The organism is Rhodococcus wratislaviensis (assembly GCF_900455735.1).
GTDB lineage: Bacteria > Actinomycetota > Actinomycetes > Mycobacteriales > Mycobacteriaceae > Rhodococcus_F > Rhodococcus_F wratislaviensis.
The window spans coordinates 1-57,671 of sequence record NZ_UAUI01000007.1; the positions used below are offsets into that span (position 1 = coordinate 1).

Genomic DNA, 57,671 nt, shown 5'->3' on the forward strand with positions numbered 1-57,671 from the left:
GCGCCGCTGTTTCCGGAGGCACGCCTGGATAGTCGTCGAGCCGGTGCGCTTCGTTACGCGTCTCGTGCGCTCGGATGCCGACGGGACGAAATCGGGGAGTACGGAGTCGGGTCGATGTCCGGTCGTCGTTCGTCCACGAGATCCGCGAGGACGCGGGCCGAGCCGACCGCCATGGTCCAGCCGACGTGACCGTGACCGGTGTTGAAGTACAGATTGTCGTGGCGTCCCAGCCCGATCATCGGCGGGCCGTCGGGCGTCATCGGGCGAAGGCCCGTCCGGTATCTGGCCGTGTCCCAGTCCACGGCGCCGGGGAACAGTTCGTTCCCCGCGTCGACGATTCCCGCGTAGTCGGCGGGGGAGTGACTGCGGTCGTACCCGACGAACTCCGCGGTGGCCGACATTCTCAGTTCGTCACCGAACCGCGACCAGGCGACGAGCGTCTTCTCGTCGATGCCCCCCACCACCGGCGCGCGGTCGGGATCCTTGACGGTCGCGGTCAGCGTGTATCCCTTGGCCGGGTAGACGGGCAGTCGCAGACCGATACTCCGCGCGACGAGAGCGCTCGCGGCACCGGCGGCGAGGACGAAGGCATCCGCGCGGACTTCACCCTGATCGGTGACGGCTGAGGTGATGGCCGCGCCGTCGGTCTCGAGGCGGACGACGGACGTGCCCAGGTGGAACCGGACCCCCAGCCGTCGGCATTCCTCGGCCAGCCCCACCGAGAATCGGTGCGGGTCGCCGGTGCCGTCGGTGCGGTCGTGGATCGCGCCGGCGAACGTGGCCGTCCCGTACTGGAGGGCGGGCTCGGCGGCCGCGATCTCCTCGGGGCCCAGCACGTCCTGCCGCTGTCCGTGGTCGCGGAGCAGCTGCGAGTTGATCTGCGCTCGTTCGAGTTCCGCTTCGTTCCGGTACAGGTACAGCACGCCGTTCCGTGTCTGGCAGTACTCGAGGTTCTCGCGGGCCGCGAGTTCGTCCATCAGTTGCTGGCTGTACCGGGCAAGTCGGAGCTTCGCGAGAGTGTTCGACCGCGCCCGGGAGGCCGTGCACTCGCGGAGGAATCGCACTCCCCACCGGGCGAGTTCGACGTCCGCCCGGGGGCGGACGCGGATCGAGGTCGACGCGCCGAGCAACGAACGGAACAGCATGGTGGGAGCCGACGGCGACGCCCACGCGTAGGAGTGGCCGGGCGCGATCAGTCCGGCGGTGCTCGCGCTGGTGTCGGACGCGACGTCGCTGCGCCGGTCGTATACATGCACCTCGTGTCCACGTTCGGCGAGAGCATGGGCGGTCGCCACACCGACGACCCCTGCTCCGAGTACTGCCACCTTCATTCCGCTTCCTTTCCTTCGGTCGAGCCCCGGCCCGTGACGGCAATGGCCTGTATCTCCACGAGCAGCTGCGGGTCCAGCAGGTCCGCGACCACGGTCGCCCTGGCCGGGCGGTGCTCTGCGGCGAACCAGCGCATCCATTCCTCGTTGAAGCGTGGGGCGTCGCCGGCGTTCGCGAGATACACCGTGGCCGAGGCGATGTCGTGCAAGGTGGTGCCTGCCGCGGCGAGGACCCGGTCGAGTCGTGTGAGGGAGTGACGTGTCTGCTCGACCACGTCGGTGCCGACGACGTGGCCGGTGTCGTCGAACGAGACCTGGCCGGAGACGAATACGAGGTCCCCGACCCTGCGCGCCGACGGGTACGGGCTGGTGCCTGTGGTCACGCCGGGCACATCCACGATGTCACCCATGGTCGCGCTCGCCGGCCTCGGCGGTGTCGCTGTCGCCGCGCAGCACTTCCTTGACGTAGAAGCGCCAGCCGAGGAAGCCGACCCAGAGGGTGACGGCGATGACGGCGGCGGGTACCCCGAAATAGAGGAGGACGGGAATCATGCGAATTCTCCTTCGGTGACGCGGACGGCAGGCTGCTGCCGGCGCGGATAACGGGCCGCGGTGGCCATGGCGACCGTCACGAAGACGAGCAGGTTGGCGACGACGCCGGGCACCAGCCCGTCCAGTCCGAACGGAGCGTCGAGGCCCCACTGCCACACCGCGGTGACGATCGCGCCCGCCGTGATCGCCGACAGCGCCGCCGGAGCGGACCGCACGCCGAACAGCACGGCGCCGAACAGTGGAACGATGATCGTCGGAGCCCACAGTGTGTAGCTGTAGAGGAGGGCGTCGACGATGGACGGAACGCTGAGGGCGAAGATGGTCGCCCCGGCGCCGACGACGACACTGGTGGCCCGCTCGATGGTCAGCCGCCTCGACGGTGGCAATTCGGTGGGGCTGAGTGGCTGATAGATGTCCTTGGTGAGGACGACGGCGGTGGAATTGAGGTAGGAACTGGCCGTCGACATCACGACTGCCATCAGTGCCGCCACCACCAGTCCGAGAACGCCGACCGGCATCAGGTTCATCACCACCGTCGGAAGCGCCTGATCGCTTTCGATGTCCGGGTACAGGACGAGTGCGATCAACCCGAGAGACGCCGAGGTGAAGAAGAAGAAGAACGAGAAGAACCCGGCCAGTGCGTAGCCCTTACGGGCGTGCCGCGAGTCGGGGGTGGAGAACGTCCGCTGCGCGTACGGCGGGACCAGCGTCTCGCCGAGCAGTAGTGCCGCGAAGAGCGTGAGGAACTGTGCGGGGGAGTAGTCGCCCATGAACGAAAGGTGCTCGGCGGGAACACTGTCCAGGAGAGCCGACGGTCCGCCGACGGCGTCGAGTCCGATGAGGAGCGCGACCGGCAGGAGGACTCCCAGGAAGACGAACTGCAACAGGTCCGTCTGGATCACCGCCCAGGCCCCGCCGAACGAGGAGTAGAGCACGACCACTCCCATGCCGATGATCACCGCGGGCACGGTGGGCACGTCGAGGGTGGCGTTGACGACGGTACCGATGGCCAGGGCCTGGGCGCCGAGGATGCCGGCGCACAGGACGACGGACAGTATGCCGGTCACCAGTCGTGCCGGCCGGCCGTAGTGGGCCTCCATGATGTCGCCGAGGGTGTGGGCGCCGATGTAGTTCTTGAGTCTGGGCGCGACGAAGTAGCCGACGAGCACCGTCTGAACGCCGAACGCGCAGAACGCGAACATGTACACGTATCCGTCGCGCATGGCGGCGCCGGCGACGCCGAGCGATGCTCCGCCGCCGAGGAAGGCTGCGGCCAGGCTGCCGAAGAAGACCGGCCAGATGATTCGGTTGCCCGCCACGGCGAAATCGTCCGGCGACTTGACGCGTCGCATGGTCTGGACGCCGATCAGGACGAGTAGCAGGAAGTAGGCACCGAGAAGTATCCAGTCGAGGATTGCCATGTGAACTCCTAGTTGGGATGAACCCATCGTAGGAACGGTCTGTGACCGTCGTCACTAGGCAAGCTGACCTTGATCTACACTGAAATCGATCCTTGATTGTGCGACATGCACAACGCCACGCGGAGATTCGGAAGGCCGTCCATGCTGAGTGAGGCTCTTGCGCAACGGATCGCGAACGAGATCACCGACGTCATCGGGTTCAACGTGCTCATCACGGATGCGTCCGGCACGGTGGTCGGCAGCGGGGACGAGCGTCGCATCGGCCAATTTCACGAGGCATCGATCGAGGTGATCCGTGCACGGCGCATGATCGCGCACTCCGCCGCGGACGTCCGCGACCTCGTCGGCAGTCTGCCCGGCGTCACCATTCCGCTCGTCATCGACGGTGACGTGGTGGGCACGATCGGGTTGTCCGGCTCACCCGAGCAGGTCGAGCAATTCGGGCTCGTGGTCAAGCGGCAGACCGAAATTCTGATGCAGGAGGCCTCGCGGATCGGTACCCGGCTGACCTACGAGCGGGCGACGGAAGAACTGCTCCGCGACATCTGTGATTGGCATCGCTCCACGTTCACCGAGGCCCAGATCGTGCGGCGGGCACGGGGTCTGGGATACGACCTGCGCCTTCCCCGGGTCATGGTGCTGATCGGCTACGACAGTCATACCGACGACGTCGCCGCCCCGGGGCAGCCCATGTCCCACAGGGTGCTGCGTGCCGTGCAGGAGGCCTTCGACTCCGCGACCGATCTGGTCGCACCGCTCGCCCGGCAGGTCGTCGCGGTCACCACCGTGGTGACCGCACCGACACCCGCGGCGGACGCTGCTTTGGCGGACCGGTGCCGGAAGTATGTGTCCCAGGTCCGCGAACGGGGATGGGACACTCGCGTGGGGATCGGCTCGATCGCGCACGGGGTCGAACAGCTCAATCTCTCGTCCCAGGACGCGTACGACGCGCTCCGGCTCGGCGCGGTACTCGACCCACGCGGGCAGGTCCACGACATCGACCGGTTCCGCCTCCATCAGGCCGTCTCGGTGATACCCGCGGAAACCCGTGACAGACTGTCACGGGCCGTGCTCGGCGCGTTGACCACCGACAGCGACTGGCCGCACCTGCAGGCGACGCTGATCGCCTGGGGGGAGTGCGGGTTCAACTCCAGCCGGGCGGCGAAGCGGCTGCACGTCCACCGCAATACCCTCGCCAATCGACTCGACAAGATCGCCCGGCTCCTCGGTCGCCCGCTGGACGAACCGGGCCTGGGCATGACGCTCTACCTCGCCTGTGTGGTGGCACAGCGGGCCGGCTGAGCCTTCTGCCGGCGTGTGTGGGAACACCACGGCGCGCCCGTCGCCGTGTCGCCGCCGATCGGCGGCGTTTTCGATGCATACTCGACACTCTCGAGTGGTTGCCGCACTGGATGCGGCAGACGAACCGGAGGAATCCCTTGAACGACCACCACGTGCAGCTCTTCTCCGAGCTGCACAGCACCGCAGGATCCCAGGCAGGCGGCGAGGACGCCGGCGAGGCGCTGCGTCCCGTCGACCCCGAGCATCGCACCGCCACCGAGGTGCACCGCGCGCTGTTCAGCGACCAGTAGCGAGGCGGCCCGGTAGCCCCGTCGTCGGTCATCCGTGCGTTCATTAGACTCGACGGGTGACCAGTGCAGCTCCAGAAAATCCCCAGAACCGTGCCGATGCCCTCCCGAAGAGCTGGGACCCCAGTTCCGTCGAGGACGATCTGTATCAGGGCTGGGTAGACGCCGGTTACTTCCGTGCGGACCCGCACAGCGACAAGCCGGGCTACTCCATCGTCCTGCCGCCGCCCAACGTGACCGGCAGCCTGCACATGGGTCACGCTCTCGACCACACGTTGATGGACGCGCTGAGCCGCCGCAAGCGGATGCAGGGCTACGAGGTGCTGTGGCTGCCCGGCATGGACCACGCGGGCATCGCGACGCAGACCGTGGTCGAGAAGCAGCTCGCCGTCGACGGCAAGACGAAGGAAGACTTCGGCCGCGAGCTGTTCATCGACAAGGTGTGGGACTGGAAGCGCGAGTCCGGTGGCACCATCGGCGGCCAGATGCGCCGCATCGGTGACAGCGTCGACTGGAGTCGCGACCGGTTCACCATGGACGACGGGCTGTCCCGCGCCGTCCAGACGATCTTCAAGCGCATGTACGACGACGGGCTGATCTACCGGGCCGAGCGCCTCGTCAACTGGTCGCCCGTGCTGCAGACGGCGATCTCCGACATCGAGGTGAAGTTCGAGGACGTCGAGGGTGAGCTGGTCTCGCTGCGGTACGGCTCCCTGAACGACGACGAGCCGCACGTCGTGGTCGCCACCACCCGTGTCGAGACGATGCTCGGCGACACCGCCGTGGCCGTCCACCCCGACGACGAGCGCTACAAGCACCTGATCGGGACGACGCTCGAGCACCCCTTCACCGGGCGCGACATCCCGATCGTCGCGGACGAGTACGTCGATCCCGAGTTCGGCACCGGCGCCGTCAAGATCACGCCTGCACACGACCCCAACGACTTCGAGATGGGCCTGCGGCACAACCTGCCGATGCCGACCATCATGGACAAGACCGGCAAGATCGCCGACACGGGAACGCAATTCGACGGGCTCGACCGCTTCGAGGCGCGCGTCAAGGTGCGCGAGGCGCTCGCCGAGCAGGGTCGTGTGGTCGCGGAGAAGCGGCCCTACCTGCACAGCGTCGGACATTCCGAGCGCACCGGTGAGTCCATCGAGCCGCGCCTGTCGCTGCAGTGGTGGGTGAAGGTCGAATCCCTCGCCAAGGCGGCCGGTGACGCGGTGCGCAACGGTGACACGGTCATCCACCCGGCCAGCCAGGAGCCGCGATGGTTCGCCTGGGTCGACGACATGCACGACTGGTGCATCTCGCGTCAGCTGTGGTGGGGTCACCGGATCCCGATCTGGTACGGCCCCGACGGCGAGGTCGCGTGCTTCGGACCGGACGAGACCGCGCCCGAGGGCTGGGTGCAGGATCCCGACGTCCTCGACACCTGGTTCTCCTCCGGGTTGTGGCCGTTCTCGACCATGGGCTGGCCCGAGAAGACGCCCGAGCTCGAGAAGTTCTATCCCACAAGTGTTCTCGTCACCGGTTACGACATCCTGTTCTTCTGGGTGGCGCGGATGATGATGTTCGGCACGTATGTGTCGGAGGACGACGCCATCGCTGGCGGCAAGTCCGGACCGCAGATGCCGTTCGAGGACGTGTTCCTGCACGGCCTCGTCCGCGACCAGTTCGGCAAGAAGATGTCGAAGTCGCGTGGCAACGGCATCGACCCGCTCGACTGGGTCGACCGCTTCGGCGCCGATGCGCTCCGCTTCACACTGGCCCGCGGCGCCAACCCCGGCAGCGACCTGTCCGTCGGCGAGGACCACGCGCAGTCCTCGCGGAACTTCGCGACCAAACTGTTCAACGCGACCAAGTTCGCCCTCATGAACGGAGCCGCGCCGGCACCGCTGCCCGCACGCGGCGAGCTGACCGACGCGGACCGGTGGATCCTCGATCGCCTCGAGCAGGTGCGCGGGGAGGTCGACGCCGCATTCGACCGGTACGAGTTCAGCAAGGCGTGCGAGGCACTGTTCCACTTCGCGTGGGACGAGGTCTGCGACTGGTACCTCGAGCTGGCCAAGGTGCAGTTCGCCGAGAACGACACGGTCGCGGCGAACACGAGGGCCGTGCTCGGCAATGTCCTCGACGCCCTGTTGCGCCTGCTCCACCCGGTGATCCCGTTCGTCACCGAGACGCTGTGGAAGGCGCTCACCGAGCGTGAATCCGTCGTCGTGGCGGACTGGCCGCAGTCGAGCGGGGCCGCCGCGGATGTGGTTGCGGCGCAGCGCGTCGAGGACATGCAGCGACTGGTGACCGAGGTGCGCCGGTTCCGCAGCGATCAGGGGCTCAAGCCCTCGCAGCGAGTGCCCGCACGGATCAGCGGCATCGCCGAGGCCGATCTGGACACGCAGCTCGCCGCGGTCACGTCGCTGGCGCGTCTGACCGACCCGGAGGACGGTTTCGCGGTGTCCGCGTCGGTGGAGGTGCGGTTGAGCAAGGCCACCGTCACCGTCGACCTCGACACGTCCGGCAACGTCGACCTCGGCGCCGAGAAGGCTCGGCTGGAGAAGGACCTCGCGGCCGCGCAGAAGGAACTCGCCGGAACCACTGCCAAGCTGTCCAACGAGGCGTTCCTGGCCAAGGCCCCCGACGCCGTCAAGGACAAGATCCGTATGCGTCAGCAGATCGCAACGGAAGAAATCGAACGCATCACCAAGCGATTGAAGGAGCTGGAAGGCGCGTGACCTCGCCCGACTTCACGCCGGAGGAAGTCAGTCCTGTCGACCTCGCGGAACTGACACTGGTCGAGGCGGAACTCGACAAGCGGTGGCCCGAGACGAAGATCGAGCCGTCCCTCACCCGGATCGCGGCCCTGATGGACGTGCTCGGTTCGCCGCAGCACGGCTATCCCGCCATCCACGTCACCGGCACCAACGGCAAGACGTCGGTGACGCGAATGATCGACGCGCTGCTCACGGCGCTGCACCGGCGCACCGGCCGCACCACCAGCCCGCACCTGCAGCTCGCCACCGAGCGCATCAGCATCGACGGGCGCCCGGTGTCGCCCCGCCGGTACGTCGACACGTACCGGGAGATCGAACCGTACGTGCAGATGATCGACCAGCAGTCGCAGGCGGCCGGCGGCCCCGCGATGAGCAAGTTCGAGGTGCTCACCGCGATGGCCTACGCCGCGTTCGCGGAAGCCCCCGTCGACGTCGCCGTCGTCGAGGTGGGTCTCGGCGGGCGTTGGGACGCAACCAATGTCATCGACGGCGAGATCGCGGTGATCACCCCGATCAGTCTCGATCACGCCGAGTATCTCGGCGACGACCTCGCCGGGATCGCCGAGGAGAAGGCCGGCATCATCAAGAAGGGCCGCGAGGACGCGCTCGTGCCCCGCGACGCCGTCGCGATCCTCGCCGAACAGACACCGGAAGTGATGGAGGTGCTGCTCCGCCGGGCCGTCGAGGTGGATGCCGCGGTCGCGCGGGAGGGCTCCGAGTTCACGGTGCTCGCCCGGCAGATTGCCGTCGGCGGCCAGCAGCTCGAGTTGCAGGGACTCGGCGGGGTCTACACCGACATCTTCCTGCCCCTGCACGGGGAGCACCAGGCGCGCAACGCGTCGCTCGCGCTCGCAGCCGTGGAGGCGTTCTTCGGTGCGGGCCCGGAACGCCAGCTCGACCAGGAGGCCATCCGGGAGGCATTCGCCTCGGTCGTCAACCCGGGACGCCTCGAACGCGTACGCAGCGCCCCGACCGTCTTCCTCGACGCCGCCCACAACCCGGACGGGGCTCGTGCGCTCGCGGCCGCGCTGACCGCGGAGTTCGACTTCCGCAAGCTCGTCGGCGTCGTCAGCGTGATGGGGGACAAGGACGTCGACGGCATCCTGTCGGCGCTGGAACCGGTGTTCGACGAGCTCGTCGTGACGAACAACGGTTCGGCGCGGGCCATGGACGTCGACGATCTCGCCAATCTCGCGGTCGCCAAGTTCGGCGACGAACGCGTCGTCGTGGCACCCACACTCGCGGACGCGCTGGAAACGGCCATCGGACTGGCCGAGGAGGTCGCCGAGCCCGGTGAAGCAGTATCGGGGGCCGGCGTCGTGGTCACCGGATCCGTGGTGACCGCCGGCGCGGCCCGCACCCTCTTCGGAAAGGATCCAGCGTGAGCGAGCCAGACTCGAGTGCTTCGGAACCGGAGTTCGGGCCGCCGACCAAGGACCCGTGGAAGGGATTCCGCGGAGTGGTCGCGGGATCCCTGATCCTGGAAGCCATCGTGGTGCTTCTCGCCCTGCCGGTCGTCGCGACGGTCGGCGGGGGGCTCACCTGGTGGTCCGGAACCTACCTCGTGGGGCTCGCGGTGCTCATGATCCTCGGGGCGGGCCTGCAGGGCCGTCCCTGGGCGATGAAGTACAACCTGTTGTTGCAGGTGGGGCTCCTGCTCGGGTTCTTCGTCCACGTGTCGATCGGTTCGGTCGGCGTGGTCTTCGCCATCCTGTGGGGATACCTCCTCTACTTCCGCCGGAACGTCCGTCAGCGAATGGAGCGGGGCCTGCTGCCGGGGCAGCGAGGCTGACCATTTAGGCTGTGCGCCGTGACTGAGCGCACCCTTGTACTGATCAAGCCCGATGCCGTTGCCCGCGGATATGTAGGAGAAATCCTCGGTCGTATCGAGCGGAAAGGTCTGACGATCTCCGCGCTCGACCTGCGCACCGCTCCCGGCGATATCGCAGCCGCCCACTATGCCGAGCACGAAGGCCGCCCGTTCTACCCCGGCCTGCTGGAGTTCATCACGGGCGGCCCGCTCGTTGCCGCAGTGCTCGAAGGTCCCCGAGCGATTGCCGCGTTCCGTCAGCTCGCCGGTGGCACCGACCCGGTGGAGAAGGCGGTTCCGGGCACGATTCGCGGCGATTTCGGGCTCGAAGCCCAGGAGAACCTGGTTCACGGCTCCGACTCGGTCGAGTCCGCCGAGCGCGAGATCGCCCTCTGGTTCCCGCACCTCGCCGCCAACTGACACCACCTCTTCACCCACCCTTCGACCCACCGACCTGCCCTCCGGGCCGGCGGCGCCATCGCGTGCGGAACATGTTCCAGACCGATACGTGCGCCGCTGGCACGGACTGCGGCGCACGTGTGGGATACTGAGGGTGGTCGGACCGCAATTTGTGCACCACGTGGCTTCGACCGGATGACACCACGGCTCGATGCCCTTCATCGCTGCCCCTGCGTCAACAGGAAATACCTGGGCGTTTCGGCACGCTGGATGATCAGGCGCTCGCGCCGTGGATCACGGCCATCCGTAAGGCACTACATGGGTGTGCAGTGAAAACGGACACTGCACGCGCTGTGTGGAGCGAGACCAGACAATCTCGCGCTCACATCTGGGGCGCGAGTACACATACTGCGCCCTCGCGTGGCCGCGTGACACCCCCAGACACGGGAGTGGACGCGCCCGGGGGCTGAGGAGACTACGTGGCCGATCAAGCGCCGCCCACAAATTCAGAGCCGAACGACACGGCCACCGCCGGGAGCACGGTTCCCGCTCTTCCGGAGAAGATTCGCGTACACGCCCTCGCGAAGATGCTGGGCGTGACGAGCAAGCAGGTAATCGCCGAGGCTGCGGCCCTCGGAACGGAATTGCGCAGCGCGCAGTCCAGCCTGCAACGCGACATTGCCGAGCGCGTGCACGCGGCCTTCACCGCTGCGCAGAACGCTCCCACCGAGTCACCCGCCGCGGCCGAAGCGGTCGCGGAGACCCCTGCCGCCGAACCGGTCGTCGAGGTCGCGCCGGAACCGGTCGCGGCCGCGGACGTCGAGGAAGCGGCGGCCGAGCAGACCGCGGCTCCGGAGGTTCCCACCGAGGAAGCTCCTGCCGAGAAAGCCCCGGCCCAGGAAGCTCCCGCGCAGGAGCCCGTCGCCGAGGAGGCCGCGGTTTCCGAGCGCGACCTCGGACGCGACCTGTTCACCACCGCGTCGTACCAGGTCGAGGCGCCCGCCGCCGAGCCCGCCGCGGAGACCCCGCCCGCCGTCTCGCAGGTCCCGCTCTTCCTGCAGCCCGACCTCGCGGCGGTCGAGACCCCGCCGCGTCGCCGGCGCAGTCGCCGGGATGCCGGGACACCGGAACCCACCACCGAGCAGCCGCCCGTCGCCGAATCGCGCCAGGCCGCCGCTGAATCGCGCCAGTCCGTCGCCGAATCGCGCGAGGACGTGACCGAGCCCGCGAAGGCCACGGACACCGGAACCGCCGACACCGAGTCGGACGAGTCCGACGTCGACGGCGATCAGCCGCGCCGTCGCCGCCGCGGCCGTCGCGGCCGTGGTCGCGGACGGGGCGAACAGCAGAACGAGCAGGACACCGACACCGACACCGACACCGAGGGTGCCGAGGCCGAGGAGTCCGCGCACGAGGACAAGGTCGCCGAGGCGCCGACTCGGGAGCCCGAAGAGAAGCCGAAGAAGGATTCCGAGGACAAGCCCGCGGAGGCCGAGCAGGCCGAAGCGGAGTCCGGTGACGAAGAGGCCGGTGAGGGCGACTCCGACGGGTCGAGCCGCCGCCGCCGTCGTCGTCGCCGTCGCAAGTCCGGTGGCGAGGGCTCGGGCGAGGCCACGTCCGAGGACGATCCGCCGAACACCGTCGTCCACGAGCGGGAACCTCGCAACAAGAGCCGCTCGAAGGACGAGGTCCAGGGCATCACGGGTTCGACGCGGCTCGAGGCGAAGCGTCAGCGTCGCCGCGACGGCCGCGACGCCGGCCGCCGCCGTCCACCGATCCTCACGGAATCGGAGTTCCTGGCCCGCCGCGAGGCCGTCGACCGCGTGATGGTGGTGCGCGACCGCATCGCCACCGGGCAACCGCACGCGACGACGCAGGTCGCCGTGCTCGAGGACGGCGTCCTCGTCGAACACTTCGTGACCACGTCGGCGTCGGCCTCGATGGTCGGCAACGTGTACCTCGGACGCGTCCAGAACGTTCTGCCCAGCATGGAAGCCGCGTTCATCGACATCGGCCGCGGCCGCAACGGCGTCCTGTATGCCGGTGAGGTCAACTGGGAGGCCGCCGGCCTCGGTGGCAATTCCCGCAAGATCGAGCAGGCGCTCAAGCCGGGCGACCAGGTGCTGGTCCAGGTCAGCAAGGACCCGGTCGGGCACAAGGGTGCGCGGCTGACCACGCAGATCAGCCTCGCGGGCCGCTTCCTCGTGTACGTGCCGGGCGGCACGTCCACCGGTATCAGCCGCAAACTGCCCGACACGGAGCGCAAGCGCCTCAAGGACATCCTGCGCGACATCGTGCCCTCGGATGCCGGAGTCATCATCCGGACCGCGTCGGAGGGCGTGAGCGAAGAAGAACTCGCCCGCGACGTGAAGCGTCTGCAGGATCAGTGGGCCGGAATCGAGGCTCAGGCCGCGAAGGCGGAATCCGGCAAGTCCGGTAACCCGCAGGCCCTGTACGAGGAGCCCGACCTTCTCGTGAAGGTCATCCGCGACCTGTTCAACGAGGACTTCTCCAAGCTCGTGATCGAGGGAGAGAAGGCCTGGTCGACGGTCGAGTCGTACATCAAGTCGGTGGCTCCCGACCTCATGCCGAGGCTCGAGCAGCACACGTCGGACAACAGTGTCGACGTCTTCGAGGCGCACCGCATCGACGAGCAGCTGGCGAAGGCGCTCGACCGCAAGGTCTGGTTGCCGTCCGGCGGCACGCTCGTCATCGACCGCACCGAGGCAATGACCGTGGTCGATGTCAACACCGGCAAGTTCACCGGTGCCGGCGGAAACCTCGAGGAGACCGTCACCCGGAACAACCTCGAGGCGGCCGAGGAGATCGTCCGGCAGATGCGCCTGCGCGACATCGGCGGGATGATCGTCGTCGACTTCATCGACATGGTGCTCGAATCGAATCGCGATCTCGTGCTGCGACGCCTGACCGAGGCACTGGGCCGGGATCGCACCCGCCACCAGGTGTCCGAGGTCACGTCGCTGGGCCTGGTCCAGATGACGCGGAAGAAGCTGGGCACCGGGCTGGTCGAGGCGTTCTCGACGACGTGTGAGCACTGCCACGGCCGGGGCATCATCGTTCACGCCGAGCCGATCGAGGTGAAGACCTCCGAGGACAACGGTGCGCGCGCGTCGTCCCGCGGCGGCGATTCCGGTGGCTCCCGCAAGAAGCGGGGACGCGACAAGTCGTCCGGCGGGGAGACCTCGCAGCCTCCTGTGCACGAGGAGACCCCGACGGTGGATGCCACCGTCAAGCGGGCCCACCCGGTCGCCCTCGCGATGGCACACCACCATCACGAGGAGGAGGCCGCGCACGCACACAGCGGGCACGCGGCGGAGCAGCCCGCCGCGGCGGTTCCCGAGCCGGAGCGGGCGGTCGCCGACACGGCGGAGACGCCGGCGGCGGACCTGCCCGGGATCGAGGAAGCCGTGGCGGAGGCCCCGGCAGCGGTGGCTGCGGAAGCGGTCGTGGCTCCCGAGGCGGAGGACGCTGTCGTCGAGGAGGCTGTCGTGGAAGAAGCGGTGGCCGAAGAAGCCGTCGCCGAAGAAGCCGTCGCCGAAGCGCCGGTCGTCGAAGCTGCGCCGGCCGAAGCGGCTCCGGTCGCCGAGACCCCGGAACCCGTCGTGGAGCGCGAGCCCGAACCGGAGCCGGTGGCCCCGCCGCGGCGCCGGAGCCGGCGGGTGTCGAGGGCAGCGGCAGCGCCGGTGTCCGAAACCCCGAGCGCCGGGACGGTATTCGTGATTCCGACATCGGAGTCCGGCGCGGAGCACGCACCGGAGCCCGAACCGGCCATGTCGGCTTCGGCCGTGAGCGGACCGCCGGCGTCCTCGCCCGACGGCGCGGATTCGCAGGCAGCGCCGCGCAGGCCGCGTCGTCGCCGGGCCGCGGCACGTCCCGCCGGCCCGCCGGTGGACGCCGACAACTGACGAGGGACCTCGGGAAGGCAATCGACGCCGGTTTGTACGGAACGGTTGCCTTCCTGTAACCTTGACCAGTCGCTACTCGGCGATGAAGGTCAGCTGTGCCCTCACTTGTGAAGGCTGCGCGATCTCGACCGAGCTAGCCGTCACACCAGACCAGTCGCGCACACTGTGGCGCGAGCAAGTTCGAAGAAGCAAGGGGTAGCCCTCCGATGGCAACGTACGCGATCGTCAAGACCGGCGGAAAGCAGTACAAGGTCGCTGTTGGTGACCTCGTCAAGGTCGAGAAGATCGAGGGTGAGCCCGGCACTGCTGTCTCGCTTGCTCCCGTTCTCGTCGTCGACGGATCCGATCTGACGACCGACGCCGACAAGCTGGCCAAGATCTCGGTCACGGGTGAGGTCGTCGAGCACACCAAGGGCCCGAAGATCCGGATCCACAAGTTCAAGAACAAGACCGGCTACCACAAGCGTCAGGGCCACAGGCAGAAGCTGACGGTCCTCAAGGTCACCGGCATCAAGTAGCTAGAGCTTCAGAGCTGATTTCACCCGAGGAGGGTCAAGAACATGGCACATAAGAAGGGTGCATCCAGCTCCCGTAACGGTCGCGATTCAAATGCTCAGCGACTCGGCGTGAAGCGTTTCGGCGGCCAGTCCGTCAGCGCTGGCGAGATCCTGGTGCGTCAGCGCGGAACCCACTTCCATCCCGGCGTCAACGTCGGTCGTGGCGGCGACGACACGCTCTTCGCGCTCTCTGCCGGTGCCGTCGAGTTCGGCACCAAGCGTGGACGCAAGACCGTGAACATCGTTCCGGCGGCGGCAGAGGCCTAGTCCTGCCGCGAGTATGCATCGTCCCGTGAGGGACGTTTCACGCTCCCAATAGGGGCGGACCTGGGTCGTGATACCCGGTCCGCCCCTATTGTTTTTTTCAAGAGTGAGATCAACACAATTGACTGAGGAAGGATCCGGCAGTCATGTCCCGATTCATTGACCGCGTCGTGCTGCACGTCAGCGCCGGAAAAGGCGGCAATGGCTGCGCCTCCGTACACCGGGAGAAGTTCAAACCGCTCGGTGGCCCGGACGGCGGCAACGGCGGGCGTGGCGGTGACGTCGTGCTCGAGGTGGACGGCAACGTCCACACCCTCCTCGACTTCCATTTCCACCCCCACGCGAAGGCCACCAACGGCAAGCAGGGGATGGGGAGCAACCGTGACGGCGCCCAGGGCGACGACCTGATCCTGAAGGTCCCCGACGGCACCGTCGTCCTCGACAAGGACGGCCGTATACTCGCCGACCTCATCGGTGTCGGCACCCGCTTCGAGGCCGCCCAGGGTGGCCGCGGCGGACTCGGCAACGCGGCCCTGTCGTCGAAGGCGCGCAAGGCGCCGGGCTTCGCCCTCCTCGGTGAGGACGGTGTCGAGCGGGAACTGGTCCTCGAACTGAAGTCCGTGGCCGATGTCGGGCTGGTCGGATTTCCGTCTGCGGGCAAGTCCTCGCTCGTGTCGGTGCTGTCGGCGGCGAAGCCGAAGATCGCCGACTACCCGTTCACGACGCTCGTGCCGAACCTCGGCGTGGTGTCGAGCGGCGACACCACGTTCACGGTGGCCGACGTGCCCGGGTTGATCCCCGGCGCGAGCGACGGCCGCGGACTGGGTCTGGACTTCCTGCGCCACCTCGAGCGGTGCGCCGTGCTTGCCCACGTCGTCGACTGCGCGACGCTCGACCCGGGCCGCGATCCGATCTCCGACATCGACGCGCTCGAGGCCGAACTCGCGGCGTACAAGGGCGCGTTGTCCGGGGACACCGGGCTCGGTGACCTCGCGGACCGTCCCCGCATCGTGATCCTGAACAAGGCGGACGTGCCGGAGGCTGCGGAGCTGGCCGAGATGGTGACCCCCGACCTCGAGGCTCGCGGATGGCCGATCTTCACGATTTCGGCCGTGAGCCGAGAGGGATTGCGCCCGTTGACGTTCGCGCTGGCGAAGCTGGTTGCGGACTACCGTGAGGCGCACCCGAAGGCCGAGCCGAAGCGTCAGGTGATCCGCCCGGTGATCGCGAACGAGAACAGCTTCAGCGTCGTCGCCGATCCCGAGATTCCCGGTGGGTTCATCGTCCGCGGCACGCGGCCGGAGCGCTGGGTGCGGCAGACGCAGTTCGACAACGACGAGGCCGTGGGCTACCTCGCCGACCGCCTCGCGCGGCTCGGGGTGGAAACCGAACTCGTCAAGCAGGGTGCGGAGCCGGGCGCGTCCGTCACGATCGGCAACGTGAGCTTCGACTGGGAGCCCCAGACACCCGCCGGTGTCGATCTCACCCGCACCGGGCGCGGCACCGACCCGCGTCTGGACCAGGTGGAGCGGATCGGCGCCACCGAACGCAAGCACGCTTCCAGGGTCCGTCGCGGTCTCGAAGGCCTCGACCCCGAAGACCAGTGAGCGCCACCCGGCGCACGATCGCGTCGGCCGGCAGCATCGTCGTGAAGATCGGATCGTCCGCGCTGACCAGCCTGGTCGGCGGGCTCGACGTCGGTCGACTCGACGCGCTGGCCGACGCGATCGAGGCACGGATGCGTGCCGGTTCCGACGTGGTCGTCGTGTCGTCCGGGGCCGTGGGCGCGGGTCTGGCCCCGTTGGGGCTGACCAAGCGGCCACGGGACCTGGCGACGAAGCAGGCCGCCGCGAGCGTGGGCCAGCTGGCGCTGGCCCACGCCTGGGGCACGTCGTTCGCCCGGTACGGGCGCACCGTCGGGCAGGTGCTGCTCACCGCGGACGACATCGCGCGCCGCGCGCAGCATCGCAACGCGCAACGCACCCTCGACCGCCTGCGCGCGCTGCACGCGGTCGCGGTCGTCAACGAGAACGACACGGTGGCCACGGCGGAGTTGCGATTCGGTGACAACGACCGGCTCGCGGCACTCGTCGCGCACCTGGTCGGCGCCGACGCGCTGGTCCTGCTGTCCGATGTCGACGGGCTGTACGACGGCGACCCCCGTAAGGGCAACGCCACGCTGATTCCCGAGGTGAACAGCCCCGAGGATCTCGACGGGGTGGTCGCGGGCTCGGGCGGCGCTCTCGGCACCGGCGGGATGGCGTCCAAGCTGTCGGCAGCGCGCCTCGCGGCCGATGCCGGCGTGCCCGTGCTGCTCGCCGCCGCCTCGGATGCCGGGGCAGCGCTGCGGGACGCCGGGGTGGGGACGGCGTTCGCGGCCCGGCCGTCCCGGTTGTCGGCGCGCAAGTTCTGGGTACGCCACGCCGCGGACGAGCAGGGGATCCTGCACATCGACGAGGGCGCTGTGCGTGCCGTCGTCACCAAGCGGCGGTCGTTGCTGCCCGCGGGGATCAGCGCGGTATCGGGGCGGTTCTACGGCGGCGACGTCGTGTCGCTCCTCGGCCCCGACGAGCGTCCCGTCGCCAGGGGAGTGGTGGCATACGACTCCGCCGAGATCAGCGACATCCTGGGCAAGTCGACCCAGGAACTGCCCGCGGAGATGCAGCGCCCCGTCGTCCACGCGGACGATCTGGTGCCGCTCTGAGGGTTACGCAGGCAGTGCGGAGGACGCGTCGAGCAGTGCGGTGAGTGCGTCGGAGCAGCCGGCGTGGAGGGTGAGGGTGGCGAACTCGTCGCCGCGTGTCGTCCCCCGGTTGACGATGACGATGGGGATTCCGCGTTTGGCGGCGCGGCGGACGAACCGCAGTCCCGACATGACGGTGAGCGACGAGCCGGCCACGAGGAGCGCCTCGGCCTCGTCGACCACGTCGTAGGCGGCGGCGACCCTCGGCTTCGGGACGGATTCTCCGAAGTACACGATGTCAGGTTTGAGCAGGCCGCCGCACGTCTCGCAGTCGACCATCCGGAAATGCTCGGTGCTGGTAATCACCGCGTCGGCGTCCGGTGCGATCTCCACTCCCTGTGCGGCAGCGACGGTTTCGGCGAATCCCGGGTTCGCACGCTCGAGCCGGTCGGCGAGCGTGGCCCGCGAGATCAGGGCGTCGCACGTCAGGCACCGGACCTGGGCGTACGTGCCGTGCAGGTCGATCACCCGGCGACTGCCGGCCTTGGTGTGCAGTAGATCGACGTTCTGGGTGATGACGGCACTCACGGCACCGGCGCGTTCGAGCCCCGCCAGAGCGCGGTGGCCGGTGTTGGGCCGGGCGGCGTCCATGTGCCGCCAGCCGAGGTGGTTCCGCGCCCAGTAGTGGCGGCGGAAATCGGGGTCACCGGTGAACTGCTGGTACGTCATGGGATTGCGCGGTGGCGAATCCGGACCCCGGTAATCGGGGATCCCGGAGTCCGTCGAGATGCCGGCGCCCGTGATCACACACAGACGCCGGCCACCGAGTACGTCGATCAGTCGGGCGAACACGCACTCCAGGGTAGCGCCGGTTCAGTACCCGACGACAGGATCGATCAGAGCGGTGAGATTCTCACCGGCGACGAAGCGGGTGACGTTCAGTGCCACGTGCTCCGCGAACGCCGGGGGGCGGACCGCAGGCGGGTTGGAATCGTGAGGGGTGATGATCACGTTGGGCAGATCCCACAGCGGGTGGCCGTCGGGAAGCGGCTCGGGATCGGTGACGTCGAGTCCCGCTCCGCCGATCGTGTTGTCCCGCAGCGCTTTCACCAGAGCATTGGTGTGGACGAGCGAACCGCGCGCGACGTTGATCACCCACGCCGTCGGCTTCATCTGTGCAAACTCCGCCGCCCCGACCAGATGGTGCGTGGCGTCGGTCGCGGGAGCCCCGAGCACGAAGTGGTCCGCGCGGGCCCACACCTCGCCCAGACGGGTGGTGGGGAGCGTTTCGATCGCGCCCGGCACGGGGCTGCCGGAGCGGTTCACCGCGATGACGTCGGCCCCGACGCCCGCGAGCATCGGGATCAGCGCCCGGCCGATGCCGCCGGCACCCACGATGGCGACCGTGGTGCCCCGCAGGGTGCCGATCTTCGAGAAGAACTCCTGCTGGCGCCACGTCTTCGCCTCCAGGTGCTCCGGGAGTGCCCGCACCCCGGCCAGCAGCAGAGTCAGCGCGTGCTCGGCGACGGTGGCGGCGAACGCGCCCGCCGCCGACGTCCACAGAACGGTGGTGTCGGGTCTGATCACCTTCGCGGCGAACCACTCCTCGACACCCGCGGAGTTCAACTGCACCCAGCGGATGTTCTCGGGAAGCGGGTCCGGGAACCCGATCGGACCCGTGGTCCAGACCAGAGCGTCCGCGGACTCGAGGCGGGCCACACGGGCACCGCCCCGGCGCACCGCATCCTCGAGGAGCGGGTCCGGGGCGGGTCCGATGGCTATAGCTGGAACAGCAGCGTCGTCGGCCATGGGGTCGAACTTACGCGGGAACCTCGACCAAGGGGTAGACACCGTTCTCGTCGTGGACCTCACGGCCGGTGACGGGCGGGTTGAACACACACAGCATGCGCATTTCGGTGTCGGGCTCGACACGGTGACGCTCGTGACCGTTGAGCAGGTACATCGAACCGGGGCCGAGTTCGTAGACCTTGTCGTTGTCGAGGTCGATCAATTTGCCGGTTCCCTCGACGAGCCAGACGGCCTCGACGTGGTTGGCGTAGTGGAACTCGTTGACCGAGCCCGCTTTGATCGTGGTCTCGTGGAACGAGAAACCCACTTTGTCGCCGCCGAGGATGATGCGCTTGCTGCGCCAGTTTCCGTCCTCGCTGGTGATGTCGCGCTCGGTGTCGGTGATTTCTGCGGTGGTACGAACGATCATGTGAGTGTCAGTCCTCTCTCTAGCTGCAAACCTTGCCGGTGGCGTCGGCGAGAATGGCGAGTCCGTGGTCGAGTTCCTCGTCGGTGATGGTGAGCGCCGGAAGGAGCTTGACCACCTCGTCGGACGGTCCGGAGGTCTCCGCGAGCAGGCCCTCGTCGAAGGCGAGTTTGCAGACCTTGCCCGCGTTCTCCGGCTCGTCGAACACGAGACCCTGGACGAGGCCGCGACCGCGGGTGGAAACGGAGCCCTCGAACTGGTTCGCCAGATCGGTGAACGCCTGGTGGATCTTCTCGCCCTTGGTCAGCGTCGACTTGTGGAGAGTGTCGTCGGACCAGTAGTGGTCCAGGGCCACCTTCGACGTCACGAATGCCGGGTTGTTGCCACGGAACGTGCCGTTGTGCTCGCCCGGGCCCCACACGTCGAGCTCACGCTTGAACAGCGTCAGCGCCATCGGGAGACCGTAGCCGCTGATCGACTTCGACAGGCAGACGATGTCCGGGGTGATGCCGGCGACCTCGAAGGAGAAGAACGGCCCGGTGCGCCCGCAGCCCATCTGGACGTCGTCGACGATCAGCAGGATCTCGCGCTCGGCGCACAGGTCCGCGAGGGCGCGCAGCCACTCGGCACGGGCGACGTTGACGCCGCCCTCACCCTGCACGGTCTCGACGATCACGGCGGCCGGACGGTTCAGGCCACTGCCCGAGTCGTCGAGCACGCGGCGGAACCAGTGGAAGTCCTCGGTGACGCCGTCGAAGTAGTTGTCGAACGGCATCGGGGTGGCGTGCACCAGTGGGATTCCGGCGCCGGCGCGCTTCATCGAGTTACCGGTGACCGACAGGGCGCCGAGCGTCATTCCGTGGAAAGCGTTGGTGAAGTTGATGATCGACGAACGACCCGTCACCTTGCGCGCCAGTTTCAGTGCGGCCTCGACCGTGTTGGTTCCGGTGGGGCCGGGGAACTGGACCTTGTAGTCGAGACCTCGCGGTTTCAGGATCTTGTCCTGGAAGGTCTGGAGCAGGTCGCGTTTGGCCACGGTCGACATGTCGAGACCGTGCGTGATGCCGTCGCTGACGATGTAGTCGACGAGCGCCGACTTCAGGACCGGGTTGTTGTGGCCGTAGTTCAGCGAACCGGCACCGGCGAAGAAGTCGAGGTAGTCGCGGCCGTTCTCGTCGCGGATCCACGATCCGGACGCCGACTCGAAGACGGCGGGCCAGCCACGGCTGTAGCTGCGAACCTCGGATTCGAGGTTGTCGAAAATGTTCGTATCGAAGTTAGTCATGTTGCTGCATTCCTCCGGGGCATGCTCTTAGCCGATCGTGTACAGATCTTCGGCTTCGTGTCCATCGGGAAAATCATTAGGGGAGAACAGTTCTTGCTTGTTGATCGCCGTATCTCGGCGACGCGCCAATGCTGTGAACAGCGCGATCGAGGCCTCGTTGTCGGGGCTGATCGTCGTCTCGAGATGGGTAATCCCTTCGGGTGCAAGTCGATCGAGCAGCGCGCTCAGCATGCGACCTGCAATTCCCTTGCCGCGCTGGTCTGCGTCTACGGCAACTTGCCAGACGAACAGCGTCGCTGGGGATTCGGGGCGGATGAAGCCCGATACGAATCCCACGACGCGCTCGTCGACGACTGCGACGACCGACGAGCGGCTGAAATCTCTACACCACAACAGGTATGCGTAGCTCGAATTGAGATCGAGCACTTCCGTGTTCCTGGCGATCTCCCAGAGCCGGACTCCGTCAGTGATCTCTGGACTTCTGAACAACACCGCGTCCGGCGCGGTGGTCGGGATGGCACTCTTCTGAACAGGCGTCATTGGAAATTCGAACCTAACAACCATCCCCTTCGATTTCACGTGCCTCGCGAAATTGGACAGTTCAGGCGGCGGAGCTTTGCAGGTGAGACGTGCAAAGTGATGCTCATCACATTATGTAACTTTTGGGTGAACCGCAAGCGACACACTTCGCCTATTTGAGACTCGCGAGCGCGAAGGGAAGGACCGACGCGGCGCCCGCCCCGCGGAGCGTCCTGGCGGCCATCGTGAGGGTCCAGCCGGTGTCCGTGAGGGTGTCGACGAGCAGCACGGGTCCGGATGCGTCGCGAAGGTCGGGAACCTCCCAGGCGTCGACGAGCCCGGCCACCCGGTACGCGGAATTGGCCGCGGACACCGGCGGATGCTCCGGTCGCAGCCGCAGAACTCCCAGGTCGGAGAGTCGTCCGACAGCGGCGAGCTGCCCCGCGATCGACGCCGACAGAAGGGGATGGGTGGCGGATTCGACCGCCATGACGGCGGTGGGACGCTCGGCCCAGTCCCAGGAGGCCAGCACCTGGATGCAGGCCTTCAGGACGGCGTCGGGGGCAGGTCCGTCCGGTTCGTCGAGCAGGGACCGCAGCCGCTGACCCCAGCCCAGGTCGGACAGCCGGCCCAGGACGCGCCCCGGTTCGGGGCCGTCCGTGATCTTCCCGGACAGCGTCACGCCGAGCTTCGCGAGGCCCGTGGGCCACTGTTTACGGGGCGCGAGATCCACGCCTGGCCGCTCGAGGCGCGTCCTGGTCTGTTGCACCGCCTCGGCGTCCACGGTCGCGTCGTGGCGCACTCCGGTGCAGTTGTCGCACCGGCCGCACTCCGAGGTTCCCGCCGCCAGACCCGGATCGTCGAGCTGCTCGCGCAGGAACGCCATCCGGCACGTGGTGATCCGCTGGTAGTCGATCATCGCCTGCTGTTCGGACTCGCGGGCCCGCTCCAGGCGCTCGTAGCGGTCCGCGTCGTACGTCCAGGGCTCCCCGGTGCCCACCCAGCCGCCGCGCACCCGGCGTACCGCACCGTCCACGTCGAGGACTTTCAGGACCATCTCCAGCCGGGTGCGGCCCAGCTCCACCAGCGGCTCGAGCGCCTGCGTGGACTGCGGCCGGTCGGTGTCGAGGACCTCGATGACCCGGCGCACGACGTGCTCCCGGGGGAACGCCACTGAGGCGAAATAGCTCCAGATCTGCTTGTCCTCGGAGCCGGGCAGCAGGATGACCTCGGCGCGGTCGGTGGACCGTCCGGCACGCCCGACCTGCTGGTAGTAGGAGATGGGGGACGACGGCGCACCGAGGTGCACGACGAACCCCAGGTCGGGCTTGTCGAACCCCATGCCGAGCGCGGACGTCGCCACGAGGGCCTTGACGCGGTTGCCGAGCAGGTCCTGCTCGAGGGTCTCGCGCTCGGCGGCGTCGGTTTGCCCCGTGTAGGCGGCGACCGTGTGGCCCTGCTCGGACAGCAGGCTCGCCAGATCCCGCGCCGCCGACACGGTGAGCGCGTAGATGATGCCCGAGCCGGGCAGGCTGTCGAGCTTCTGGGCGAGCCACGCGGCCCGGGCGGTGGCCTCCGGAATCTGCACGACCGACAGGTGCAGCGACTCGCGTTCGAGGCCGCCGCGGAGGACGAGGGTTTCGGCGCCACCCACCCCGAGCTGCGTCGAGACGTCGGAGACGACGCGGTCGTTCGCCGTGGCCGTGGTGGCCAGGACGGGGATGCCCTCGCCCAGTTCGGCGATCAACGTGCGGATCCGACGGTAGTCGGGACGGAAGTCGTGACCCCAGTCCGACACGCAGTGCGCCTCGTCGACCACGACGAGACCCGCGTCGGCTGCGAGGGAGGGCAGGACCTGGTCGCGGAAGTCGGGATTGTTGAGACGCTCGGGGCTGACCAGCAGAACGTCGAGTTCGTTGTCCGCGACCCGGGCGTGGATGTCGTCCCATTCGGTGACGTTGCCGGAATTGATGGTGGCGGCGCGCACGCCTGCCCGCTCGGCGGAGGCCACCTGGTTCCGCATGAGGGCCAGGAGCGGCGACACGATGACCGTGGGGCCGTGCCCGTGCGCCCGCAGGAGCTTTGCCGCGATGAAGTAGACCGCCGACTTGCCCCAGCCCGTCCGCTGGACGACCAGCGCCCGTCTGCGGCCCACCACGAGCGCCTCGATCGCCGTCCACTGGTCGTCGCGGAGGGTGGCGTGCTCGCCTGCCAGCTCGCGGAGCAGCCGTTCGGCCTCGTCACGGAGTGCGGGTTCGGTGGCGGTCGTCATGCCCCCATGGTGCACGACACGGGTGACACGGAGGATCCGGGCGACGGCAGGAGCACGCTCAGCCGGGCAGCGCCGCCTCGATCTCGGCGAGGGTGGGCGATGACGTGGAGGCGCCGCGGCGGGTGGTGGCGAGCGCGCCCGCCGTGCACGCGAACGGGACAGCGGCCGCGGGCCCGCGCCGCCACGAGACGGCCAGGGCGCCGGCGAACGCGTCACCCGCCCCGGTCGTGTCGACCACCTCGACCTCGGGGGAGTCGGCGTGGAGCGCGGTGCCGTCGCCGCCCGCGTAGTCCGCGCCCGACGATCCCAGCGTGGTCACGACGTGGGAGATGATGCCGGTGACCTCGGCGCCGAGTTGCGCGGCCTCGGTCTGGTTGACGAGGAGCACGTCGACCAGCTCCACGAGTTCGGGCGGAAGTGTCTGCGCCGGTGACGGATTCAACATCACGACGGTGCCGTGTGCCGCGGCGTGCGCCGCCGCGGCCAGCACGGTGCCCAGGGGTATCTCGAGTTGGCAGAGCAGGACGTCGGCGTCCGCGACGGCCGCGAGTTCGGCGGGCGTCAGGTCCACCACGGTGCTGTTGGCGCCCGGAACCACGACGATGCTGTTCTCGCCGGCGGCGTCGACGGTGATCGCCGCGATTCCGCTCGGCCCGTCCACTTCGCGCAGGTACCGCGTGTCGACCTCGGCGTCCACGAGGGCCTGTCGCAGGTCGAGCGCGAACACGTCGGAGCCGACTGCGCCGACGAACGTCACGGCGCCACCGGCCCGCGCCGCGGCGATCGCCTGGTTGGCACCCTTGCCGCCGGGGGTGGCGGCAAAGGCGCTGCCCAGGATCGTCTCCCCCGGCGCGGGTAACCGCTCGGCCGCCGTCAGTAGGTCCATGTTGACGCTGCCGACCACGGCGACCCTGGGAGCGGACATCTTCCGAGACTAACCCGCGTCGGCGGCCGCCGTCTCCTGTGCGGGTGTCGCGGATGCCTCGCCCTTGGTGCGGCGGAGACGCTTCAGGATGCGGCGGGCCTCGGCGTCCGTGGCCACGGCGGGCGGCGAACCCTCCAACGGCTTCCGGGCGGTCTCGGAGATGAGCAGAACCGCGATACCGCCGATGACGGCCGCGACCATCATGTACATCGGCGCGACGAGGTCACTGCCCGTCGCATCCTGCAACGCCGTGAGGACGAGGGGGGTGGTGCCACCGAAGATCGACACCGCGAGGTTGTAACCGATCGCCAGCCCCCCGTAGCGGATTCCGGTGGGGAACAGCGCGGGAAGGACCGACGGGAAGACGCCGACGAACAGCAGCAGGAGGCCGCCGAGCATCGCGAGGCCGAGGAAGACGGTGAAGTAGTGGCCGACCCCGATCAACAGGTACGCGGGCAGCGACAGCGCGAAGAATCCGACGAAACCGGCCAGCAGCAACGGTTTCCGACCGACCCGGTCGGAGAGCTTTCCGACGAAGCTGATGCACACCATCATGATGAGCATCACGATGATCATGAGGACGAGTCCGTGCGACTCGTCGTAGCCGAGCGTGTTCGACAGGTACGTCGGCATGTAGCTGAGCAGGCCGTAGTGCGCGATGTTGTACGTGGCGACCAGGATGACGCACAGCACCAGCGGCCGCCAGTTCTCCACCAGGGTTTCGCGCAGCTTGCGTCCCGTGGATTCTTCTGCGAGCGAACGTTCTTCGGCCTGCTCCATCTGCTGGAACGCGGGCGTCTCCTCGAGCCGCAACCGCAGGTAGAGGCCGATCAGGCCCAGCGGGCCGGCGAGCAGGAACGGAATTCGCCACGCCCAGTCCACCAGAGCGTCGGCGCTGACCACGGTGCTGATGATGGTGACCAGGCCCGCGGCCGCGACATACCCGGCGAGGGTTCCGAATTCGAGGAAGCTCGAGAAGAAGCCGCGGCGCTTGTCCGGCGCGTACTCGGCGACGAACGTGCTGGCGCCGCCGTACTCGCCGCCCGTCGAGAAACCCTGCACGAGCCGGAACAGCACCAGCAGAATCGGTGCCGCGAGCCCGATGGATCCGTAACTCGGGATGAGGCCGATGGCGAATGTGCTGCCCGCCATCAGGATGATCGTGGTGGCGAGCACCTTCTTGCGGCCGATCCGGTCACCGAGCGGACCGAAGAACAGTCCACCGAGGGGACGGACGATGAACGCCGCGGCGAAGATCGCGAACGTCGACAGCAGCTGTGCGGTACCGCTGGCCTCGGGAAAGAACACCTTGCCGATGGTGGTCGCGAGGTAGGCGTACACGCCGAAGTCGAACCACTCCATGGCGTTACCGAGCATGGTGGCCTTGACGGCTCGTTTGACGGAGGCCTCGTCGGTGACCGTGACATCAGGTGATTCGGCCACCTCGGCCGACGTGATCGAGTGATCTGGTGCAGTCATGTCGTGCGCTCCCCAGCGCAGTTATCACCCGCGCGGGGCACGTACCTGATGCACGCATCTTTTCGTCGCCCGCACGGCGATTGCTGGTCGGGTTCGGCAACCCACGGCCCTTCGGCGCGATGCGGCCCCCGCCGATCGGCTCTGGCTCGTGGCTCGGTCCCGCCCCACCGTCCGGGGTGCGGGACTACCAGCTGTAAGAGCGATTACCGTAGCAAAGGATACGGGGGGTTGTCGGCCCGAGCCTCAGTACGCCCGCGCGTATTGCGCCGGAATCTGCGGCGTCACCTGGGCATTCAAGGCGAGTGCGGCTTTTCGCGGCCAGTACGGGTCGCGCAGCAGTTCGCGTCCGAGGAACACGGCGACGGCTTCACCCGTCTCCACGATCCGCTCGGCCTGCTCCGGCTCGGTGATGAGCCCGACGGCGGCGGCCGGGACCGTGGTCTCGTTCTGGATGCGACGGGCGAACGGGACCTGGTAGCCGGGTCCGACCGGGATCCGGGCGGACGCGACGCCGCCGCTGGAGACGTCGACGAGATCGACGCCGAGGTCGGCGAGGGCCTGCACGAGGGACACGGTCTGATCCGGCGTCCAGCTGTCCGTGTCGAGGCCGGGCTCCTCGGACAGCCAGTCGGTGGCCGAGACGCGGACGAATACGGGCAACTCGGCCGGCCAGACCCCGCGCACCGCGTCGACGACCTCGAGCAGGAGGCGAATGCGGCCCGCGAAGCTGCCGCCGTACTCGTCTGTGCGGTGGTTGCTGACCGGGGAGAGGAACTGATGCAGGAGGTAGCCGTGTGCCGCATGGATTTCCACCACCTTGAAACCGGCCCGCGACGCCCGCTCGGCGGCGGCGGCGAAATCGGCGACCACCTTCCGGATGTCGGCGGTCGTCGCCGCGGCGGGCGGGGTGTGGTCGCCGAAACCGATCGCGCTCGGCGCCACCGTCTGCCAGGACAGCCGATCGTCGTCGTCGAGGCTCCCGCCCCCGCGCCACGGGACGTGCGCGGATCCCTTGCGCCCGGCGTGACCGAGTTGGATGCCCGGGACCGCGCCGAAGTACTCGAGCTGTGCGTTGATCTCCGCGAAGGCTTCGGTCTGGGTGTCGTTCCAGATGCCGAGGTCGGCGGCGCTGATGCGGCCCTCGGGGCTGACGGCCGTCGCCTCGGTGAGGATCAGCCCGGCACCGCCGATGGCACGCGTCACGAGGTGCGTCCGGTGCCAGTCGTTGGGCACCCCCACACCACTGCCCGTCACGTCGGCCGAGTACTGGCACATCGGCGCCATCCACACCCGATTGGGGACGGTGACTCCACGGAAGGTGATCGGTTCGAACAACACGCTCACTACAGCACTCCTGCCTCTGATGGTCTCGACCAGTCGCAACCTGCGCGGGGGACCAAATCATTCCCGGTCGTTCCCGCTCCGCGGTGTACAGGCCCCTGTATATAGGCTGTCTTCATGACTGCAGTGACTTCCACCTCGTCGGCCGGTGCCGCGGTGGATACCCGTGAAGCCGTCCACGCAGCGGCCCGTCGCGCCCGCACCGCGTCGCGGGTCCTCGCGCTGCTCACCACTGCGCAGAAGGACGCGGCACTCCATGCGGCGGCCGATGCCGTGCTCGCCGCCTCGGCCGACATCCTCGCCGCCAACGCGGCCGACATCGAGAGGGCCAGGGCGTCGGGCACCGAGGACTCCCTGCTCGACCGGCTGCGGCTGACCCCGGAGCGGATCGAGGGAATCGCGTCCGGACTGCGTCAGGTGGCCGGTCTGCCCGACCCGGTCGGTGGAGTGGTGCGCGGCTCGACCCTCCCCAACGGTCTCGAACTCCGTCAGCTGCGGGTACCGCTCGGCGTGGTGGGCATGGTGTACGAGGCCCGCCCCAACGTCACCGTCGACGCGTTCGGGCTGGCACTCAAGTCGGGCAACGCGGCCCTGCTGCGCGGCTCCTCGTCCGCGGCGAAGTCGAACGCGGCGCTGGTCGCGGCGTTGCGGGCGTCGCTGGCGGCGCAGCAGCTGCCGGAGGACGCGGTGCAGTTACTGCCGAGCGACGACCGCTCCAGCGTGACGCACCTCATCCAGGCCCGCGGGCTGGTGGACGTCGTCATTCCCCGCGGCGGCGCCGGCCTGATCGACGCCGTGGTGCGTGACGCGACCGTCCCGACCATCGAGACGGGCGTCGGCAACTGCCACGTCTACGTCCACTCGGCGGCCGACCTGGAGATGGCCGAACGGATCCTGCTCAATTCCAAGACGCGGCGACCGAGTGTCTGCAACACCGCGGAGACGGTGCTGATCGACGCCGCGATCGCCGAGACGGCGGTGCCGAAGCTGCTGCAGGCCCTGCAGACGCACAGCGTGACGGTCCACGGGGATCTGCCGGGTCTGGTACCCGCGACCGAGTCGGACTGGTCGGAGGAGTACCTCACCCTGGATGTGGCCCTCAAGGTCGTCGACGATCTGAACGCCGCGGTCGAGCACATCGACCGCTACGGAACCGGTCACACCGAGGCCATCGTGACCTCCGACCTCGCGGCCGCCCGCGAGTTCACCGCCCGGGTCGACGCCGCCGCCGTCATGGTCAACGCGTCCACCGCCTTCACCGACGGTGAGCAGTTCGGATTCGGCGCCGAGATCGGGATCTCCACGCAGAAGCTGCACGCGCGCGGCCCGATGGGGCTCCCCGAACTGACGTCCACCAAGTGGATCGTCTGGGGTGACGGGCACACCCGCCCGGTCTAGACGTTTCGCCAACCCCTTTCCCTACGGCCCCCTCTGCCCGTCACTTCTGAAAGGAGCGAGCGTGGATCGCGCACTGCCCACCACGACGCCGTTCTTCGCGAGCGTCGACGACGTCATCGCTCGGCTCGCCGAAACCGGTTACCTGTCCGACAAGGGCACCGCGACCGCGGTGTTCCTCGCCGACAGGCTCGGAAAACCCCTGCTCATCGAGGGTCCCGCCGGCGTCGGCAAGACCGAACTCGCCCGCGCCGTCGCCGAGACCACCGGCGCCGAGCTGGTGCGGTTGCAGTGCTACGAGGGCGTCGACGAGGCACGCGCGCTGTACGAGTGGAACCACGCGAAGCAGATCCTGCGCATCCAGGCGGGCAGCGACCACAGCTGGGACTCCACCAAGGCGGACGTCTTCTCGGAGGAGTTCCTGCTGTCGCGGCCGCTGCTGACCGCGATCCGGCGCGAGGACCCGACGGTGCTGCTGATCGACGAGACCGACAAGGCCGACGTCGAGATCGAAGGCCTGCTCCTCGAGGTGCTCAGCGATTTCGCGGTCACCGTCCCCGAACTGGGCACCATCACGGCCACGCGCAAGCCGTTCGTCGTCCTCACCTCGAACGCCACCCGCGAACTGTCCGAGGCACTCAAGCGCCGCTGCCTGTTCCTGCATCTCGACTTCCCCGACGCCGAGCTCGAGCGGCGGATCCTCGCGAGCCGGGTGCCGGAGCTGCCCGAGGCAGTGGCCGAGCAGCTGGTCAGGACCATCCGCGTGCTGCGCGGCATGCAGCTGAAGAAGCTGCCGTCGGTCGCCGAAACCATCGACTGGGGTCGCACACTCCTCGCGCTCGGGCTCGACACCCTCGACGACGACGCCGTGCGCGCCACGATGGGTGTCGTCCTCAAACACCAATCCGACCAGCTACGGGCCGCTGCCGAGCTGCGACTGAACTGAAGGACTTCCCCATGGCTGCTGGTGGTCCACTCGCGTCCCGGTCGAAGCCGGGCGGTCCCGCGGCGCCGCACGGGCTGCCGGGGCATCTCGTCGACTTCGTCGAGGCGTTGCGGCGGCGCGGCATCACGGTCGGACCGTCCGAGACGGTCGACGCCGGTCGGGTGATGTCGGTCCTCGATCTGCTCGACCGCGAATCGCTGCGCGAGGGGCTCGCGTGCGCGCTGCTGCGGCGGCCCACCCACCGGCCCACCTTCGACGCGTTGTTCGAACTCTGGTTCCCGGCGGCGGTCGGAAGCCGGGCGGACGGGGCGATCGACACGAGTCTGCCGCGGAACGCGAAGGGCGAGATCGACTACGAGGCGCTGCGCGAGCTGATCGTCGAACTCCTCACCGACGGGTCGCCGGAGGCGATCGAGCTCACCGAGCTCCTGACCGCGCAGATGGTCGAGGAACTCGGGCAGTACCAGTCGGCGAACGGCCCGTCGTTCTCCGCGTACCAGGCGCTGCGGGACGTCGCGCCGGAAACCCTGCTGAAGAAAATCCTCGACGGACTCCTGGGCAATCAGCAGGACGCCGACGCCCGGACGACGGAAAGCTACGAATCCGAGGTGGCCAAGCGCACCGCCGCCCAGCGGATCGCCGACTTCCGGAAGATGATCGAGAAGGAGACGCGGCGGCGGTCGGCGGAGAACCTCGGCAAGGAACGGGTGGCGTCGTACGGCGTGCCCCGGCTGGCCGAGGAAGTCGACTTCCTGCGCGCGTCCGACGCCGAACTGACGGCGCTCAAACGCAACGTCACCCCGCTGGCCCGGCTGCTCGCCAGCCGCCTGGCCGTGCGGCGCAGCCGCAACCGTGCCGGTTCGATCGACCTGCGCCGGACCCTGCGCAAGTCGATGTCCACCGGCGGAGTGCCCATCGACCTCGTCCAGCGCAAACCGCGGCGGGCGCGGCCCGAACTCGTCGTGATGTGTGACGTGTCGGGTTCGGTCGCCGGTTTCAGCCACTTCACCCTGCTGCTCGTCCACGCGCTGCGCGAACAGTTCTCCCGGGTGCGGGTGTTCGCGTTCATCGACACCACCGACGAGGTCACCCGCTTCTTCGACGCGGGAGCGGACCTCGGCAGCGCCATGTCGCGGATGATCCGGGAAGCCGACCTCGTCGGCTACGACGGGCACTCCGACTACGGCAACGCGTTCGGGGTGTTCGCCGAGCGGTTCACCCAGAGCATCACGTCGCGGACGTCGCTGCTGGTGCTCGGCGACGGTCGCAACAACTACCGCGACCCGAATCTGGAGGCCCTGGCCCGGCTCGTGTCGGTGGCGAAACACGCGCACTGGCTGAACCCGGAGCCCCGCGGGCAGTGGGGAACGGGCGATTCGGCGGCCAAGGTGTACAACGAGGTCATCAGCATGCACGAATGCCGATCCGCTCAGCAGCTGGCGTCGGTGGTCGCCGGGTTGCTGCCGGTGTGAGCACGTAAGCTCGTCACTCGTGGAACAGGGAGCAGCGGGCGCGCGTCGGCGCCGCCTGGGAGTCATGGGCGGCACCTTCGACCCCATTCATCACGGTCACCTCGTGGCGGCCAGCGAGGTGGCGGATCGATTCAGCCTCGACGAGGTCGTCTTCGTGCCCACCGGCAGGCCCTGGCAGAAGCAGGGGAAGGGCGTCAGCCCGGCCGAGGACCGGTACCTGATGACGGTCATCGCCACCGCGTCGAATCCGCGTTTCTCCGTCAGCCGGGTGGACGTCGACCGGGAGAAGGTCACCTACACCGTCGACACTCTGCGTGATCTGCGCAGCTACCACCCGGACGCCGAGCTGTACTTCATTACCGGTGCGGACGCCCTGGCGAGTATCCTGTCCTGGCAGGACTGGGAGGAACTGTTCTCGCTGGCGAAGTTCGTCGGGGTGTCGCGCCCGGGATTCGATCTCAACACCGAACATCTGGCCGGTCACCTGGACGCGTTGCCGGAGGACGCGGTCACGCTGATCGAGATCCCGGCTCTGGCGATCTCCTCGACGGAATGTCGGCGGCGGGCCAGTCGACACCGTCCTGTGTGGTACCTCGTGCCGGACGGTGTGGTCCAGTACATCTCCAAACGGAACCTGTACCGGCCACCGGACTCCGAGCGCCTCGACGGCGCGACGACGATGTCCGAACCGGCCCCGGACAAGACCAAGAGCTAGTCAGCACTTTTCGAACGAACTGGGAGAACATCGCGTGAGCGCAACGACCGAAGCCATCGAGATGGCACGCATCGCGGCAGTGGCTGCCGACGAGAAGCTGGCCTCCGATGTGGTGGTGCTCGATGTTTCCGAGCAGCTGGTCATCACCGACTGCTTCGTCATCGCCTCCGCCCCCAACGAGCGACAGGTCAACGCGATCGTCGAGAACATCGAGGATCGGCTGCGTGAGGCAGGTCACAAGCCGGTGCGACGCGAGGGCACCCGCGAAGGCCGTTGGGCACTGCTCGATTTCGTGGACGTCGTGATCCACGTCCAGCACAACGAGGAGCGCAACTTCTACGCACTCGACCGGCTGTGGAAGGACTGCCCGACCGTGCCCGTCGAGGGTCTCGGGCAGCACGGCCCGGCCGACGCGAACGGTGCGGGCACTGCCGCCGAGGCGGAGGAGTCCGAGCTGTGACGGATGCCCCCCGTGCCCCGCGACGTCTGATCCTGCTCCGCCACGGGCAGACCGAGTACAACGCCGACAACCGCATGCAGGGTCAGCTCGACACCGAACTGTCGGAGCTGGGGCGGTCGCAGGCCCGCGCCGCCGCCACCGCGCTCGTCGGTCGCAGACCGATCTCCATCGTGTCCTCCGACCTGCGGCGGGCCTACGACACCGCAGTGGAGGTCGGCGACAACGCCGGTCTGCCGGTGCAGATCGACGAGCGCCTCCGCGAGACGCATCTCGGTGACTGGCAGGGGCTGACGCACCTCGACGTCGACGCGCGCGCACCCGGCGCCCGCGCCACGTGGCGCGGCGACGCGACGTGGGCGCCGCCCGGCGGGGAGAGCCGTATCGACGTCGCCCGCCGCAGCAGGCCGGTGGTTGCCGAACTCGTCGAGAAGCACGAGGACTGGGCGGAGAAACCGGTGGTCCTGGTCGCGCACGGCGGTCTGATCGCCGCGCTGACCGCCGCGCTGCTGGATCTGCCCGTCGACCGCTGGCCGGTGCTGGGCGGGCTGGGGAACACCAGCTGGGTGCAGCTGAGTGCGTACGGAAACCCCGATTCGCTCCACTGGCGCCTCGACGTGTGGAACGCTTCTGCGAGTGTGGCCAGTGACGTCCTCTGACGTGGATGCCGGTTCCGGGGCGCGCCCCGTCCTGCTCGTGCTCGCCGATTCGCTGTCGTACTACGGACCCAAGGGCGGTCTCCCATCCGACCATCCCGACATCTGGCCCAATATCGTTGCACGTCAACTCGGTTGGGATGTCGAGTTGGTGGCGCGGATCGGCTGGACCAGCCGCGACGTGTGGTGGGCGCTGACCCAGGACCCACGTGTGTGGTCGGCGGTTCCCCGCGCCGGTGCCGTCGTGTTCGCTGTCGGCGGCATGGACTCCCTTCCGTCCCCGCTCCCGACGGCGCTGCGGGAACAACTGCGCTACGTCCGCCCACCCGCGCTGCGCCGCGTCGTGCGGGCCGGCTACCAGTGGCTTCAGCCCAGGCTGTCCCCGCTGGGGTGGCCCGTGGCGTTGCCCCCGCGGCTGAGTGTCGAGTACCTGGAGAGCTCCCGGGCGGCGCTCGAGTACATGCGCCCCGAGTTGCCCGTCATCGGAACCCTGCCGTCCGTGCATCGAAGCGAGGCCTACGGCAAGGTGCACGCCGGTCGCCCCGGTGCCGTTGCCGCCATCACCGCATGGTCGGAGGAGAAGAACGTGCCCATCGTCGACCTCGCGGAGGCGGTGCGCGCCAACGTCTTCAGCGATCAGGGCAATCCGGACGGCATCCACTGGGGCTGGGACGGACACACCGAGGTGGCCGCGGCGATGCTGACCGCGCTTCGCGCCGCGGGAGTCGTTCCGGACTCCGCCGAGGGCGCGGTTCCGGCCGACCCGGTGTCGAGCGGAGCCGAGTAGTCCGATGCCCGTCGTCGTCGTCACCGATTCTTCGGCCTCGATCCTGCCCGAACTCGTCGAGCAGTACGGGATCCAGGTGGTCCCGCTCCATGTCCTCAGCGGCGGTCAGGATTTCCGGGAGGGAATCGACGAGCTCCCCGAGGATCTTGCCGGTGTCACCACGTCGGGCGCGTCGCCGAGCGAGCTGTCCGAGGCGTACGCGGCAGCGCTGGAGCTGAGTGAGGGCGCAGGCGTTCTCGCGGTACACATCTCCCGGCAGCTGTCCGGCACGTGGGAGGCGGGCCGCCAGGCGGCGCAGGAATTCGACGGCCGGGTGCGGATCGTCGACTCCCAGTCCGCCGGAATGGGATTGGGCTACCCGGTCCTCGAGGCCGCGCGGGCCGCGAAGGACGGTGCGGACCTCGAGACGGCGTACCGGCGGGCGGTCGACGTCGCGAGCCGCGGGCGGTGCCTGATCGTCGTGGACAGGCTCGATCAATTGCGTCGCGGAGGCCGTATCGGCACCGCCGCCGCACTGCTCGGCACCGCACTGGCGATGAAGCCGGTGCTGCATCTCGTGGACGGCCGGCTGGTTCTGAAGGAGAAGACGCGCACCTCGACCAAGGCGATGGCCAGGATGGTCGACGCCGCGGTGGAGCTGGCGGGTCTGGACAGGACGGCCGTCGCTGTGCATCACATGCACGCCCGGCAGCGCGCCGAAGCGGTGGCACAGCACCTGAAGGATCGGATTCCGCAGGTCAGCGATCTCGTCGTCACCGATTTCAGCTCGGTGATCGGTGCCCACGTCGGGGCGGGCGCCATCGGCATCGTGCTGTGCCCGGAACCCGCCCTGCACCACGAAGACCACGATTCATCCACAACTTCGCACTGATCCACAGGCCGGTTCGGAAGTCGGGTCGTCGCGGCAATTCGGTGGGCGGCGCACTCTACCGTCGCGTCCATGGGGATCAGGGAAGAACGTTCCAGGGGCCGGACCCGGCTCGCGTTCCTGACGTCGGGGGAACGCGATGCGGTCCCGGCCGACACACCGGCGGCGCCGGTGTGGCTGGCCGAGCCGAGCGGGACCGTCCTCGACGGCGACACGACGTGGTCCGCCGAACGCCGCCGGGGTGGATTCTCGCTGCCGGACCGCTGGCGGGACGCACGATTCGATCCCGGGCGTTCCGGGGCGTTGGTGCTGATCGTGGTGGGAATCGTCGTCGCGACCGCCACAGTGCTGGGAGTGCGCACCGATCGGCCGGAGGCACAGGCGGTTCCGTCGTTACCCGCTGCCGGAGTGCATTCTCCGACTCCGGCACCGGGACCGGCACCGACGAGTCCCGACGCGGCGGCGTCGGCACCCGCCCCGGCGGAGGAGATCGTCGTCAGCGTCGTGGGACTGGTGGCGTCGGCCGGTCTCGTCCGGCTGCCACCGGGGTCCCGGGTCGCGGACGCTCTCGCCGCTGCCGGGGGAGTGCGCGACGGCGGTGACACCCTCGGATTGAATCTGGCTCAACGACTTTCGGACGGCGATCAGGTTCTCGTGGGTGCCGCGACCACCCAGGCGCCGCCGAGCGCTGTGGGCGGAGCCTCCGCGGGATCGCCGGGGACCGCAGGCGCAGCGGCCGCCCCGGGCGGAGGGCTCGTGAACCTCAACACGGCGACCGAGACGGAACTCGACGCACTTCCCGGTGTCGGGCCCGTCACGGCGGCGGCGATCGTCGCGTGGCGCACGACCAACGGAACGTTCACCGACATCTCGCAACTGGGGGAGGTAGACGGGATCGGGCCGGTGCGGCTGGAGAAGCTGCGCGGCCAGGTCACCCTGTGATGCCCGACGACGAACCGCGGCTCCTCGACCTGCGGCTTCTTCCGTTCGCCGGGATGTGCTGGGCGGCAACACTGATCGGTATCCACGGCGGCTCCCGGGCGGCGTGGGTTCTCGTGGCAACCCTGTCGGGAGCGGCAGTTCTCCTCGCCGCGGGGTGCGCCCTGCGGGGACCGGGACGGTGGACGGCCGGGGTGCTGGCGGTACTACTGTTCGGGTCCTGCTGCGCTGCGGGGACGGCCTGGCGGGTTCAGGCCGTGGAACGGCACCCGATGACCGAACTCGGCCGGAACGAGGCGTGGGTGACGCTCGTCGTCACCCTTGCCGACGATCCCCGGGAGATCGCCGGCTTCGGACGGCACGTCCTCGTGAACGCGGACGTCGTCGAGATCCGCCGGGCCACCGAGACGATCCACTCGGGCGGTGCGGTGGTCGTCCTTGCCCCGGCGGCGGGGTGGCTCGGACTCCTGCCGGGGCAGGACGTGGTCCTGCGCGGGCAGGCGGGCCCTCCGCGGCACCGGGACCTGAGCCTGGCCACGATCCGGGTGTCCGGACCGCCCGCGGCCGTCGGTCCCGCGCCCCCGCATCAGCGGTGGGCCGGCGCCCTGCGTGCGCGGTTCGTCGCGGCCGCCGCCGTTCTGCCCGCCGACGAGGCAGGACTGTTGCCGGGGCTGGTGATCGGCGACACCTCGGCGCTGCCCCGGGAGGTGAAGGACGACTTCACCGCGACCGGACTGACGCATCTCACGGCGGTATCCGGGGCGAACGTCAGCATCCTGCTGGGAGCCGTCCTGCTCGTGGTCCGCGGGGTGGGACTCGGTCCCCGCGCGGGTGCGGCGCTGGCCGCCGCGGCGCTGATCGCATTCGTGGTGATCGCGCGACCGTCGCCCAGCGTGCTGCGCGCCGCGGCGATGGGCTCGGTCGCTCTGCTGGCGCTCGTGACCGGACGGCGGAAACAGGCGATGCCCGCGCTCGCGGCCGCGGTCATCGCCCTGCTGGCGTGGTCACCGGAATTGGCGGTGGACTTCGGCTTCGTACTCTCGGCGACCGCCACTGCCGGGCTGATCGTGATCGCGCCGGTGGGGGTCGACGTGCTGGTGCGCCGCGGCTGGCCGCGGGCGGTGGCCGAGACGGTGGCGGTGTCCGTCGCCGCCTTCGCCGTCACCGCTCCGATCGTGGCCGCGATGGCCGGGACGGTGAGCCTGGTGTCCATCTGCGCGAACATCCTGGTCGCCCCCGTGGTCGGTGTGATCACCGTGGCCGGAGCGATCACCGCCCTGATCGCGGGGGTCAGTGTTCCCGTCGCGGAAGTGGTGGTGCACGTGACCCAGTGGCCGCTGTGGTGGCTCGTCACCGTGGCCGAGCGAGGTGCGCGGATTCCCGGAGCCTCGATACCGGTGCCCTCCGGGCCCGCCGGTGCGGCGATCGTCCTCGGTGCCGTGGTGGCGCTCGGTGTGACGCTGCGCAGACGCGGACCCCGGCTGGTGCTGGCGGGAATCGCGATAGGTGCGCTGGTGCTGTGGGCGCCGGTCTGGCCGTCGTCGCTGGGACGCCTTGTGTGAGCGCGCCCGAATCCGGGAAACCTTCGCAGAACTCGAGGAAAGGGACGACGACATGCAGGTGGGGTTCAAGCTGATGGCCGAGACGTTCGATCCGCGGGAGATCGTGCGGCAGGCGGTGGAGGCCGAACGGGCCGGCTTCGACTTCGTCGAGGTGAGCGATCACTATCACCCCTGGCTCTACAGTCACGGTCACTCGGGATTCGTGTGGTCGATGCTCGCGGCCGCTGCCGCACGGACCGACCGGATCGCCCTGGCGACCGGCGTCACCTGCCCGTTCGTCCGATACCACCCCGCGATCATCGCGCAGGCCGCGGCCACGACCGCCGTCCTCAGCGAGGGCCGGTTCACCCTGGGGCTCGGTTCGGGGGAACGGCTGAACGAACATGTCGTCGGTGGCGGTTGGCCGTCGGTCACCATCCGGCACCAGATGCTCCGTGAGGCGATCGACATCATCCGTCTGCTGTGGTCGGGCGGCTACCACTCGTACGAGGGCAAACACCTCACCGTGGACGACGCACGCGTCTTCGATCTCCCCGACGTGCCGCCCACGATCGCCGTCGCGGCGGGCGGCACGGAAGCGGTCCGTATCGCCGCGGAACTCGGCGACGGACTCTTCGCCACCGAAGCGGACCCGGACCTCGTGAAGGCCTACACCGGGGCCGGTGGTTCGGGACCCAAGTACGGGGAGGTGCCCCTCTCGTGGGCGCGTGACGAGGAATCCGCGGCCGAGTCGGCGCACCGGTTGTTCCGGTTCGGGTTGACCGGATGGAAGGTTCAAGCGGAACTGCCGAATCCGATCAACTTCGAGGCGGCGTCGTCGTCGATCCGCACCGAGGACGTCCGCGACGCCATGGCCTGCGGGCCCGACGTCCGGCGGCACCTCGAGGTGGCAGGCACGTTCGTCGACGCAGGGTTCGATCATCTGGCGCTGATCAACGCGGGGCCGGACGTCGACGGGTTCTTCGAGTTCTTCGCCACCGAGTTGAGTGAGCCGCTGCGGGCGCTGACAACGGCCTGACATCGGCTGTGCTGCTGTAACTTTCGACTCCCCGGCGCACCGCTCGGCACGCTCGGGGCGGCGGGTGCGGAACGCGTTCTGTATCGTTTCGACTTCGATTCCCGATGTGCGTATGCGACACCGAAACACCGACTACCATCCGGTGGCAGATGCCTGAGGTGAACGGTCTTGGAACGCACCCGCATTGGAGGGCGAATGTCGGAATCGGAGCGGACAGATCTCGATGTGGACGACGAACTCGACGCCGGGCAGGTGTGGAGAGCGCAGCGGGTCGTCGCTGCCCAGTCATTGGACGCCGAAGACTGCCGCATGCTCCTGTCCATGCTCGGCATTGCGGGTAACCCCGATGCACCGGAGGTGGACTGACGGCGGTCAGGTCACCTTCCGGTGATGGTGAGCGACGATCTCCTGCGCCACCGTCGCGAGCTTGAGATTCATGTCCTGCGAGGTGGTGCGGAGAATCTCCATCGCCTGAGTCTCGGGGATGTTGTGGAACGCCATCAGCAGACCCACGGCCTTCCCGATTTCACGATTGCTGGCCAGGCCTGCCCGCAGTGTCTCGGCCTCGGCGTGCTCGTGGACGGCCGCCAACGCCACCGCCGCGAACGATGCGAGCATGATGCCCTGATCGACGGACGTGGTGTTCAGCGCTCCCGCCGTGTCGGAGAACAAATTGAGGGCGCCGACCTTGCGCCCGAGGATGACGAGGCGGAATCCGGCCGCACCGCGCACCGGCGTGTGGGCCAGCACCCGCGCCGACAGGCGCGGCCACTGCGACGACGTGGCGAGGTCCGTCTCGAACTGAGGCGTGTCGCTGACGATGGCATCGACGCACGGTCCCTCGTTCTCGACGCGCTCGAACTCGTCGACGCGGGCGGCCACGTCGTCGCTGGCCGCGACCGTCACGTAGCGGGATCCCTCCCGGAGCATCAGGCTCGCGTGGTCGCAGCCCTCGACGAGTAGTGGCGCGGCGTCGCAGATGGCCTGGTGGACGTGCCCGTAATCCTGGCCTGCGTAGAGAAGATCGGCGAGGGTCGCGAACGTCGCGGCCGACCTGCCGACAGCCTGCGAGCGCGTCGTATCGGGCATTGTGTCTCGCATCGGTTCCTCCAGCGTGCGGGCATGTGCCCGGCTCACCGATTCAGTCTGCCAGAGAGGGAGGTCGCCGCAGGTCCGGGCCGCAGGAATTCCCGATCGGACTCCGGGGACGGTGGCCCCGGGCGAAGATGACGTCATGGTTTCGCGCACCGAGGACCCACATGTGACCATCGGCCAGGGAACGCTGCGGGGCGTCCGCCTCGACGGCGTCCGGTCGTGGAAAGGCATTCCCTATGCAGCGCCGCCGGTCGGCGAGTGGCGGCTCCGCTCCCCGCGCGCGCCCGAACCGTTCAGCGGGGTGCGCGACTGTTCCCGATTCGGCCCGATCGCACCGCAGAACGAGCACGGCCCGCTGCCCATCGATCCCGGTCTGACCCTCGACGAGGACTGCCTCACCGTGAACGTCTTCGCCCCCGCGTCGGATGCCCGGCGACCGCGGCCGGTGATGGTGTGGATCCACGGCGGGGCGTATTACCTCGGTTCGTCCGGACAGCGCATGTTCGATCCGACGCATCTGGTCGAACGCGGCGACGTCGTGGTGGTCACCTTCAATTACCGGCTCGGTGCGCTGGGGTTCCTGGACTTCTCCTCGTTCTCGACCGAGGAGCATCCGTTCGACACGAACCTGGGCCTGCGCGATCAGATCGCGGCACTGACCTGGGTCCGCGACAACATCGCCGCATTCGGCGGCGACCCGAAAGACGTGACCCTGTTCGGGGAGTCCGCCGGTGGCGGTGCGGTCACCACGCTGATGACGTCCCCACCGGCAGAGGGACTGTTCCATCGCGCGATCGCCGAGAGTTCGCCCGCGACGTCCGTATACGGCCGTGATCGCGCCGCGAGCATCGCCGAGTCGTTCCTCGAGTTGCTCGACATCGCGCCCGCCGACGCGGGCCGACTCCGCGACCTGCCCGTCGACGTGCTGACGAAGGCCTGCGTCGAACTCGTCCAGCAGGTGCCCGCGCGGGTCCCGGGCACCCTGGCGGTTGCCCCGACCGTCGACGGCGACGTGGTCCCGCACTATCCCGTCGCGGCGTTCCGCACAGGCCTCGCGCATCGAATCCCGCTGCTGATCGGGACGAACAAGGACGAGGCGTCCATGTTCCGGCTGATGAAGTCGCCCCTGATGCCGATCACCCCGGACGCCGTGCATCAGATGTTCGTGGCGATCGCCGCCGACCATCCCGACCTGCCTGCAGACGAGGAGCAGGAGGTGGCGGCCGCGTATCCCGACTACCCGAAGAAACGCTCGGCCATGGAGATCTCGCGGGACGCCGCGTTCCGGATGCCGACGCTGTGGATCGCGGAGGCGCACAGCCGCGTCGCCCCGACCTGGTTGTACCGCTTCGACTACGCGACACCGTTCCTGCGCGCCGCGCGGATCGGCGCCACCCATGGCACCGAGGTGCCATACGTCTTCGGGAACTTCGGCGTCGTCCCGCACGACCCCACGTTCAAGCTCGGTGGGCACCGAACCGCCGGGCACGTGTCGGAGCGGATCCAGCGACGGTGGCTGTCGTTCGCCACCGCGGGCACCCCCGACGGAACGGGAGCCGAGGTCGGCTGGCTGCGCTACGACGAGGCGGATCGCACGACCCTGCTGATCGGCAAGTCCGACGCGATCGTCGCCGATCCGGACCGGGAACTCCGCCGGGCCTGGGGTGAGGAGGTCATCGGCTTCACCTGAGCGGCGGGGGTCCGGTTTCGTATCCGCGTAACGGGGGATACCTGCTGAATGAGCCCTGCAGCAACGGAATCGGGTCGCGACCTCAGTGTGGGAGTCGAGGAGGAGTTCTTCCTCGTCGACGAGTCCGGTCACCTTTCCGCCGCGGGACCCGACGTGGTGGCGGAGGCCGGCCACGACATTCACGGGCTCCAGCGTGAACTCGCCCGATGCCAGATCGAGACGGCGACCGGTGTGTGCCACACCGGGGAGGAACTGCACGAGGAGCTGCGCAGCCTGCGCCGCCGGCTGGCGAAGGCCGCCGCGGGCCGCGACCTGTTGCTGCTGCCCAGCGGGACGTCCTTGATCGTCGAGGGATTGCCGCCGGCGATCACCCCGAGCCCGCGGTACGAGGAGATGGCCCGCCACTTCGGGTCGATCGTGGACACGGTGACCACGTGCGGCTGTCACGTGCACGTGGGGATCCCGAGCCGCGACGTCGGTGTGCGGGTGAGCAACCTGGTTCGCAGTTGGCTGCCCGTGCTGCTCGCGCTCGCCGCGAACTCGCCGTTCCACAGTGGGCACGACACCGCGTATCACAGTTGGCGGCACATCATGTGGTCGCGGTGGCCGTCGGCGGGACCGCCGCCCCACTTCGACTCCGCGGACGAGTACGAGGCGACGGTCGGCGCCATGATCGGGACCGGTGCCGCCATGGATCGGGGAATGATCTACTGGCACGTCCGGCTCTCCGACAAGCAACCGACCATCGAGGTCCGGATCGCGGACGTCGCCATGACCGCGGCGCACGCGGCGCTCTACGCGGTGGTCGTGAAGGGGCTCGTCGGGTGGGCGCTGCGGTCGCTGGAGAACGGCCTCACCGTGCCGTGGCTGCGCGCCGAGCTGCTGCGAGCGCAGTTGTGGCGTGCGGCCCGTGACGGACTCGACGGGGAATGCACGAGCCCGGCCACCGATCGGTCGCTGCCGATCCGCCGGCAGCTGGAATTGCTGAACGAGTGCGTGGCCCCGGGGCTCGGCGCGAGTGATCGGGCGTTCCTCGAGTCGGGGCTCGACACCGTGTTGCGGGAGGGCACGGGCGCCGAGCGGCAACGGGCCGAGTTCGCCCGCGTCGGCACGCTGGCGGCGGTGGTCGACCTCCTGACGTGCGAAGTGGTCAGCTGACCGGGGGCGGCGGAGTCAGCTCGGTGACGCCGGCGGTGGCGGAGCCGATGTAGCCGGGATGCAGCAGTCCGGCGGATCGGACACCCGTGAGCAGAGCGCCGGCGCTGGTGTCCGGTCCGGTGCGCAGCGGTCCGGGGTCGTCGATCAACGCCTCCACGGTCGCGGTGTCGACGAGGCTGAGATCGATGCGCTGTCCGGCGGGTTGGTAGACGGCGAGGACGACCGGGTCGGGGTAGTGGGCCGCGGTGCGGCGCATGACGTGGAAGGCGGGGTCGGTTCCCAGGGCGAGCACGGTGACATGTGCGAACGACGCGAGCCGGTCGGCGATCGCGCGGCCGGCGGCACTGCGCCACGTACGCCCGTACAGGGTGAGCGCGTCCGACAGGTGACGCTGCTCGGTGTCACCTCGCACGCTGTCGCCCGCCGGGTCGAGCAGGGACCGCCAGCGGTGTTCGTAGAAGTCGCACGCGGTCTCGAAGTCGTCGTCGGAGCCGGCCGCCGCGACGTCGCGACACGAGGGCGATGCGGGTTCGAGAACGGATCGACCACCGGCGAACAGCGTCTCGGCGTGTCCGGAGGCCGAACAGCGGGCCACCACGTGCACCGACCATCGGAGGAGCAGCCCGTCGCGGCAGGTGTACCGGAAACTCAGCTCGTACCGTTGCCCTGCCGCGCGATCGTCGTCGAGGTCGATCATGTGCGCGTAGTCCTCGCGGGTGACGCCGTCCACCTCGGTTTCCGCGGTCATATGATCGAGTGTCCACCGCCGACGCGACCGCTGCGCGGCTATCGCCTGTTCGGTCTGCGCGGTCTCGGCTCCGGGGTGTCGGCGAACGTGTCCGCCACACGTGGCACGATCTTCGCGTGAGCACTCCAACTCAGCTCGAACAGCTCCATCTCGTCCTCGGTGACGAGGAGTTCCTCGTCGAACGCGCGGTGTCGCAGGTCATCAGCCAGGTCCGTGCGAGCGCGGACGTGGCCGCGGGCGCGGAGCTTCCGGTCAACCGGTTGAGGGCGGGCGATGCCGGCGCGGCCGAACTCGCCGAACTGCTCAGCCCCTCCCTGTTCGCCGAGGACCGCGTCGTGGTTCTGGAAGCCGCGGCCGAGGCGGGTAAGGACTCGGTGGCACTGATCCTCGACGCGGCCGGCGACCCACCTCCGGGCGTCGTCCTGGTGGTTCTGCACTCGGGCGGCGGACGTGCGAAAGCGATGACCGGTGCGCTGGAGAAACTCGGAGCCGTGGTGCACCCGTGCGCCAAACTGAAGTCCGGCGACCTCATCGGGTTCATCCGCGGCGAGTTCCGCACCCTCGGCGTCCGGGTGTCGCCGGAAGTGGTGCAGAGCGTGTTCGAGGGAGTCGGTTCGAATCTGCGCGAACTGGCCGCCGCGTGCTCGCAGCTCACCGCAGACACCGGCGGAAAGATCGACGTCGCCGCCGTGCAGCGCTACTACTCGGGCAAGGCCGAGGTGAGCGGATTCGACGTCGCGGACAAGGCCGTCGCCGGCGACACCGCCGGTGCGATCGAGGCGCTGCGCTGGGCGATGCTGCGCGGCGTTCCGCACGTGCTGCTGGCGGACGCGCTGGCCGACGCGGTGCACTCGATCGCCAGAGTGGCACCGGCCGGGCGGGGAGACCCGTTCCGGATGGCGTCGGAACTGGGCATGCCGCCGTGGAAGATCAAGAAGGCGCAGGCCCTGGCGAAGGGTTGGACACCCACGTCGGTGGGGGAGGCGCTGCGTATCGTGGCGTCCCTGAACGCCGACGTCAAAGGTGCGGCGGCCGACGCAGACTACGCCGTCGAAAGTGCCGTGGGACGCGTCTCCCGGCTACGCCAGATCTGACGGGGACACGACAACAGCCGCTCGATCGGGGGATCGAGCGGCTGTTGGAGAGCCTACGACGGAAGAACCGTCAGATCTTGTTGATAGCCTGCGCGAGAGCAGACTTCTTGTTGGCAGCCTGGTTGGCGTGAATGACGCCCTTGCTGGCTGCCTTGTCGAGCTTGCGGCTGGTGGCGACGAGGAGCTCGTTGGCCTTGTCCTTGTCACCGGCCGCCGCAGCCTCGCGGAACGAGCGGATCGCCGTGCGCAGCGAGGACTTCACCGACTGGTTACGGAGTCGGGCCGCCTCGTTGGTACGGATCCGCTTCACCTGGGACTTGATGTTGGCCACGCGTAAAATCCTGTCGTCTTAAGCTGGTTACGGTCGAGAAAGCTCTGGGCGCACACATATGCACCGACAGGCGAGATTACCAGTGATCGGTGTCCGATCTCAAACCGGCACCCGGACGCGCCGACAAATCCTGCGGCTGCGCTGCTGAACGGGTGTGCATGTAGCAGCATGTCTGGGATGACGCCCCCAGCATCGAAGTCGTCAACAGTAACGAAATCGTCGGCAACCTCGAAAGCCCCCGTCCGAAAATCGGGGGGAAGCACGCAGGCGGGTGCGAAGGCATCGGGAACCCAGCCGCGGACGCGGGTGACCGCCCGGCCGCGCAAGCCCGTCGAACCCGCCCACGTGTTCGACGGGTACACCGACATCGGGCGCTACGGGCTGGCGTTCGACGAGATGTTCGACCGCGACGGCACCGTCCGCCCGCCGTACAAGGGCGTCTTCAAGGCGCTCGAGCCCGCGGACCGAGCCGACCTCGCCGCCAGATCCGAGGCCCTCGGCAGGGCATTCATCGACCAGGGCGTGACGTTCTCGCTGTCCGGTCAGGAACGGCCCTTCCCGCTCGATCTCGTTCCTCGGGTCATCGCCGCTGCCGAGTGGACGCGTCTCGAGAAGGGCATCAAGCAGCGCGTCCAGGCGCTCGAGATGTTCCTGGACGACGTCTACGGGGAACAGCGCATCCTGCGTGATCACGTGCTGCCGAAGCGGTTGGTCACCTCGTGCGAGCACTTCCACCGTGAGGCCTCGGGAATCGTTCCGCCGAACGGGGTGCGGATCCACGTCGCAGGAATCGACCTCGTCCGCGACGAGAACGGGGTGTTCCGCGTGCTCGAGGACAACCTGCGTTCGCCGTCGGGGGTGTCCTACGTCATGGAGAACCGCCGCACGATGGCGCGGGTGTTCCCCGACCTGTTCATGTCGCACCGCGTGCGGTCCGTCGGCGACTACGCCTCCCATCTCCTTCGCGCGTTGCGCGCTTCGGCGGCCCTCAACGAGGCCGACCCGACCGTCGTGGTGCTGACACCCGGTGTCGCCAATTCCGCGTACTTCGAGCATTCGCTGCTCGCGCGCCAGATGGGTGTCGAACTGGTCGAGGGCCGCGACCTGTTCTGCCGCGACAACATGGTCTACATGCGCACGACCGAGGGTGAACGGCAGGTCGACGTCATCTACCGCCGCATCGACGACGACTACCTCGACCCCATGCACTTCCGCCCGGACTCTGTGCTCGGGGTGGCCGGCGTCCTGAACGCGGCTCGGGCGGGCAACGTCGTCATCTCGAGTGCTGTCGGGAACGGGGTCGGTGACGACAAACTCGTCTACACCTACGTCCCGCAGATCATCGATTACTACCTCGGTGAGAAGCCGTTGCTCGCGAACGTCGACACGTTCCGGTGCTGGCTCGACGAGGAGTGCGAGGAGGTCCTGGACCGGGTCGACGAACTGGTGATCAAACCGGTGGAGGGTTCCGGCGGCTACGGCATCGTCTTCGGTCCCGACGCATCACCCAAGGAACTGAACACGATCGCCCGGAAGATCAAGGCGGACCCGCGCGGGTGGATCGCGCAGCCCGTCGTCCAGCTGTCCACGGTGCCGACCAAGGTCGGGGACGAACTGGTTCCCCGGCACGTCGATCTGCGGCCCTTCGCGGTCAACGACGGTGACGACGTGTGGGTGCTGCCGGGTGGGCTCACCCGTGTGGCCCTGCCCGAGGGGTCGCTCGTCGTGAACTCCAGCCAGGGTGGCGGCAGCAAGGATACGTGGGTGCTCGCGAGCAGGAGCTCCGACGAGGAGCGGGAACTCGCGGGTGAGGAGCTCGTGGCCGAGCCGGCGCAGTCCGCCGAGGCCGAGCAGGGACCCGAACTCAGCACCACTCAACTGCAGCAACAACAGCAACAGCAGCAACAACAGGGCCAGGGAGGTGATCGCTGATGCTGGCGAGGAACGCGGAATCGCTGTACTGGATCGGCCGGTACGTCGAACGGGCCGACGACATGGCCCGCATTCTCGACGTCGCCGTGCACCAGCTGCTCGACGACGCCTCGGTGGACCCCGACCGCACGTCCCGGTTGCTGCTGCGGGTGCTCGGCATCGAAGCGCCCGACACCCAGCTCGACGTCCGGTCGGTGACCGAACTGGTGGCGTTCAGCCGCAACCAGGTGGGCTCGATCATCGACTCCCTCGCCAGCGCCCGCGAGAACGCGCGGGGTGCCAGGGAGGTCACGTCCAGCGAAATGTGGGAGTGCCTCAACACCACGTACAACGGTCTCGCCGAACGTGAGCGGGCGTCCAAGCGTCTCGGGCCGCACGAATTCTTCCGGTACGTGGAGGAACGCGCGGCGATGTTCGCGGGTCTGGCCGATTCGACGATGAGCCGCGACGACGGATACCGCTTCCTGCTGCTCGGCCGCTCGATCGAACGCGTCGACATGCTCGCGCGGATGCTGTTGTCCCGTGCGGGCGACCGCCCGTCCTCGCCGGCGTGGGTGACGGTGCTGCGTTCCGCGGGAGCCCACGACACCTACCTGCGCACGTACCGCGGCGCGCTGGACGCCAACCGGGTGGTCGAGTTCATCCTGCTGGACCGGCTGTTTCCGCGGTCGGTGTTCCACGCCATCCGGCAGGCGGAGTTGTGCCTCGCCGAGCTCGATCACCAGCCCGACAGCCGCGTCGGACACAGGGCCGAGGCGCAGCGTCTCCTCGGCAGGGCCCGGAGCGAACTCGAGTTCCTGCCGCCCGGCGTGCTCCTCGAGGATCTCCAGGATCGGCTCGCGGGGTTGCAGGAAACCTGCCGCGAGCTCGGAGAAGCCATCGCGCTGCAGTATTTTCACGCCGCGCCGTGGGTGGCGTGGACCGATGCACGGGCTGTCGGCGGCGAAGCCGTCGTGGAGGGAGAGCTGTGAGCTGGCGTATGAGAGTCGTGCACACCACCGGGTATGCCTACGACGCACCGGTCACGTCCTCGTACAACGAGGCGCGACTGACCCCGCGCGGTGACAGCAGGCAGACGGTGATCCTGAACCGCGTGGAGACGACGCCGGCGACGCGGTCGTACCGCTACACCGACTACTGGGGCACCGCCGTCACCGCATTCGATCTCCATGCGCCGCACAAGGAACTCGAGGTCACCGGGCTGTCCGTGGTCGAGACCGAACCGTTCTGGGAGCCGGAGGAGAAGGTGGACTGGGACGAGCTGGCCAGCCCTCCGCTCACCGACCGGTTCAACGAACAGCTGAGCAACACCACGTTCGTGCCGCGCAGCCGCAAGCTCGACACCATCGCCCGCGATCTCCGCAAGGGCCGCACCCCCGACGAAGCCGTTGTCGCGGCGGCGGACTGGGTGCATCGGGAGATGGATTACGTTCCGGGGACGACGGGCGTCCACACGTCAGCGGTCGACGCCTGGGCCGAACGGCAGGGCGTGTGCCAGGACTACGCGCACCTGACACTGGTCCTTCTGCGCAGCATGGGAATTCCGAGTCGCTACGTGTCCGGCTATCTGCATCCGAAACCCGATGCGGCGGTGGACGACACGGTGGCGGGGGAGAGTCACGCGTGGGTCGAGGCGTGGACCGGCGCGTGGTGGGGATACGACCCCACCAATGCCGTCGCGGTGAACGAACAGCACGTGTCGGTGGGTATCGGACGGGACTACGCGGACGTTCCGCCGCTCAAGGGCATCTTCTCCGGGGGCCGGGCGACAGATCTCGAAGTCGTCGTGGAGATCACACGCCTGGCGTAAAGTGCCAGCCAGATCTATCTGTGGAAAGCAGGACTAACGATCCATTTCGACGAAGGTGGGTTCATGTCTCCAACCGCACAGGAATACGTAGAAGTCGAACCGATCTCGGATCTCAAGAAATACGTAGCAGAGGCGGTCGGTACGTTCGTACTGGTCTTCGCGGCGGTGGGTACGGCGGTCTTCGCCGGAGCCAAGGTCGGGAACCTCGGTGTGGCACTGGCATTCGGACTGACCCTGCTCTTCCTCGTCTACGCCATCGGCCCCATTTCGGGCTGCCACGTCAACCCGGCCGTCACGGTCGGACACCTCGCTCTCGGCCGGTTGTCCGTCGTGAAGGCGGGATTGTACGTCGTCGCCCAGGTCATCGGCGGACTCGTCGCCGGAGTGGTGATCTACGCGATCGCGCAGAGCCTGCCCTCGTACAACCGGGCGGACGACGGTCTCGGCGCCAACGGCTGGGGCGCCCACAGTCCGTCCGCCATCAAGGGACCGCTCGGCGGGGTCATCGAGAACGGCTACGGCATCGGTGCGGCGATGATCATCGAAGTCCTGCTCACCGCGCTGCTCGTGTTCGTGGTCCTCGCATCCACCGACCAGATCTCCGACGTCCCGCTCGCCGGTGTCTCCATCGGTTTCACGCTCGCCGTGATCCACCTCGTGTCGATCCCGATCGACAACACCTCCGTCAACCCGGCCCGCAGCCTCGCCGTCGCGCCCTACCAGAACGGTGCGCTCGCCCAGGTGTGGTTGTTCATCGTGTTCCCGTTGATCGGTGGCGCGGTGGGTGCGCTGGTCTACCGGTCGCTGTTCGGCCGGTACGACCGACTGCAGAGCTGAGCACCGACGAGCAGGGGCCTGCGAGGCGCATTTCTCGCGTGCGTCGTTCTCGCGCTCACCGGGGCGCTTCCCGCGACCGCGACCGCCGAGGGCGCACCGCGGCCGGGACCGACATACGTGGCTCTCGGTGACTCCCGCGCGGCCGGGCCGCTCATCGAATTCTCCGAGCACCGCGACCTGTGCCTGCGCTCACCGGACCTGAACTACCCGGCGAAGCTGGCGCACCTGATCGGCGCGGCTACCGTCACCGACGTCACCTGCTCCGCCGCGACACCCGCCCATGTGATCAGCACCCCGCAGTTCGTGGGGACGCGTTTCGCTCCGCCGCAGATCGACGCGCTCCGCCCGGACACCGACGTCGTGACGCTCAGCATCGGCGGGGGCGGTTCCAATCATCTGCCCGTGTCGGTGCGCTGCGGCGCCCTCGTGCCCGGCGCGGATGCCGGTTGCCGCGACAACCCGCGGGCGGAGCAACTCACGGTCGAGGGGATCGCGACGATGGCGCCCCAGGTCGACGCCGTGGTCGCCGCGATCGTCGCGAAGGCACCGCATGCCGAGGTCTACCTGATCGGGCACGGCGGTTCCGTCGGACGACACGGCTGCTGGCCGAACACGCCCGTGTCCGACCCCGACGCGGTCTGGCTCGAGCGATACTTTGCACGGTTCAACCAGATCTACGTCGAGGCCGCGGCCAGGTACGGCGTGCACTACGTCGACATCGCGCAGGCCGCCGTGGACGGTGGACACGACGCCTGCGCGCCGGCGGGGCAACGGTGGTTCGAGGGCCTGCTGCCGCAGTCACCCGCCGAACCGGCTCATCCCAACGCGCTCGCGATGACCGCGATCGCCGAGATCATCGCCGAAGATCTGGGCGGGTAACCCCTCACTGCCAGCTGAAGTCCGCCCGCAGACGCCGCGCCACGATCTCGAACTTGTCCCGGGCCATGACAGCGCCCTCGCGGCGGATCCCCGCCTCCGGCACGTCCAGTACCCGGTCCAGGCGGATCCAGCTGGGACGGCCCTCCGCATCCCACGCCCCCGAGCCGACCGCGATCCAGTCCCGGTCGCCGTCGTGCTTGCTCTGCGAGGACAGCATCAAACCCAGCAGGGTGTCGCCGTCGCGTCCGACGACGAGCACGGGCCGATCCTTGCCCTGGCTCGGATCCTCCTCGTACGCCACCCACGTCCAGACGATTTCACCGGGATCCGCGCGACCGTCCAGGTCGGGGGAGTACTCCACCCTCCGTGCCCGATGGGCTGTCGGGGCGGAGTTCGCGGTGACCGGACGACCCGGGGCCGGCTTCGGCGCGGCGGCCGTCGACCCGGTCAGGACACCGGCCGCGCGGTCCAGCGCGCCGGACTTCTGCAGCTGCCGGAGAAGCTGCGGGCCCTTGTCCCGTGCAAGTCGGCCCAACGTCTTCCCGATGCTGCTCCACGTGCTCGCCATGGCCGCCGAGCTTAGTGCGTGTATGCCGCAGCAGCCGCAACGCGGTGACTTGGATATCCTGACAGGTGACAGTGGCCCGGAACCGGGCCGGTGCCGGTCCAGGTAAGGGGTCCCCCATCAGCAGCTTCGCCGACAAGACGTTCACGGATCCTGCCCGGATCCGGAATTTCTGCATCATCGCGCACATCGATCACGGCAAGTCGACGCTGGCCGACCGCATGCTTCAGCTCACCGGTGTGGTCGAGGAGCGGCAGATGCGTGCCCAGTACCTCGACCGCATGGACATCGAGCGCGAGCGCGGCATCACGATCAAGGCGCAGAACGTCCGGCTCCCGTGGAAGGTCGGCGACGAGGAGTTCGTCATCCACCTCATCGACACTCCCGGGCACGTCGACTTCACGTACGAGGTCTCCCGCGCACTCGAGGCCTGCGAGGGTGCGGTCCTGCTGGTGGATGCCGCCCAGGGCATCGAGGCCCAGACTCTCGCCAACCTGTACCTGGCGATGGAGAAGGACCTCACCATCATCCCGGTGCTCAACAAGATCGACCTGCCCGCCGCCGACCCCGACCGGTACGCCGAGGAGATCGCGCACATCACCGGATGCGAACCGGGTGACGTGCTGCGCGTGTCCGGCAAGACCGGCATGGGGGTGAAGGAGCTGCTCGACGAGGTCGTGCGGCAGATCCCCGCTCCTGTCGGCGACCCGGACGGTCCGGCCCGTGCGATGATCTTCGACTCCGTGTACGACGCCTACCGCGGAGTCGTCACCTACGTGCGCGTCGTCGACGGCCGGATCTCGCCGCGCGAGAAGATCACCATGATGTCGACGGGCACCACCCACGACCTGATCGAGGTCGGCATCATCTCGCCCGAGCCGAAGGCGAGCATCGGACTCGGCGTCGGCGAGGTGGGGTACCTCATCACCGGTGTGAAGGACGTCCGGCAGTCGCGAGTCGGCGACACGGTCACCGCCGCGCGCGGCGGTGCGACGGAACCCCTCGTGGGATACCGCGACCCCAAGCCGATGGTCTACTCCGGCCTCTACCCGCTCGACGGTTCGGACTACCCCGTGCTGCGCGACGCCCTCGACAAGTTGCGTCTCAACGACGCCGCCCTGGCCTACGAGCCGGAGACGTCGGTGGCGCTCGGGTTCGGGTTCCGCTGCGGATTCCTCGGACTCCTGCACATGGAGATCACCCGCGACCGCCTCGAGCGCGAGTTCGGACTCGAACTGATCTCGACGTCGCCGAACGTGGTGTACCGGGTGGTGATGGAGGACGGTTCCGAGCACGTCGTCACCAACCCGTCGTACTGGCCGGAGGGCAAGATCCGCGAGGTCTACGAGCCGATGGTGAAGTGCACCGTCATCGCGCCGAGCGAGTTCATCGGCGCGATCATGGAGCTCTGCCAGAACCGGCGCGGTGAACTCGGAGGCATGGACTACCTGTCCGAGACCCGCGTCGAACTGCGCTACGAGATGCCCATGGGCGAGATCATGTTCGACTTCTTCGACGCCCTGAAGTCGCGGACCAAGGGCTACGCCAGCCTCGACTACGAGGAGTCCGGCGAGCAGCAGGCCGACCTGGTGAAGGTGGACATCCTGCTGCAGGGCGAGGCGGTCGACGCGTTCTCGTCGATCGTGCACCGCTCGGCGGCAGGCGCGTACGGCGGCCGGATGACATCGAAGCTGCGTGAGCTGATTCCCCGTCAGCAGTTCGAGGTGCCGATCCAGGCGGCGATCGGCTCGAAGATCATCTCGCGTGAGAACATCCGCGCGATCCGCAAGGACGTGCTCGCCAAGTGCTACGGCGGTGACATCAGCCGTAAACGCAAGCTGCTCGAGAAGCAGAAGGAAGGCAAGAAGCGGATGAAGACCATCGGCCGGGTCGAGGTTCCGCAAGAGGCCTTCGTGGCGGCGTTGTCGTCCGAATCGGTGGGGGACAAGCCGAAGAAGTAGGCACCGCGACCGCTCGGTTGTTCTCCTCCGTCGACGTCTGATCGAAAGAAGGTAGGTGCGGCACGTGGCCCTCGAAACCTGGCTCACCCGGACACTGGGAATCGAGGTGCCGATCTTCGGCGCCCCGATGGGCGGACGGGCAGGCGGGACCCTCGTCGCGGAGGTGTCGAAGGCGGGTGGGCTCGGCCTGCTCGGCGCCGCGCGCTACGCCACCCCGGAGTGGGTGGCGAAGGAGACGGCGGTCGCGCGGAGCATCGGCGGCGACGCATTCGGGATCGGGTTGATGACCTGGGCGCTCGACGACGACGACGCGCTGCTCGACGCCGCGCTGGCGGAGAACCCGCGGGTCGTGTCGCTGTCGTTCGGTGATCCCGCCCCGTACGTGGAGCGGGTCCACGCCACCGGGGCGCTGGCGGTGTCGCAGGTCAACACGATCGACGATCTGCGGGTCGTGGAGGCGGCGGGCGTCGACTTCGTCATCGCCCAGGGCGGTGAGGCGGGCGGCCACACCGGGCGGATCGGGACGTTGCCGCTGCTGCAGGAGATCCTGGAGGCCACCGCGCTGCCCGTGCTCGCCGCGGGCGGCATCGCGACCGGTCGCGGTCTCGCCGCCGTGCTCGCCGCCGGCGCGGAGGGCGCGATGATCGGGACCGCGCTGCTGGCCAGCCCCGAGACCATCGGACCGGAGTACGCCCGTGACAAGCTGATCGCGGCGGGCAGCGGCGACACCGTGTACACGTCGGTGTTCGACCAGGCGCGCAGCCAGCCGTGGCCGGCCCGCTGGGGTGGACGGGCCCTGAGCAACGAGTTCACGTCGCGCTGGCACGGCGCGGGAGCCCCCGACGCCGAACTCGCCACCGCCTACGATCCCGCGAACCCCGACCTCGGTGTCGTGTACGCCGGGGAGGCGGCGGGCCTCGTCACGTCGGAGCGGCCTGCGGGTGCCGTGGTGCGGCGGATCGCGGCCGACGCGGAGCGGTTGCTGCACCGTTTCGCGGAGTAACCCGTCGCCACCAGCAGCCAGTGGGTCGACGCCCTCCTCGAGTTCGGCGTCCAACCCGTCGCGTATCTGTCCGCGGGCGCGATGGGCGACGAGCGCGGCCTGTACCCCTGGGAGTCGGAGGTCGACGACTCGGCCGTGGAACTCGACCGCGCAAGCATGACGCAGGTGGGTGCGTCGCTGCCGGAAGAGCAGATCGCCGGCTTCGCGCCCGATCTGATTCTCGGCTCGTTCGCCGTCGCCGACCAGGAGGACTTCGACCGGATCAGCAAGATCGCGCCGACGGTCGCCGCGCTGGGCGACGTGCAGGTCGACCCGTGGGAGTCGCAGGTCGAGGTCCTCGGCCGGATCCTCGGTGAGGAGGACCGCGCGGCCGAGATCATCGCGAACACCAACGGGACCGTCGACGGCCTGGCCGACCGGCTCCCCGCACTGTCCGGCAAGACGGCGGTGCTGTCCCAGTTCGTCTTCGCCACCGGACAACTCGTCGTCGTCGCGGATCCCGACGACGGCGCGAGCGCGGTGTTCCGGAGGCTGGGGCTGACATTGCCGCCGACGCTGGTGGAAGAAGCGGGGGCCACCGGCGGCCGCCTCACCCTGAGCCCGGAGCGGGTGGACGCCCTGAACGCCGACCTCGTGGTGATGCTGCCCAACGGCGGCACCCGCGACGATCTGATGCGGTTGCCCGGATTCGCCCAGCTGCCGTCCGTGCAGCCGGGTGGTCTCGCCGTCGAGGACTACGCCACGGTGGTCGGGTTCAACACCCCGTCGAGCCTGTCCCTGCAGTACTCGCTGGGCCGGATCACGCCGCAACTGGAGGCGGTCGGCGCCTGATCACACCATGTAGTGGGCAGGGTGGAAGCCGCTCGCCGCGGCCTCCTCGGCGCGGATGACGTGAACGACCGCGTTGATCAACGCCAGATGCGTGAACGCCTGCGGGAAGTTGCCCAGGTGCCGCCCCGACTCGGGATCGATCTCCTCCGCGTACAGCTCGAGGGGGCTCGCGAACCCGAGGAGCCGCTCGCACAGGCGCTTCGCGCGGTCGAGTTCACCGATCTCCACGAGCGCCGACACGAGCCAGAACGAACAGATCGTGAACGTGCCCTCCTTGCCCGTCAGCCCGTCGTCCGTGGTCTCCACCCGGTAACGCAGTACCAGCCCGCCCTCGGTCAGCTCGTCCGCGATGGCGAGCACGGTCGCGCGGATGCGCGGATCATCGGCGGGCAGGAACCGCAGAAGCGGAGCGAGGAGGAGTGAGGCGTCGAGCTCGTCGCTGCCGTACCGCTGGGTGAGGACTCCGCGTGCGTCGACGCCGTGCTCGAGAATGTCGGCCTTGATCTCGTCGGCGAGGTCGGCCCACCGATCCGCGTAACTCGCCTCGCCCTGCTGCTCGGCGAGTTTCGCGCCCCGGTCGAGCGCCACCCAGCACATGATCTTCGACGACGTGAAGTGCTGCGGCTCGCCGCGCACCTCCCAGATGCCGCGGTCGGGGAGCTGCCAGTGCTCGATCGCCTCCTCGACCTGACGTTTGAGCATCGGCCACAGCGTCTCCGGCACCCGCTCGCGCGATCGCACGTGCAGGTACACGGAATCGAGGATCGTTCCCCAGATGTCGTGCTGGTCCTGGTCGTACGCACCGTTTCCGATCCGCACCGGACGCGCGCCGTCATGGCCGGACAGGTGCGGCAGCTCCTCCTCGACGAGGGTCCGCTCGCCGCCGACGCCGTACATCACCTGCAGCGGCCGGTACTTGCCGTCGTCGGCACTGGACACGTCGTAGAGGAACGCGAAGAAATCGTCGGCCTCCCGGTCGAGTCCGAGGCTGTACAGCCCCCACAGGGCGAACGTCGAATCCCGCACCCATGCGTAGCGGTAGTCCCAATTTCGTTCACCCCCGGGGGTTTCCGGAAGCGACGTGGTCGACGCGGCGAGCAGCGCGCCGGTGGGGGCGTACGCCAACCCCTTCAGCGCCAGGGCGCTGCGCTGCAGGTAGCCACGCCACTTGTGGTCGGGGAAGCGGCCGGTCGTGATCCATTCCCGCCAGAACTTCGCCGTCTGCCACATCTTCTCGGCAGCCTCGTCATAGGTCTGCGGCGCAGGCATGTGCGTCCAGGACAGTGCGACGAACACGTTGTCGTCCTCGACCATCCGGGTCCGGGCCCGGGCCTCGCGCCCTTCCAGCCCGAGCTTCATGTTGCTGGTCAGCCGGAGTGTGGGGTGGTCGCCCGCACCACTCGACTTGCAGGTGGCGGTGGCTTCCTCGTAGACCTTCCCCGTGTACTCCCACACCGCGTCGCCGCGGTGGTAGTCGAACGCGGGCTCGCAGCTCATCTCGAGATCCACGGTGCCGTTCACGCATTTGACGGTCCGCAGCAGGACGTGTTCGGCATCCCAGTCAGTGGGGGTGCGGCGATGGGAGCGGGACCGCTGCTCCACGTTGTGCCACGGGCCGAGCACGAGTGCGTCGCGGACGATGAGCCACCCCGTTTCGGTCTGCCACGTCGTTTCGACGATCAGTCCTCCCGGGAGGTAGCGGCGGGCGGCGGGCACGTTCTGCCCGTACGGTGCGATCCGGAAGTGGCCCGCGCTGCGGTCGAGGACGGCGCCGAAGACGCTGGGGGAGTCGGGCCGGGGGATGCACATCCACTCGACCGCCCCGTTCCGGGCTATCAGGCAGGTGGTCTCGCAGTCCGACAGGAATGCGTAATCGTCGATCGGCGGAAACGCGCGACGGTGGCGATGCGCAGCGGAGCGGGGCTGGTCGTCCGAGTGCGCATCGAGAGACACCATCTGATCATCATCGGCCGTCGTCGCCGCGGCGTCCACCTGTGCGCCGGCCACGGGCCGGCGAACGATAGGGTGGCACGGTGGACCGGATGGCGAGTTGGTGGGACGGCTTCGAGCTGTGGATCGCCGGGCTCCCGTTCGTTCCGCAGGTCGCCCTCGTGCTGCTGGTGATGGTGCCGGTGTGCCGAGGACTGGCGTGGCTGCTCGATCGTGGCCTGGCCGCAGTCTTCGTCCTGCTCAGGCGGGACGTCTCGAAGGTGGAGGAACCCTGATGCCGCGCTCACGCGTCACGCTCGCGCTGCTCGCGCTGCTCGTCCTCGTCGTCGTCGCCTGGCTGGTCACCCGGTAGATCCCGTTCGATGTGGGCGGTTGGTTCAGCCTCTGCTACAGTCCACGGCGTGTCTGAAGCCGCTGTACACCAGGTCCGCCATGAATTGGCGTTGATCGCTGTCGGCATGCTCGCAGTCGCCGACATCGACTGTTGTTGATTTCTCCTCGCACACAGAACTGCGCGCGGGTGACACCACGCACCGCTCGACCGGTCTCGCGCTGCTGATTTTCGTTCGCATTCCTGATTTCCCGCTCGGGCGATCCCTGCGTTCCTCCCCACGCACCACCTCCCACGTTGTTCGCACCACCCCTCTGTGACAGATCCCCAGGAAGGTTTCTCCCATGAAACGCCGTTCTCGTAGTCTTCTCACGGCCCTCGTGACGCTCGGAGCTGTGGCGCTGACCGCGTGCAGCGGCGGCGCCAGCGACACCGCCGGCGCCGACTCGGCCGGTGCCGACGGCAGCGCAGGCACCATCAACCTGTACGCGTACGCCGTACCGAAGCCGGGATTCGACAAGCTGATCCCCGCGTTCAACGCCACCGACGAGGGCAAGGGCGTGGCCTTCCAGCCGTCCTACGGTGCCTCCGGTGACCAGTCCCGCAAGGTCAAGGACGGCGCCGAGGCAGACTTCGTCAACTTCTCCGTCGAACCCGACATCACCCGCCTCGTCGACGCCGGTCTGGTGGACAAGAGCTGGAACCAGGACGCCTACAACGGGATTCCGTTCGGTTCGGTCGTCACCATCGTCGTGCGCGAGGGCAACCCGAAGAACATCCGCGACTGGGACGACCTGTTGCGCCCCGACGTCGAGGTCGTGACCCCGAACCCGTTCAGCTCCGGATCCGCGAAGTGGAACCTGCTCGCACCGTACGCGGCGAAGAGCAACGGCGGCCAGGACCCGGCCGCCGGTCTCGCCTACATCACGTCGCTGGTGAACGACCACGTGAAGATTCAGCCGAAGTCGGGACGCGAGGCGTCGGAGGCGTTCCTGCAGGGCACGGGTGACGTGCTGCTCAGCTACGAGAACGAGGCGCTGTTCATCGAGGGCAACGGTGACCCCGTCGAGCACGTGACCCCGCCGACCACGTTCAAGATCGAGAACCCGGTCGCGGTGCTGTCGAACAGCAAGAACCTGGAGAAGGCCAACGCGTTCAAGGACTTCCTCTACACCACCGAGGGCCAGAAGCTGTGGGGCGAGGCCGGATTCCGCCCGGTCGATCCCGCGGTGGCCGCGGAGTTCGCCGACAAGTTCCCCGAACCGGCCAAGCTGTGGACCATCGCCGATCTCGGCGGCTGGT

55 protein-coding genes (1 of these 55 running past the window's edge) are annotated in these 57,671 nt (G+C 68.6%); 37 read left to right on the plus strand and 18 right to left on the minus strand.

Annotation, left to right across the window (positions count from 1 at the left end):
• Window positions 1-53 precede the first annotated feature (53 nt).
• The 4 genes from DTA22_RS10905 to DTA22_RS10915 are packed head-to-tail and all read right to left on the minus strand — an operon-like array spanning window position 54 to window position 3,301.
• Window positions 54-1,331, minus strand: coding sequence for a D-amino acid dehydrogenase (locus tag DTA22_RS10905; protein ID WP_112299439.1), 1,278 nt, complete (start codon window positions 1,329-1,331; stop codon window positions 54-56).
• The gene (locus DTA22_RS10910) at window positions 1,328-1,738 is read right to left on the minus strand and encodes a RidA family protein (protein WP_112299440.1); all 411 of its coding nucleotides are present in this window, start codon (window positions 1,736-1,738) and stop codon (window positions 1,328-1,330) included. The genes DTA22_RS10905 and DTA22_RS10910 overlap by 4 nt, the downstream gene beginning before the upstream one ends.
• Entirely contained in the window at window positions 1,731-1,880 is a 150-nt protein-coding gene (locus DTA22_RS36250; RefSeq protein WP_167344009.1) for a hypothetical protein, read from the minus strand. Before DTA22_RS36250 ends, DTA22_RS10910 begins: the two co-directional genes overlap by 8 nt.
• The gene (locus tag DTA22_RS10915; RefSeq protein ID WP_037226343.1) at window positions 1,877-3,301 is read right to left on the minus strand and encodes a sodium:solute symporter family protein; all 1,425 of its coding nucleotides are present in this window, start codon (window positions 3,299-3,301) and stop codon (window positions 1,877-1,879) included. The genes DTA22_RS36250 and DTA22_RS10915 overlap by 4 nt, the downstream gene beginning before the upstream one ends.
• A gap of 141 nt (window positions 3,302-3,442) precedes the next feature.
• Between DTA22_RS10915 and DTA22_RS10920 the strand changes: the two genes are divergently transcribed.
• From DTA22_RS10920 to proB, 11 genes are all read left to right on the plus strand, one after another.
• The gene (locus DTA22_RS10920) at window positions 3,443-4,603 is read left to right on the plus strand and encodes a CdaR family transcriptional regulator (protein WP_245973466.1); all 1,161 of its coding nucleotides are present in this window, start codon (window positions 3,443-3,445) and stop codon (window positions 4,601-4,603) included.
• Between the two features lie 137 nt (window positions 4,604-4,740).
• Window positions 4,741-4,893 carry a hypothetical protein gene (locus tag DTA22_RS36715; RefSeq protein ID WP_009474026.1) on the plus strand — a complete coding sequence of 51 codons (153 nt, stop codon included), beginning with the start codon at window positions 4,741-4,743 and terminating at the stop codon, window positions 4,891-4,893.
• Between the two features lie 56 nt (window positions 4,894-4,949).
• Entirely contained in the window at window positions 4,950-7,625 is a 2,676-nt protein-coding gene (locus DTA22_RS10930; RefSeq protein ID WP_112299441.1) for a valine--tRNA ligase, read from the plus strand.
• Window positions 7,622-9,049 carry a bifunctional tetrahydrofolate synthase/dihydrofolate synthase gene (folC, locus tag DTA22_RS10935; protein ID WP_005261300.1) on the plus strand — a complete coding sequence of 476 codons (1,428 nt, stop codon included), beginning with the start codon at window positions 7,622-7,624 and terminating at the stop codon, window positions 9,047-9,049. The genes DTA22_RS10930 and folC overlap by 4 nt, the downstream gene beginning before the upstream one ends.
• Entirely contained in the window at window positions 9,046-9,456 is a 411-nt protein-coding gene (locus DTA22_RS10940; RefSeq protein WP_005248087.1) for a DUF4233 domain-containing protein, read from the plus strand. The genes folC and DTA22_RS10940 overlap by 4 nt, the downstream gene beginning before the upstream one ends.
• 18 nt (window positions 9,457-9,474) lie before the next feature.
• Entirely contained in the window at window positions 9,475-9,894 is a 420-nt protein-coding gene (ndk, locus tag DTA22_RS10945; protein WP_005248085.1) for a nucleoside-diphosphate kinase, read from the plus strand.
• Between the two features lie 458 nt (window positions 9,895-10,352).
• The gene (locus DTA22_RS10950; RefSeq protein ID WP_112299442.1) at window positions 10,353-13,799 is read left to right on the plus strand and encodes a translation initiation factor IF-2 N-terminal domain-containing protein; all 3,447 of its coding nucleotides are present in this window, start codon (window positions 10,353-10,355) and stop codon (window positions 13,797-13,799) included.
• A gap of 206 nt (window positions 13,800-14,005) precedes the next feature.
• Window positions 14,006-14,317 (plus strand): 50S ribosomal protein L21, encoded by a 312-nt coding sequence (gene rplU, locus DTA22_RS10955; protein WP_005248081.1) that lies wholly within the window; start codon window positions 14,006-14,008, stop codon window positions 14,315-14,317.
• Between the two features lie 42 nt (window positions 14,318-14,359).
• Window positions 14,360-14,623, plus strand: coding sequence for a 50S ribosomal protein L27 (gene rpmA / locus DTA22_RS10960; protein WP_005248077.1), 264 nt, complete (start codon window positions 14,360-14,362; stop codon window positions 14,621-14,623).
• A gap of 143 nt (window positions 14,624-14,766) precedes the next feature.
• Window positions 14,767-16,227, plus strand: a complete 1,461-nt coding sequence (gene obgE / locus DTA22_RS10965) for a GTPase ObgE (RefSeq protein WP_037226351.1) — start codon at window positions 14,767-14,769, stop codon at window positions 16,225-16,227.
• Window positions 16,224-17,324, plus strand: coding sequence for a glutamate 5-kinase (gene proB / locus DTA22_RS10970; protein WP_112299443.1), 1,101 nt, complete (start codon window positions 16,224-16,226; stop codon window positions 17,322-17,324). Before obgE ends, proB begins: the two co-directional genes overlap by 4 nt.
• Window positions 17,325-17,327: 3 nt before the next feature.
• Here proB and DTA22_RS10975 read toward each other — a convergent pair whose 3' ends face one another.
• The 9 genes from DTA22_RS10975 to DTA22_RS11015 form a co-directional block, all read right to left on the minus strand.
• A complete protein-coding gene (locus tag DTA22_RS10975; protein ID WP_112299444.1) occupies window positions 17,328-18,155 on the minus strand; it encodes an NAD-dependent protein deacetylase in 828 nt (275 codons plus the stop codon).
• Between the two features lie 21 nt (window positions 18,156-18,176).
• Entirely contained in the window at window positions 18,177-19,112 is a 936-nt protein-coding gene (locus DTA22_RS10980; RefSeq protein ID WP_112299445.1) for a D-isomer specific 2-hydroxyacid dehydrogenase family protein, read from the minus strand.
• 10 nt (window positions 19,113-19,122) lie between these two features.
• A complete protein-coding gene (locus DTA22_RS10985; RefSeq protein WP_005261294.1) occupies window positions 19,123-19,521 on the minus strand; it encodes an ectoine synthase in 399 nt (132 codons plus the stop codon).
• Between the two features lie 19 nt (window positions 19,522-19,540).
• Window positions 19,541-20,803: a diaminobutyrate--2-oxoglutarate transaminase gene (ectB, locus tag DTA22_RS10990; RefSeq protein WP_112299446.1), complete on the minus strand. Its 1,263-nt coding sequence runs from the start codon at window positions 20,801-20,803 to the stop codon at window positions 19,541-19,543.
• Between the two features lie 27 nt (window positions 20,804-20,830).
• Entirely contained in the window at window positions 20,831-21,343 is a 513-nt protein-coding gene (gene ectA, locus DTA22_RS10995) for a diaminobutyrate acetyltransferase (RefSeq protein WP_009474013.1), read from the minus strand.
• A gap of 151 nt (window positions 21,344-21,494) precedes the next feature.
• Window positions 21,495-23,594, minus strand: a complete 2,100-nt coding sequence (locus tag DTA22_RS11000; RefSeq protein ID WP_112299447.1) for a RecQ family ATP-dependent DNA helicase — start codon at window positions 23,592-23,594, stop codon at window positions 21,495-21,497.
• Between the two features lie 58 nt (window positions 23,595-23,652).
• A complete protein-coding gene (locus DTA22_RS11005) occupies window positions 23,653-24,519 on the minus strand; it encodes a ribokinase (protein WP_037226359.1) in 867 nt (288 codons plus the stop codon).
• 9 nt (window positions 24,520-24,528) lie between these two features.
• Window positions 24,529-25,998, minus strand: a complete 1,470-nt coding sequence (locus DTA22_RS11010) for an MFS transporter (RefSeq protein ID WP_112299448.1) — start codon at window positions 25,996-25,998, stop codon at window positions 24,529-24,531.
• A 243-nt stretch (window positions 25,999-26,241) separates the two neighbouring features.
• Window positions 26,242-27,342: an NADH:flavin oxidoreductase/NADH oxidase gene (locus DTA22_RS11015; protein ID WP_037226361.1), complete on the minus strand. Its 1,101-nt coding sequence runs from the start codon at window positions 27,340-27,342 to the stop codon at window positions 26,242-26,244.
• Window positions 27,343-27,456: 114 nt separating this feature from the next.
• Between DTA22_RS11015 and DTA22_RS11020 the strand changes: the two genes are divergently transcribed.
• The 12 genes from DTA22_RS11020 (at window position 27,457) to DTA22_RS36255 (ending at window position 38,520) form a co-directional block, all read left to right on the plus strand.
• Window positions 27,457-28,737, plus strand: coding sequence for a glutamate-5-semialdehyde dehydrogenase (locus tag DTA22_RS11020; RefSeq protein ID WP_112299449.1), 1,281 nt, complete (start codon window positions 27,457-27,459; stop codon window positions 28,735-28,737).
• 61 nt (window positions 28,738-28,798) lie between these two features.
• Window positions 28,799-29,680, plus strand: coding sequence for an AAA family ATPase (locus DTA22_RS11025; protein WP_005261286.1), 882 nt, complete (start codon window positions 28,799-28,801; stop codon window positions 29,678-29,680).
• Window positions 29,681-29,691: 11 nt separating this feature from the next.
• Entirely contained in the window at window positions 29,692-31,152 is a 1,461-nt protein-coding gene (locus DTA22_RS11030) for a vWA domain-containing protein (protein WP_037226363.1), read from the plus strand.
• A 19-nt stretch (window positions 31,153-31,171) separates the two neighbouring features.
• Window positions 31,172-31,867 carry a nicotinate-nucleotide adenylyltransferase gene (gene nadD / locus DTA22_RS11035; RefSeq protein ID WP_005248045.1) on the plus strand — a complete coding sequence of 232 codons (696 nt, stop codon included), beginning with the start codon at window positions 31,172-31,174 and terminating at the stop codon, window positions 31,865-31,867.
• Between the two features lie 34 nt (window positions 31,868-31,901).
• On the plus strand, window positions 31,902-32,327 hold the full coding sequence (gene rsfS / locus DTA22_RS11040; RefSeq protein ID WP_037226364.1) for a ribosome silencing factor: 426 nt from the start codon (window positions 31,902-31,904) through the stop codon (window positions 32,325-32,327).
• A complete protein-coding gene (locus DTA22_RS11045) occupies window positions 32,324-32,983 on the plus strand; it encodes a histidine phosphatase family protein (RefSeq protein ID WP_112299450.1) in 660 nt (219 codons plus the stop codon). Before rsfS ends, DTA22_RS11045 begins: the two co-directional genes overlap by 4 nt.
• Window positions 32,970-33,767: a diglucosylglycerate octanoyltransferase gene (gene octT, locus DTA22_RS11050; RefSeq protein ID WP_037226366.1), complete on the plus strand. Its 798-nt coding sequence runs from the start codon at window positions 32,970-32,972 to the stop codon at window positions 33,765-33,767. The genes DTA22_RS11045 and octT overlap by 14 nt, the downstream gene beginning before the upstream one ends.
• A gap of 4 nt (window positions 33,768-33,771) precedes the next feature.
• The gene (locus DTA22_RS11055; RefSeq protein ID WP_037226367.1) at window positions 33,772-34,638 is read left to right on the plus strand and encodes a DegV family protein; all 867 of its coding nucleotides are present in this window, start codon (window positions 33,772-33,774) and stop codon (window positions 34,636-34,638) included.
• A gap of 69 nt (window positions 34,639-34,707) precedes the next feature.
• Window positions 34,708-35,577: a ComEA family DNA-binding protein gene (locus DTA22_RS11060; protein WP_112299451.1), complete on the plus strand. Its 870-nt coding sequence runs from the start codon at window positions 34,708-34,710 to the stop codon at window positions 35,575-35,577.
• Window positions 35,577-37,136, plus strand: a complete 1,560-nt coding sequence (locus DTA22_RS11065) for a ComEC/Rec2 family competence protein (protein ID WP_112299452.1) — start codon at window positions 35,577-35,579, stop codon at window positions 37,134-37,136. The genes DTA22_RS11060 and DTA22_RS11065 overlap by 1 nt, the downstream gene beginning before the upstream one ends.
• Before the next feature lie 52 nt (window positions 37,137-37,188).
• Window positions 37,189-38,154: an LLM class F420-dependent oxidoreductase gene (locus DTA22_RS11070; protein WP_112299453.1), complete on the plus strand. Its 966-nt coding sequence runs from the start codon at window positions 37,189-37,191 to the stop codon at window positions 38,152-38,154.
• 195 nt (window positions 38,155-38,349) lie between these two features.
• Window positions 38,350-38,520: a hypothetical protein gene (locus DTA22_RS36255; RefSeq protein WP_005261277.1), complete on the plus strand. Its 171-nt coding sequence runs from the start codon at window positions 38,350-38,352 to the stop codon at window positions 38,518-38,520.
• A 6-nt stretch (window positions 38,521-38,526) separates the two neighbouring features.
• Here DTA22_RS36255 and DTA22_RS11075 read toward each other — a convergent pair whose 3' ends face one another.
• Window positions 38,527-39,255: a GAF and ANTAR domain-containing protein gene (locus DTA22_RS11075; protein ID WP_037226373.1), complete on the minus strand. Its 729-nt coding sequence runs from the start codon at window positions 39,253-39,255 to the stop codon at window positions 38,527-38,529.
• A gap of 133 nt (window positions 39,256-39,388) precedes the next feature.
• On the opposite strand from DTA22_RS11075, the gene DTA22_RS11080 reads away from it, so the two are divergent.
• Complete coding sequence (locus DTA22_RS11080) at window positions 39,389-40,939, plus strand: carboxylesterase/lipase family protein (RefSeq protein ID WP_112299525.1); 1,551 nt, start codon at window positions 39,389-39,391, stop codon at window positions 40,937-40,939.
• A 48-nt stretch (window positions 40,940-40,987) separates the two neighbouring features.
• Window positions 40,988-42,097: a carboxylate-amine ligase gene (locus DTA22_RS11085; protein ID WP_112299454.1), complete on the plus strand. Its 1,110-nt coding sequence runs from the start codon at window positions 40,988-40,990 to the stop codon at window positions 42,095-42,097.
• On the opposite strand, the gene DTA22_RS11090 is transcribed toward DTA22_RS11085, so the two are convergent.
• Window positions 42,090-42,845: a hypothetical protein gene (locus tag DTA22_RS11090; protein WP_112299455.1), complete on the minus strand. Its 756-nt coding sequence runs from the start codon at window positions 42,843-42,845 to the stop codon at window positions 42,090-42,092. The two genes, DTA22_RS11085 and DTA22_RS11090, sit on opposite strands and share 8 nt — an antisense overlap.
• A 116-nt stretch (window positions 42,846-42,961) precedes the next feature.
• Here DTA22_RS11090 and holA point away from each other — a divergent pair, with 116 nt between their 5' ends.
• Complete coding sequence (gene holA / locus DTA22_RS11095; protein ID WP_112299456.1) at window positions 42,962-43,939, plus strand: DNA polymerase III subunit delta; 978 nt, start codon at window positions 42,962-42,964, stop codon at window positions 43,937-43,939.
• Between the two features lie 70 nt (window positions 43,940-44,009).
• Here the strand turns inward: holA and rpsT are convergent, their stop codons facing one another.
• A complete protein-coding gene (gene rpsT, locus DTA22_RS11100) occupies window positions 44,010-44,270 on the minus strand; it encodes a 30S ribosomal protein S20 (protein ID WP_005248015.1) in 261 nt (86 codons plus the stop codon).
• Between the two features lie 306 nt (window positions 44,271-44,576).
• Between rpsT and DTA22_RS11110 the strand changes: the two genes are divergently transcribed.
• The 5 genes from DTA22_RS11110 to DTA22_RS11130 all read left to right on the plus strand — a co-directional run bounded on the left by DTA22_RS11110 (window position 44,577) and on the right by DTA22_RS11130 (window position 49,728).
• On the plus strand, window positions 44,577-46,202 hold the full coding sequence (locus DTA22_RS11110) for a circularly permuted type 2 ATP-grasp protein (RefSeq protein WP_112299457.1): 1,626 nt from the start codon (window positions 44,577-44,579) through the stop codon (window positions 46,200-46,202).
• Window positions 46,202-47,173, plus strand: a complete 972-nt coding sequence (locus tag DTA22_RS11115) for an alpha-E domain-containing protein (RefSeq protein WP_037226382.1) — start codon at window positions 46,202-46,204, stop codon at window positions 47,171-47,173. Before DTA22_RS11110 ends, DTA22_RS11115 begins: the two co-directional genes overlap by 1 nt.
• 8 nt (window positions 47,174-47,181) lie before the next feature.
• Window positions 47,182-48,012: a transglutaminase family protein gene (locus DTA22_RS11120; protein WP_011594353.1), complete on the plus strand. Its 831-nt coding sequence runs from the start codon at window positions 47,182-47,184 to the stop codon at window positions 48,010-48,012.
• A gap of 63 nt (window positions 48,013-48,075) precedes the next feature.
• Entirely contained in the window at window positions 48,076-48,849 is a 774-nt protein-coding gene (locus DTA22_RS11125) for an aquaporin (RefSeq protein WP_112299458.1), read from the plus strand.
• Window positions 48,850-48,966: 117 nt separating this feature from the next.
• The gene (locus tag DTA22_RS11130; protein WP_112299459.1) at window positions 48,967-49,728 is read left to right on the plus strand and encodes an SGNH/GDSL hydrolase family protein; all 762 of its coding nucleotides are present in this window, start codon (window positions 48,967-48,969) and stop codon (window positions 49,726-49,728) included.
• A 4-nt stretch (window positions 49,729-49,732) separates the two neighbouring features.
• Here the strand turns inward: DTA22_RS11130 and DTA22_RS11135 are convergent, their stop codons facing one another.
• Window positions 49,733-50,296, minus strand: a complete 564-nt coding sequence (locus DTA22_RS11135; protein ID WP_112299460.1) for a type II toxin-antitoxin system PemK/MazF family toxin — start codon at window positions 50,294-50,296, stop codon at window positions 49,733-49,735.
• 65 nt (window positions 50,297-50,361) lie between these two features.
• Between DTA22_RS11135 and lepA the strand changes: the two genes are divergently transcribed.
• The 3 genes from lepA (at window position 50,362) to DTA22_RS11150 (ending at window position 54,088) form a co-directional block, all read left to right on the plus strand.
• A complete protein-coding gene (gene lepA, locus DTA22_RS11140; protein WP_037226390.1) occupies window positions 50,362-52,254 on the plus strand; it encodes a translation elongation factor 4 in 1,893 nt (630 codons plus the stop codon).
• Between the two features lie 64 nt (window positions 52,255-52,318).
• The gene (locus tag DTA22_RS11145; RefSeq protein ID WP_112299526.1) at window positions 52,319-53,257 is read left to right on the plus strand and encodes an NAD(P)H-dependent flavin oxidoreductase; all 939 of its coding nucleotides are present in this window, start codon (window positions 52,319-52,321) and stop codon (window positions 53,255-53,257) included.
• 81 nt (window positions 53,258-53,338) lie between these two features.
• Window positions 53,339-54,088, plus strand: coding sequence for an ABC transporter substrate-binding protein (locus DTA22_RS11150; RefSeq protein WP_245973467.1), 750 nt, complete (start codon window positions 53,339-53,341; stop codon window positions 54,086-54,088).
• Here DTA22_RS11150 and DTA22_RS11155 read toward each other — a convergent pair whose 3' ends face one another.
• On the minus strand, window positions 54,089-56,044 hold the full coding sequence (locus tag DTA22_RS11155; RefSeq protein ID WP_112299527.1) for a glycoside hydrolase family 15 protein: 1,956 nt from the start codon (window positions 56,042-56,044) through the stop codon (window positions 54,089-54,091).
• Window positions 56,045-56,130: 86 nt separating this feature from the next.
• Between DTA22_RS11155 and DTA22_RS11160 the strand changes: the two genes are divergently transcribed.
• The 3 genes from DTA22_RS11160 to DTA22_RS11170 form a co-directional block, all read left to right on the plus strand.
• Window positions 56,131-56,313 (plus strand): hypothetical protein, encoded by a 183-nt coding sequence (locus DTA22_RS11160; protein ID WP_005247996.1) that lies wholly within the window; start codon window positions 56,131-56,133, stop codon window positions 56,311-56,313.
• Window positions 56,314-56,400: 87 nt separating this feature from the next.
• Entirely contained in the window at window positions 56,401-56,529 is a 129-nt protein-coding gene (locus DTA22_RS37130; RefSeq protein WP_368681004.1) for an Ms4533A family Cys-rich leader peptide, read from the plus strand.
• A gap of 184 nt (window positions 56,530-56,713) precedes the next feature.
• Window positions 56,714-57,671: the 5' portion of a sulfate ABC transporter substrate-binding protein gene (locus tag DTA22_RS11170; protein WP_037226395.1), read on the plus strand. Its footprint extends 74 nt past the window's final position; the window shows 958 of its 1,032 coding nt (coding positions 1-958); the start codon lies at window positions 56,714-56,716; its stop codon lies off the right edge, out of view.

Bases quoted from the DNA above. Each gene is read 5' to 3' on its own strand.
- DTA22_RS10905 (WP_112299439.1), bottom strand. From the start codon at position 1,331: ATGAAGGTGGCAGTACTCGGAGCAGGGGTCGTCGGTGTGGCGACCGCC.
- DTA22_RS10910 (WP_112299440.1), bottom strand. From the start codon at position 1,738: ATGGGTGACATCGTGGATGTGCCCGGCGTGACCACAGGCACCAGCCCG.
- DTA22_RS36250 (WP_167344009.1), bottom strand. From the start codon at position 1,880: ATGATTCCCGTCCTCCTCTATTTCGGGGTACCCGCCGCCGTCATCGCC.
- DTA22_RS10915 (WP_037226343.1), bottom strand. From the start codon at position 3,301: ATGGCAATCCTCGACTGGATACTTCTCGGTGCCTACTTCCTGCTACTC.
- DTA22_RS10920 (WP_245973466.1), top strand. From the start codon at position 3,443: ATGCTGAGTGAGGCTCTTGCGCAACGGATCGCGAACGAGATCACCGAC.
- rplU (WP_005248081.1), top strand. From the start codon at position 14,006: ATGGCAACGTACGCGATCGTCAAGACCGGCGGAAAGCAGTACAAGGTC.
- rpmA (WP_005248077.1), top strand. From the start codon at position 14,360: ATGGCACATAAGAAGGGTGCATCCAGCTCCCGTAACGGTCGCGATTCA.
- obgE (WP_037226351.1), top strand. From the start codon at position 14,767: ATGTCCCGATTCATTGACCGCGTCGTGCTGCACGTCAGCGCCGGAAAA.
- DTA22_RS10980 (WP_112299445.1), bottom strand. From the start codon at position 19,112: ATGGCCGACGACGCTGCTGTTCCAGCTATAGCCATCGGACCCGCCCCG.
- DTA22_RS10985 (WP_005261294.1), bottom strand. From the start codon at position 19,521: ATGATCGTTCGTACCACCGCAGAAATCACCGACACCGAGCGCGACATC.
- ectB (WP_112299446.1), bottom strand. From the start codon at position 20,803: ATGACTAACTTCGATACGAACATTTTCGACAACCTCGAATCCGAGGTT.
- ectA (WP_009474013.1), bottom strand. From the start codon at position 21,343: ATGACGCCTGTTCAGAAGAGTGCCATCCCGACCACCGCGCCGGACGCG.
- DTA22_RS11000 (WP_112299447.1), bottom strand. From the start codon at position 23,594: ATGACGACCGCCACCGAACCCGCACTCCGTGACGAGGCCGAACGGCTG.
- DTA22_RS11005 (WP_037226359.1), bottom strand. From the start codon at position 24,519: ATGTCCGCTCCCAGGGTCGCCGTGGTCGGCAGCGTCAACATGGACCTA.
- DTA22_RS11010 (WP_112299448.1), bottom strand. From the start codon at position 25,998: ATGACTGCACCAGATCACTCGATCACGTCGGCCGAGGTGGCCGAATCA.
- DTA22_RS11020 (WP_112299449.1), top strand. From the start codon at position 27,457: ATGACTGCAGTGACTTCCACCTCGTCGGCCGGTGCCGCGGTGGATACC.
- DTA22_RS11030 (WP_037226363.1), top strand. From the start codon at position 29,692: ATGGCTGCTGGTGGTCCACTCGCGTCCCGGTCGAAGCCGGGCGGTCCC.
- DTA22_RS11055 (WP_037226367.1), top strand. From the start codon at position 33,772: ATGCCCGTCGTCGTCGTCACCGATTCTTCGGCCTCGATCCTGCCCGAA.
- DTA22_RS11060 (WP_112299451.1), top strand. From the start codon at position 34,708: ATGGGGATCAGGGAAGAACGTTCCAGGGGCCGGACCCGGCTCGCGTTC.
- DTA22_RS11065 (WP_112299452.1), top strand. From the start codon at position 35,577: ATGCCCGACGACGAACCGCGGCTCCTCGACCTGCGGCTTCTTCCGTTC.
- DTA22_RS11070 (WP_112299453.1), top strand. From the start codon at position 37,189: ATGCAGGTGGGGTTCAAGCTGATGGCCGAGACGTTCGATCCGCGGGAG.
- DTA22_RS36255 (WP_005261277.1), top strand. From the start codon at position 38,350: ATGTCGGAATCGGAGCGGACAGATCTCGATGTGGACGACGAACTCGAC.
- DTA22_RS11075 (WP_037226373.1), bottom strand. From the start codon at position 39,255: ATGCGAGACACAATGCCCGATACGACGCGCTCGCAGGCTGTCGGCAGG.
- DTA22_RS11080 (WP_112299525.1), top strand. From the start codon at position 39,389: ATGGTTTCGCGCACCGAGGACCCACATGTGACCATCGGCCAGGGAACG.
- DTA22_RS11085 (WP_112299454.1), top strand. From the start codon at position 40,988: ATGAGCCCTGCAGCAACGGAATCGGGTCGCGACCTCAGTGTGGGAGTC.
- DTA22_RS11090 (WP_112299455.1), bottom strand. From the start codon at position 42,845: ATGACCGCGGAAACCGAGGTGGACGGCGTCACCCGCGAGGACTACGCG.
- DTA22_RS11115 (WP_037226382.1), top strand. From the start codon at position 46,202: ATGCTGGCGAGGAACGCGGAATCGCTGTACTGGATCGGCCGGTACGTC.
- DTA22_RS11120 (WP_011594353.1), top strand. From the start codon at position 47,182: ATGAGAGTCGTGCACACCACCGGGTATGCCTACGACGCACCGGTCACG.
- DTA22_RS11125 (WP_112299458.1), top strand. From the start codon at position 48,076: ATGTCTCCAACCGCACAGGAATACGTAGAAGTCGAACCGATCTCGGAT.
- DTA22_RS11135 (WP_112299460.1), bottom strand. From the start codon at position 50,296: ATGGCGAGCACGTGGAGCAGCATCGGGAAGACGTTGGGCCGACTTGCA.
- DTA22_RS11150 (WP_245973467.1), top strand. From the start codon at position 53,339: ATGGGCGACGAGCGCGGCCTGTACCCCTGGGAGTCGGAGGTCGACGAC.
- DTA22_RS11155 (WP_112299527.1), bottom strand. From the start codon at position 56,044: ATGGTGTCTCTCGATGCGCACTCGGACGACCAGCCCCGCTCCGCTGCG.
- DTA22_RS11160 (WP_005247996.1), top strand. From the start codon at position 56,131: ATGGCGAGTTGGTGGGACGGCTTCGAGCTGTGGATCGCCGGGCTCCCG.
- DTA22_RS37130 (WP_368681004.1), top strand. From the start codon at position 56,401: ATGTGGGCGGTTGGTTCAGCCTCTGCTACAGTCCACGGCGTGTCTGAA.